The 57,671-nt window shown below is 37.3% G+C and carries 50 protein-coding genes (1 of these 50 running past the window's edge); 23 read left to right on the top strand and 27 right to left on the bottom strand.

Translation table 11 applies throughout. The annotated features are described in order from the left end of the window. The 6 genes in view from ACQWU4_RS09370 to ACQWU4_RS09345 are tightly spaced (at most 59 nt apart) and all read left to right on the top strand, a layout consistent with a single transcriptional unit that may run on beyond the window. A protein-coding gene (locus tag ACQWU4_RS09370; RefSeq protein WP_034700899.1) for a rod shape-determining protein crosses the window boundary here: on the top strand, nucleotides 1–402 show its final stretch. 624 nt of this gene lie to the left of the window's left edge; the window shows 402 of its 1,026 coding nt (coding positions 625–1,026); its start codon lies beyond the left edge, outside the window; its stop codon occupies nucleotides 400–402. 28 nt (nucleotides 403–430) lie between these two features. Beyond that, entirely contained in the window at nucleotides 431–1,285 is an 855-nt protein-coding gene (gene mreC, locus ACQWU4_RS09365; RefSeq protein ID WP_429935503.1) for a rod shape-determining protein MreC, read from the top strand. After that, entirely contained in the window at nucleotides 1,278–1,784 is a 507-nt protein-coding gene (locus ACQWU4_RS09360) for a hypothetical protein (RefSeq protein WP_040993300.1), read from the top strand. Before mreC ends, ACQWU4_RS09360 begins: the two co-directional genes overlap by 8 nt. Further along, complete coding sequence (locus tag ACQWU4_RS09355) at nucleotides 1,781–3,787, top strand: penicillin-binding transpeptidase domain-containing protein (protein WP_429935502.1); 2,007 nt, start codon at nucleotides 1,781–1,783, stop codon at nucleotides 3,785–3,787. Before ACQWU4_RS09360 ends, ACQWU4_RS09355 begins: the two co-directional genes overlap by 4 nt. Next, nucleotides 3,784–5,013: a rod shape-determining protein RodA gene (gene rodA, locus ACQWU4_RS09350; RefSeq protein WP_429935501.1), complete on the top strand. Its 1,230-nt coding sequence runs from the start codon at nucleotides 3,784–3,786 to the stop codon at nucleotides 5,011–5,013. The genes ACQWU4_RS09355 and rodA overlap by 4 nt, the downstream gene beginning before the upstream one ends. A 59-nt stretch (nucleotides 5,014–5,072) precedes the next feature. After that, nucleotides 5,073–5,645 (top strand): pentapeptide repeat-containing protein, encoded by a 573-nt coding sequence (locus tag ACQWU4_RS09345; protein ID WP_429935500.1) that lies wholly within the window; start codon nucleotides 5,073–5,075, stop codon nucleotides 5,643–5,645. Nucleotides 5,646–5,868: 223 nt separating this feature from the next. On the opposite strand, the gene ACQWU4_RS09340 is transcribed toward ACQWU4_RS09345, so the two are convergent. Together ACQWU4_RS09340 and ACQWU4_RS09335 are read right to left on the bottom strand one after the other, a co-directional pair. Further along, entirely contained in the window at nucleotides 5,869–6,579 is a 711-nt protein-coding gene (locus ACQWU4_RS09340) for a C40 family peptidase (protein ID WP_429935499.1), read from the bottom strand. Between the two features lie 337 nt (nucleotides 6,580–6,916). After that, nucleotides 6,917–9,112 carry a glutamine synthetase III gene (locus tag ACQWU4_RS09335; protein WP_429935498.1) on the bottom strand — a complete coding sequence of 732 codons (2,196 nt, stop codon included), beginning with the start codon at nucleotides 9,110–9,112 and terminating at the stop codon, nucleotides 6,917–6,919. A 272-nt stretch (nucleotides 9,113–9,384) separates the two neighbouring features. Here ACQWU4_RS09335 and ACQWU4_RS09330 point away from each other — a divergent pair, with 272 nt between their 5' ends. From ACQWU4_RS09330 to ACQWU4_RS09315, 4 genes are all read left to right on the top strand, one after another. After that, nucleotides 9,385–11,076: a DUF6909 family protein gene (locus ACQWU4_RS09330; protein WP_429935497.1), complete on the top strand. Its 1,692-nt coding sequence runs from the start codon at nucleotides 9,385–9,387 to the stop codon at nucleotides 11,074–11,076. 204 nt (nucleotides 11,077–11,280) lie between these two features. Then, nucleotides 11,281–11,751 carry a DUF1572 domain-containing protein gene (locus ACQWU4_RS09325; RefSeq protein WP_429935496.1) on the top strand — a complete coding sequence of 157 codons (471 nt, stop codon included), beginning with the start codon at nucleotides 11,281–11,283 and terminating at the stop codon, nucleotides 11,749–11,751. A gap of 9 nt (nucleotides 11,752–11,760) precedes the next feature. Continuing rightward, the gene (locus ACQWU4_RS09320) at nucleotides 11,761–12,393 is read left to right on the top strand and encodes a hypothetical protein (RefSeq protein ID WP_429935495.1); all 633 of its coding nucleotides are present in this window, start codon (nucleotides 11,761–11,763) and stop codon (nucleotides 12,391–12,393) included. A gap of 157 nt (nucleotides 12,394–12,550) precedes the next feature. Then, nucleotides 12,551–14,392 carry a M1 family metallopeptidase gene (locus ACQWU4_RS09315; RefSeq protein ID WP_429935494.1) on the top strand — a complete coding sequence of 614 codons (1,842 nt, stop codon included), beginning with the start codon at nucleotides 12,551–12,553 and terminating at the stop codon, nucleotides 14,390–14,392. A gap of 75 nt (nucleotides 14,393–14,467) precedes the next feature. On the opposite strand, the gene ACQWU4_RS09310 is transcribed toward ACQWU4_RS09315, so the two are convergent. Beyond that, entirely contained in the window at nucleotides 14,468–15,070 is a 603-nt protein-coding gene (locus ACQWU4_RS09310) for a hypothetical protein (RefSeq protein WP_429935493.1), read from the bottom strand. Between the two features lie 258 nt (nucleotides 15,071–15,328). Between ACQWU4_RS09310 and ACQWU4_RS09305 the strand changes: the two genes are divergently transcribed. Together ACQWU4_RS09305 and ACQWU4_RS09300 are read left to right on the top strand one after the other, a co-directional pair. After that, the gene (locus tag ACQWU4_RS09305) at nucleotides 15,329–16,087 is read left to right on the top strand and encodes a type III pantothenate kinase (RefSeq protein WP_429935492.1); all 759 of its coding nucleotides are present in this window, start codon (nucleotides 15,329–15,331) and stop codon (nucleotides 16,085–16,087) included. A gap of 22 nt (nucleotides 16,088–16,109) precedes the next feature. Then, nucleotides 16,110–16,652, top strand: coding sequence for a GNAT family N-acetyltransferase (locus tag ACQWU4_RS09300; RefSeq protein ID WP_429935491.1), 543 nt, complete (start codon nucleotides 16,110–16,112; stop codon nucleotides 16,650–16,652). Nucleotides 16,653–16,784: 132 nt separating this feature from the next. Here the strand turns inward: ACQWU4_RS09300 and ACQWU4_RS09295 are convergent, their stop codons facing one another. From ACQWU4_RS09295 to ACQWU4_RS09250, 10 genes are all read right to left on the bottom strand, one after another. After that, on the bottom strand, nucleotides 16,785–17,216 hold the full coding sequence (locus ACQWU4_RS09295) for a nucleoside deaminase (RefSeq protein WP_429935490.1): 432 nt from the start codon (nucleotides 17,214–17,216) through the stop codon (nucleotides 16,785–16,787). Then, nucleotides 17,216–17,764: an energy transducer TonB gene (locus ACQWU4_RS09290; RefSeq protein ID WP_429935489.1), complete on the bottom strand. Its 549-nt coding sequence runs from the start codon at nucleotides 17,762–17,764 to the stop codon at nucleotides 17,216–17,218. Before ACQWU4_RS09290 ends, ACQWU4_RS09295 begins: the two co-directional genes overlap by 1 nt. A 133-nt stretch (nucleotides 17,765–17,897) precedes the next feature. Beyond that, the gene (locus tag ACQWU4_RS09285; RefSeq protein ID WP_429935488.1) at nucleotides 17,898–18,818 is read right to left on the bottom strand and encodes a helix-turn-helix transcriptional regulator; all 921 of its coding nucleotides are present in this window, start codon (nucleotides 18,816–18,818) and stop codon (nucleotides 17,898–17,900) included. Nucleotides 18,819–18,965: 147 nt separating this feature from the next. Beyond that, the gene (locus ACQWU4_RS09280; RefSeq protein WP_429935487.1) at nucleotides 18,966–20,876 is read right to left on the bottom strand and encodes a hypothetical protein; all 1,911 of its coding nucleotides are present in this window, start codon (nucleotides 20,874–20,876) and stop codon (nucleotides 18,966–18,968) included. A 61-nt stretch (nucleotides 20,877–20,937) separates the two neighbouring features. Next, nucleotides 20,938–24,666 carry a hypothetical protein gene (locus ACQWU4_RS09275; RefSeq protein WP_429935486.1) on the bottom strand — a complete coding sequence of 1,243 codons (3,729 nt, stop codon included), beginning with the start codon at nucleotides 24,664–24,666 and terminating at the stop codon, nucleotides 20,938–20,940. Nucleotides 24,667–24,688: 22 nt separating this feature from the next. Then, nucleotides 24,689–26,602, bottom strand: coding sequence for a hypothetical protein (locus ACQWU4_RS09270; protein WP_429935485.1), 1,914 nt, complete (start codon nucleotides 26,600–26,602; stop codon nucleotides 24,689–24,691). Between the two features lie 17 nt (nucleotides 26,603–26,619). After that, entirely contained in the window at nucleotides 26,620–27,978 is a 1,359-nt protein-coding gene (locus tag ACQWU4_RS09265; RefSeq protein ID WP_429935484.1) for a leucine-rich repeat protein, read from the bottom strand. Nucleotides 27,979–28,270: 292 nt separating this feature from the next. Next, a complete protein-coding gene (locus ACQWU4_RS09260) occupies nucleotides 28,271–28,441 on the bottom strand; it encodes a hypothetical protein (protein ID WP_429935483.1) in 171 nt (56 codons plus the stop codon). Nucleotides 28,442–28,674: 233 nt separating this feature from the next. After that, nucleotides 28,675–29,712, bottom strand: coding sequence for a patatin-like phospholipase family protein (locus ACQWU4_RS09255; RefSeq protein ID WP_429935482.1), 1,038 nt, complete (start codon nucleotides 29,710–29,712; stop codon nucleotides 28,675–28,677). 189 nt (nucleotides 29,713–29,901) lie between these two features. Next, complete coding sequence (locus tag ACQWU4_RS09250; RefSeq protein WP_429935481.1) at nucleotides 29,902–30,402, bottom strand: M15 family metallopeptidase; 501 nt, start codon at nucleotides 30,400–30,402, stop codon at nucleotides 29,902–29,904. Nucleotides 30,403–30,707: 305 nt separating this feature from the next. On the opposite strand from ACQWU4_RS09250, the gene ACQWU4_RS09245 reads away from it, so the two are divergent. From ACQWU4_RS09245 to ACQWU4_RS09225, 5 genes are all read left to right on the top strand, one after another. Further along, nucleotides 30,708–32,291: a Na+/H+ antiporter gene (locus tag ACQWU4_RS09245; protein ID WP_429935480.1), complete on the top strand. Its 1,584-nt coding sequence runs from the start codon at nucleotides 30,708–30,710 to the stop codon at nucleotides 32,289–32,291. Nucleotides 32,292–32,463: 172 nt separating this feature from the next. After that, complete coding sequence (locus tag ACQWU4_RS09240) at nucleotides 32,464–33,735, top strand: DUF4113 domain-containing protein (protein WP_429935479.1); 1,272 nt, start codon at nucleotides 32,464–32,466, stop codon at nucleotides 33,733–33,735. 228 nt (nucleotides 33,736–33,963) lie between these two features. Beyond that, nucleotides 33,964–34,824, top strand: coding sequence for a hypothetical protein (locus ACQWU4_RS09235; protein ID WP_429935478.1), 861 nt, complete (start codon nucleotides 33,964–33,966; stop codon nucleotides 34,822–34,824). 10 nt (nucleotides 34,825–34,834) lie between these two features. Continuing rightward, nucleotides 34,835–35,647: a hypothetical protein gene (locus ACQWU4_RS09230; protein ID WP_429935477.1), complete on the top strand. Its 813-nt coding sequence runs from the start codon at nucleotides 34,835–34,837 to the stop codon at nucleotides 35,645–35,647. An 8-nt stretch (nucleotides 35,648–35,655) separates the two neighbouring features. Next, nucleotides 35,656–36,567, top strand: a complete 912-nt coding sequence (locus ACQWU4_RS09225) for a hypothetical protein (RefSeq protein WP_429935476.1) — start codon at nucleotides 35,656–35,658, stop codon at nucleotides 36,565–36,567. Here ACQWU4_RS09225 and ACQWU4_RS09220 read toward each other — a convergent pair whose 3' ends face one another. The 3 genes from ACQWU4_RS09220 to ACQWU4_RS09210 are packed head-to-tail and all read right to left on the bottom strand — an operon-like array spanning nucleotide 36,568 to nucleotide 39,875. Further along, nucleotides 36,568–38,118, bottom strand: coding sequence for a tetratricopeptide repeat protein (locus ACQWU4_RS09220; RefSeq protein ID WP_429935475.1), 1,551 nt, complete (start codon nucleotides 38,116–38,118; stop codon nucleotides 36,568–36,570). A gap of 6 nt (nucleotides 38,119–38,124) precedes the next feature. Further along, the gene (locus tag ACQWU4_RS09215; protein WP_429935474.1) at nucleotides 38,125–38,736 is read right to left on the bottom strand and encodes a YdeI/OmpD-associated family protein; all 612 of its coding nucleotides are present in this window, start codon (nucleotides 38,734–38,736) and stop codon (nucleotides 38,125–38,127) included. 5 nt (nucleotides 38,737–38,741) lie between these two features. Next, the gene (locus tag ACQWU4_RS09210; RefSeq protein WP_429935473.1) at nucleotides 38,742–39,875 is read right to left on the bottom strand and encodes a serine hydrolase domain-containing protein; all 1,134 of its coding nucleotides are present in this window, start codon (nucleotides 39,873–39,875) and stop codon (nucleotides 38,742–38,744) included. 101 nt (nucleotides 39,876–39,976) lie between these two features. Between ACQWU4_RS09210 and ACQWU4_RS09205 the strand changes: the two genes are divergently transcribed. Continuing rightward, nucleotides 39,977–41,302, top strand: a complete 1,326-nt coding sequence (locus ACQWU4_RS09205; protein ID WP_429935472.1) for a M48 family metalloprotease — start codon at nucleotides 39,977–39,979, stop codon at nucleotides 41,300–41,302. 24 nt (nucleotides 41,303–41,326) lie between these two features. Here ACQWU4_RS09205 and ACQWU4_RS09200 read toward each other — a convergent pair whose 3' ends face one another. The 3 genes from ACQWU4_RS09200 to ACQWU4_RS09190 form a co-directional block, all read right to left on the bottom strand. After that, on the bottom strand, nucleotides 41,327–42,859 hold the full coding sequence (locus ACQWU4_RS09200; protein WP_429935471.1) for a hypothetical protein: 1,533 nt from the start codon (nucleotides 42,857–42,859) through the stop codon (nucleotides 41,327–41,329). Nucleotides 42,860–42,903: 44 nt separating this feature from the next. Beyond that, nucleotides 42,904–44,400: a hypothetical protein gene (locus ACQWU4_RS09195; RefSeq protein WP_429935470.1), complete on the bottom strand. Its 1,497-nt coding sequence runs from the start codon at nucleotides 44,398–44,400 to the stop codon at nucleotides 42,904–42,906. Between the two features lie 195 nt (nucleotides 44,401–44,595). Beyond that, the gene (locus ACQWU4_RS09190; protein WP_184164131.1) at nucleotides 44,596–46,137 is read right to left on the bottom strand and encodes a glycine--tRNA ligase; all 1,542 of its coding nucleotides are present in this window, start codon (nucleotides 46,135–46,137) and stop codon (nucleotides 44,596–44,598) included. A gap of 247 nt (nucleotides 46,138–46,384) precedes the next feature. Between ACQWU4_RS09190 and ACQWU4_RS09185 the strand changes: the two genes are divergently transcribed. Beyond that, the gene (locus tag ACQWU4_RS09185) at nucleotides 46,385–47,080 is read left to right on the top strand and encodes a pseudouridine synthase (RefSeq protein ID WP_429935469.1); all 696 of its coding nucleotides are present in this window, start codon (nucleotides 46,385–46,387) and stop codon (nucleotides 47,078–47,080) included. 95 nt (nucleotides 47,081–47,175) lie between these two features. Next, nucleotides 47,176–48,198 carry a quinone-dependent dihydroorotate dehydrogenase gene (locus tag ACQWU4_RS09180; RefSeq protein ID WP_429935468.1) on the top strand — a complete coding sequence of 341 codons (1,023 nt, stop codon included), beginning with the start codon at nucleotides 47,176–47,178 and terminating at the stop codon, nucleotides 48,196–48,198. Between the two features lie 29 nt (nucleotides 48,199–48,227). On the opposite strand, the gene ACQWU4_RS09175 is transcribed toward ACQWU4_RS09180, so the two are convergent. Further along, nucleotides 48,228–49,112 (bottom strand): hypothetical protein, encoded by an 885-nt coding sequence (locus tag ACQWU4_RS09175; protein WP_429935467.1) that lies wholly within the window; start codon nucleotides 49,110–49,112, stop codon nucleotides 48,228–48,230. 21 nt (nucleotides 49,113–49,133) lie between these two features. Further along, entirely contained in the window at nucleotides 49,134–50,378 is a 1,245-nt protein-coding gene (locus ACQWU4_RS09170) for a DUF445 domain-containing protein (protein WP_429935466.1), read from the bottom strand. Between the two features lie 75 nt (nucleotides 50,379–50,453). Between ACQWU4_RS09170 and msrB the strand changes: the two genes are divergently transcribed. The 3 genes from msrB to ACQWU4_RS09155 all read left to right on the top strand — a co-directional run bounded on the left by msrB (nucleotide 50,454) and on the right by ACQWU4_RS09155 (nucleotide 52,255). Next, nucleotides 50,454–50,990 (top strand): peptide-methionine (R)-S-oxide reductase MsrB, encoded by a 537-nt coding sequence (msrB, locus tag ACQWU4_RS09165; RefSeq protein ID WP_429935465.1) that lies wholly within the window; start codon nucleotides 50,454–50,456, stop codon nucleotides 50,988–50,990. A gap of 118 nt (nucleotides 50,991–51,108) precedes the next feature. Further along, the gene (locus ACQWU4_RS09160) at nucleotides 51,109–51,864 is read left to right on the top strand and encodes a murein L,D-transpeptidase catalytic domain family protein (protein ID WP_429935464.1); all 756 of its coding nucleotides are present in this window, start codon (nucleotides 51,109–51,111) and stop codon (nucleotides 51,862–51,864) included. Nucleotides 51,865–51,874: 10 nt separating this feature from the next. Further along, nucleotides 51,875–52,255 (top strand): hypothetical protein, encoded by a 381-nt coding sequence (locus ACQWU4_RS09155; RefSeq protein WP_429935463.1) that lies wholly within the window; start codon nucleotides 51,875–51,877, stop codon nucleotides 52,253–52,255. Between the two features lie 75 nt (nucleotides 52,256–52,330). Here ACQWU4_RS09155 and fabF read toward each other — a convergent pair whose 3' ends face one another. The 6 genes from fabF to ACQWU4_RS09125 form a co-directional block, all read right to left on the bottom strand. Further along, entirely contained in the window at nucleotides 52,331–53,572 is a 1,242-nt protein-coding gene (gene fabF / locus ACQWU4_RS09150; protein WP_429935462.1) for a beta-ketoacyl-ACP synthase II, read from the bottom strand. A gap of 2 nt (nucleotides 53,573–53,574) precedes the next feature. Continuing rightward, nucleotides 53,575–54,000, bottom strand: a complete 426-nt coding sequence (locus ACQWU4_RS09145) for a PaaI family thioesterase (RefSeq protein WP_429935461.1) — start codon at nucleotides 53,998–54,000, stop codon at nucleotides 53,575–53,577. Nucleotides 54,001–54,015: 15 nt separating this feature from the next. Beyond that, nucleotides 54,016–55,284, bottom strand: coding sequence for an acetyl-CoA C-acetyltransferase (locus ACQWU4_RS09140; RefSeq protein ID WP_429935460.1), 1,269 nt, complete (start codon nucleotides 55,282–55,284; stop codon nucleotides 54,016–54,018). 12 nt (nucleotides 55,285–55,296) lie between these two features. Further along, nucleotides 55,297–55,902 carry a TetR/AcrR family transcriptional regulator gene (locus ACQWU4_RS09135; RefSeq protein WP_429935459.1) on the bottom strand — a complete coding sequence of 202 codons (606 nt, stop codon included), beginning with the start codon at nucleotides 55,900–55,902 and terminating at the stop codon, nucleotides 55,297–55,299. Between the two features lie 230 nt (nucleotides 55,903–56,132). Next, complete coding sequence (locus ACQWU4_RS09130) at nucleotides 56,133–56,549, bottom strand: OsmC family protein (RefSeq protein WP_040993352.1); 417 nt, start codon at nucleotides 56,547–56,549, stop codon at nucleotides 56,133–56,135. A gap of 87 nt (nucleotides 56,550–56,636) precedes the next feature. Beyond that, on the bottom strand, nucleotides 56,637–57,503 hold the full coding sequence (locus ACQWU4_RS09125; protein WP_429935458.1) for a helix-turn-helix domain-containing protein: 867 nt from the start codon (nucleotides 57,501–57,503) through the stop codon (nucleotides 56,637–56,639). Between the last annotated feature and the right edge of the window lie 168 nt (nucleotides 57,504–57,671).

Here is a 57,671-nt window from a genome sequence, read left to right as displayed (position 1 = left end):
ACCGCTGAAAGAATCAAAATTGAAGTAGGTTCTGCAGTAGAAGATCTTGATGTTGATATTGAGGATATTCCGGTACAGGGTAGAGACCTTATCACAGGAAAGCCGAAAGAAATCATGGTGGGATACAAAGAAATTGCACGCGCATTAGACAAATCTATCATCAGAATTGAAGATGCCGTAATGGAAACACTTTCTCTTACTCCGCCGGAATTGGCTGCTGACATTTATAAGACAGGTATCTATCTTGCGGGAGGAGGCGCTTTGTTGAGAGGTCTTGCGGACAGACTGCATAAGAAAACAGGTCTTCCTGTATTCGTTGCAGAGGATCCGTTAAGAGCTGTAGTTCGCGGAACAGGTATTGCGCTTAAGAATATGGATAAATTCAATTTCTTAATTAAATAATTTTAACCTTTTACGACTATATATCTGAATGGGATTTTTGCTGAGATTATTTTCGAAGAATGCTCTTTTTGTCTTCTTTATATTCCTGCAGATTGTTGCTCTGGTTCTGATATTCTCTAAAAACGCCATGCAGAAATCATGGATAGCGGGTCAGTCGGCTGCGCTGAATTCCTGGGTTTCAGGTTATATTGATGAAGGAGTTTCCTATCTGAAGCTGAAACAGATCAATGAAGATCTTGTAGCTCAGAATAAAGCCCTGATGACACAGCTGTATGGTAAAGAAGGAGCAAAGAACCCCGTATTCAGAAAAGTTCATGATACATTGGGCGGTGGCCAGATCTATACTTTTGTAGATGGGGAAATCGTATTCAACAGTATCAACAGACGAAATAATTACTTTACAATCAACCGTGGCCGCAGAGACGGTGTTTTTCCCCAGATGGGGGTAATGGCGCCAAAAGGAATTGCCGGGATTGTAATCAACTCTACAGACAGCTACGCTTTGGTTCAGTCTGTTCTGAGTGTTAATAAAATCAGAATCAACGCATCATTGAAAAATTCCGGATATTTCGGAACTTTAACATGGAATGGCGACAATTCCAGAGTGATGCATCTTGCAGATATCCCTAAATATGTTGCCCTGAAAGTAGGTGACACTGTCGTTACAGACGGTAAGTCAGCTATTTTCCCTAAAGGAGTAATGATCGGTACCATCGCAGGATATTCTGTAGACAATAAAACAGGCTTCTGGGATATTTCGGTTGAATTAAGCGAAAAAATGGGTGCTTTAAGCAAAGTATTCGTTGTGAAAAATCTTAAAAAAGCCGAAGTACAGAGAATTCAGGATACATTGCAGACCGTAATAAAAAAAGAAAATGATTAGCAGGACTCTATTTACCGATATATTGATCATGATCTTCCTGGTTGCATTACAGATTTTTGTACTCAACAGGATCACTATTTTCGGAAAATACACGCCGGTTCTTTATCCGGTGTTTGTCATGTTTTATCCTTTCTTCAGAAATAAATTTCAGTTTTTAGCTTTAAGCTTTTTAATAGGACTTTCTGTAGACGCATTCCTTTACTCATGGGGGATCAATGCTTTTGCGACAACACTGATCGCTTATTTCAGAACGTTGATTTTCAGAACCTCCACGGATACTTCCACAGATTTTTTCTCTTTTCAGTCCCTCCAGTGGGCGCAGTTTTTGCTGTTTCTGTTTTCAAGTATCTTCCTGCACCAGCTTTTAGTGCAGTACATAGAATTTTTTAAATTTAGCCGTTTTTTTGAAATATTACTTAATGTAGTGATCACAAGTATAATTTCCTTTATATTTATAGTGATTTACGCATTAATATTTAAAATCAAACAAAAAGTTTGAACACACGTTATTTAAAAATCTTTTCTGTTCTCGCAGCTATCGCCGTTATTTTTGTGGCGAGGCTTGCCTATTTACAGCTGTTTACAGACCGTTATGCCTTAAATGCGGCAAATACATCTATTAAAATCGAATACGTTATTCCGCAGAGAGGTGTCGTTTTCGACAGAAACGGAAAAATACTTGTAGGAAACCAGCCGGCTTACGAAATATCCTTTACGCAGGCCTTGATGAAGCCGGATTTTGATACCATCGGATTCTGTAACCTGATGCAGATCAGTAAGACTGATTTTATCAAAAGGATAGACCTTATTAAAAAAGAAAAATACTATTCAAAGCTGACTCCCATGACTTTCCTGAAGGATCTCAGCAGGGAAGATATTGCCAGAGTTCAGGAAATTATTTTCAAATATCCGGCATTCAGTATTGTTTCAAGACCTCAGCGTCAGTATGAAGTGGGAACTTCCGGGAACCTTTTGGGATACACCAGTGAAGTTAATGAAAGAGAGATTAAAAAAGATTCCACATATTACCTTCCGGGAGACTTTATCGGGAAAACGGGTGTTGAAAAATCTTACGAAAAAGATCTTCGCGGGATAAAAGGAATGAAGTATATTCAGAAAGATATTAAACTTCGAAATATTGGTTCCTATAAAAACGGTTCATTAGACAAAGATGTGGTTACAGGTAAAGATATTACCTTAACGATCGACTATGACCTGCAAAGAATTGCTGAAGAAATGCTTGTTGATAAACATGGAGCGATCGTAGCGATAGATCCGAATAATGGTGAAATTCTAACCATGGCAACAGGTCCGGATATTGATCCGAATTTGTTTACAGGACCGCATAAATCTAAAAATCTTTACGCATTATCAAAAGATACCTTATACGAAAACAAGCCTACGTTTGACAGGTCCGTTCAGGCTGCATACCCGCCAGGTTCTACTTTTAAGTTACTGACCGCTCTTGCTGGAATGCAGATGGGAGTAATGGATGAGAACACTGTTTTCCCTTGTGGAGGAGGTTTTTACTATAAGGGCTTAAGGATTAAAGGCCACGGTGGAGCAGATCCTCTTATTCCTGCCATTCAGGTATCAAGTAACTGCTATTTTTCGCATGCTTTTATTGCCATCATGAACAAATATCCAGGTGATCCCTCCAGAGGAGTTGATGAATGGAAAAAAATCATGAGCAGCTTCGGCGTAGGAGAATATCTGAATAATGATATTGCTGTTGGTTCGCCGGGAAGAATTCCTACAGGGAAATTCTACGAAAAAAGAAGCGGGAAGAAAAACTGGAGTGCAGATTATACTATGAACGGTTCCATTTTTAATGGGATGGGGCAGGGTGATGTTTTGGTGACGCCTCTTCAGCTGGCAAACTATGTTGCGGCTATTGCAAATAAAGGATGGTTTTATACTCCGCATATTGTTAAATCCATTGATGGAAAACCTAATCCTGATCCAAGATTTAGAACAAAACATAAAACGCTTGTAGATCCTAAACATTTCGAGCCTGTACTGAAAGGTATGGAAGCCGTAGTATTAAGAGGAACTGCAAGAAGCTTAAAATCCAACGACTTTACCCAGCTTGCCAAAACAGGTACAGCACAGGTTCCTCAAGGGAAAGATAACTCTATCTTCGTATTGATTGCTCCTGCTGACAAACCGAGGATTGTAGTGGCAGCCGTAATGGAACATGCCGGATTTGGTGCAACATGGGCCGGTCCTGCCTGTACCGTGATTGCTGAAAAATATATAACCGGAGACCTTAAGAGAGAAAATCTGTATAAGAAAATGACCGGCGCAAGCTTTATGCCGGAATACAAAAGACAGTGGATTGCAGATTTGAAACGTAAAGGACTGTACAAAGACCCTAAAGCTGATTCTGCTAAGCTGAAAAGACAGCAGGACAGTCTGAACTTTATCAAAGAACAGAAAGCAAAGCTGCAGAAAAAAATAGAAGAAGAAACAAAGAACAACCCTAAAAAAGTAAAGCCATGAAGTGGGCAGAAGGAATAGATAAACTAGGTCTCGGGCTGTATTTCCTGCTTTGCATTTTTGCTATTGCAAATATTTACAGTGTTGATCAGAAACTAGGGGAAAAACAGTTGATTTTCTTCTGCATATCATTATTTGTGGGACTTGTTATATTCGTGGGAAGAAGTAAATTCTTCGAGAATATGTCAGGTATTATTTATATCGGGGGTGTTTTGCTTTTGATTGGGCTTTTCCCTTTTGGAAAGGAGATTCTGGGACAGAAAAACTGGTATAAGTTTGGAAGTTTTACCATGCAGCCTGTGGAATTTGCAAAAATAGGAACAGCTCTTATGCTTGCAAACTTTGTTTCAGGCCCTGATTTCAACCTTAAGGTTAAAAAATCGCTCTGGACGGCTTTAGCTATCATAGGTATTCCGGCAGTAGTTGTTCTGGCTATTCCCGATGTAGGATCCATGCTTGTATTTATAGCATTCTTTATTGCTTTATACAGAGAAGGGCTGAGTGGCCTTTTGTTTGGTGTGGGGTTTATTTTTGCCGCTGTTTTTCTGGTATCTCTGGCGGTGCCACCATTGTATGTAGCGTTGACGGTTGTTGTAATTGCCGGGGTCTTGATTGCCATGAATTATCACAGAATGTCCTGGGACGTTATTTCTATTTCAGGGATTGCAGGATCAATCCTTCTGCTTTGCGGACTGGCATTTGGTTCACCTTATGTTTTAGAAAAACTTCCAAAGCACCAGAGAGAAAGAATTGAAGTTCTTTATAAAGGAGAGAAGGCATTCAGGGATACTTCAGGATATAACTTACTATATTCAAAAACAGCAATAGGATCCGGTGGGCTTTTAGGAAAAGGTTACCGTGAAGGATCAGTGACGCAGGGGAAATTTGTTCCTGAGCAGGAAACCGATTACATATTCTGTACAGTGGGCGAGGAATGGGGGTTTGTTGGAAGTGCCATTCTGATACTTTGCTATATGATATTTATCGGACGGATCTACTACCTTGCAGAACAGCAGAAATCCACTTTTAACCGGGTATTCGGGTATTGCTTTGCTTCCATCCTGATGATGCACTTTGCGATCAATTTAGGAATGGTTATGGGGCTTTTTCCGACAGTAGGTATTCCGCTTCCTTATTTCAGTTATGGGGGAAGTTCGCTTCTTGCCTTTTCCATGATGACTTTTATTTTCTTTAAGCTGAATTATTCAGATAAGAACAGCTTGGTTTAATAAAGATTAAGTATCTCATTTTTAGCTGAAGAAAAGTTCCGTTTAAATCATAAAACAATATGAAAGAAGCATATATCCTGGATAAAACTTTTGAAAATATAAGCTTCTCTGAACTTTCCAGGGGAGAATACGAAAACTGTATCTTCAGAAACTGCAGTTTTGAATATGCAGACCTCTCGGGTTTCAGCTTTACGGTCTGTGAATTTCTGGGATGTAATCTGAGCATGGTAAAACTGGTTAAAACAGCTTTTCGCAATGTCATTTTTAAGGAGTGTAAAATGCTCGGTCTGCAGTTCAGTGAATGTAATCCGTTCGGACTTTCCTTTGTTTTTAATGAATGTCTGCTGAATAATTCAGTATTTTATAAAACCTCAGCTAAGAAAAGTGTATTTAAAAATTCTAAATTAATTGAAACAGATTTTTCTGAAGCCGATTTATCCGGTTCTGTATTTTCAGGCTGTGATTTTTCCGGAGCTATTTTCGACCAGACAAACTTCGAAAAAGCAGATTTCAGGACTTCTTTCAATTATTCCATAGATCCTTCTGTAAATCGCCTTAAAAAGGCTAAATTCTCACTCTCTGAAGTACATGGGCTTCTTTATAAACTGGATATTGAAATTGATAGAGGATAGAGCAGAAGAATAGAATTATAAAACTGTAATTAATAATTATCGCCCTCCATCATTCCCCTTCTCTGAAGGGGTGGATTTTTGCAGAGCAAAAAGACGGGGTAGTTAAATATAACGTATTGGTTTCGGAAGCATCAGCCAACAGGTCGGTTAAGTGCAATACTAAAACAAATAAAAAAACCATCAGGTTTCTGATGGTTTCATTATTTAAATCAATTATTTAAAATTAAAAATTTGTCGCTGCGGATGGAGTAGAAGCTGCTAAATTGTTATAAGCGTCTCCGTTCTCGTTGATCACTCTTTTGGCAAACCTGAATTTCGGTCCCCAATAAGAATCATTCAGCGATGAGATCATTACCCCTTTAGAAGTGGCTGCGTGGATGAATTTGATTTCACCGTCTTCAGTAACACTTTCTACGATACCTACGTGAGAAATTCTTCTTCCGTGTGAAAAGAAGATCAAATCTCCTTTCTGAAGCTCACTTTTATCAATACTTTCACCCTCCTGAGCCTGAGAAGCTGCTACTCTTGGTAAGCTAAGCCCTGCTGCTGCCCCGAATACGGAAAGAACGAAAGCTGAACAATCAATACCTCTTCTTGTCATTCCTCCGTATCTGTATGGAGTTCCAAGGTATGTTTCAGCTTCTGTTAGGATATTGTCGATCGTTTTATTGTATTTGACTGCTTTTGCAATCTCAGAATTCTTAATAGCTTTTTTCGCGTTTGCGATAGATGCTGCCTTTTCCGCCAGGAAAGAGTCGATAAGTCTTTGCTTATCCTGCTCCATTTTCTTGTTATCAATAGAAGCTAGTTTGGCATCTGTTTTGTATTCTTTAGCGTAAGTTGCCGGTTGTGAAACTACATAATTTGTAGCGCATGATTGAACTGAAACTGTAGACACTAAAGCAACTAAATAAAACAAAACTCTTTTCTTCATATATATTTGATTATCCGTGTTAAAAGGAATATTTATTTTTCAAAAGCATTACAAAAGTAGAGATTCCGACCAAAAGACCCCAGATATGATTATTGTCAGGTTCTTTATTTAACACATTTTAACATATTATTTAAGTATGTTAAAGAAAAACAAACCGCAACCGCCTATTTTTGGTGAGCCTGCGGTTTTTTTTATTAAGATTCTTTAACATAATAAATGACTTTTCCTTTATTGATCGGATTTTGTGATTTAAAACTCCACTTTTCATGGTTGTTAATAAAACAAAAAAACTCCCCGGAAAACCGGAGAGTTTAACTAATATGGAACTTTACAGATGTTATTTTGTAAATAACATTTCTCTATATTTAGTCATCGGCCAAAGTTCATCATCAACCATCATTTCAAGATCATCAGATGCTTCTCTGATTCCCTCAAATAAAGGAATTACTTTGGTGCAGTAGGCTTCTGCCTGCTTTTGACTATCTGATACAGCTTTTGCTGCTTCTCTTGCTTTAATAAGATCCTCAACGCCAAGTTTAATCTTAGAAACATTTTCAGAGATATTAGTGATCAGGCTCATTTGCTCTTTCGCTAATGCTTTGAATTCTTTATCCCCGAATATTTCTTTAAGACCTTTTACGTTCTCGATCAGTCTGTTCTGATAATTTAAAGCAGAAGGAATGATATGATTTCTTGCGATATCACTTAAAACTCTTGCTTCGATATCAATAACAGTAGAGTATTTCTCTAATTTGATTTCGTTTCTTGCCTCAACTTCTCTGTGAGTGAATACTCCTATTTCCTCATAAAGATCAAGGAATTTCTTATCCATTTCCTGCTTAAGGGCTTCCGGAGTAGTTTTTAGGTTGTTTAGGCCTCTCTTTTTAGCTTCTTTTGCCCAGTCATCAGAATATCCGTCACCTTCGAACATAATGTTCTTACACTGCTTGATGTATTCTCTTAATACATTGAAGATGGCTTCGTCTTTTTTCAGTCCTTTTTCAATAAGAACGTCAACTTCTTTTTTGAAATCATTCAGCTGTTTTGCAGCAATGGTATTCATTACGGTCATAGACTCTGCACAGTTGGCAGAAGATCCTACTGCTCTGATCTCAAATTTATTTCCGGTAAATGCAAATGGAGAAGTTCTGTTTCTGTCAGTATTATCTAAAAGAATTTCAGGGATCTTTCCAACAACATTTAGTTTAAGATCTGTTTTCTCGTCCGGAGAAAGTTTTCCTTCCGTTACTTTTTCAAGCTCTTCCAATACTTTGAATAGCTGGCTTCCGATGAATACGGAAATGATTGCCGGTGGAGCTTCATTGGCACCTAATCTGTGGTCATTGCTTGCAGAAGCAATACTTGCTCTTAAAAGGTCAGCATATTCATATACAGCTTTAATGGTATTCACGAAGAATGTTAAGAACTGTAGGTTTTTCTTAGGATTTTTTCCCGGACTCAATAGGTTTTCCCCAGTATCTGTTGCTAAAGACCAGTTGTTGTGCTTTCCGCTTCCGTTTACTCCTGCAAAAGGTTTTTCGTGGAATAAAATATGGAAATGGTGTTTGTGAGCAATTCTTGCCATGATGTCCATCAACAAAGAGTTATGGTCTACAGCAACGTTTACTTCTTCAAACATCGGAGCAAGTTCAAACTGGTTTGGAGCAACCTCGTTATGTCTTGTTGTTACAGGAATTCCCAGTTTCATACATTCAATTTCCAGCTCCTTCATGAAGTTCATTACCCTTGTAGGAATAGAACCGAAATAGTGGTCATCCAATTGTTGTCCTTTGGCAGGAGAATGTCCTAATAAAGTCTTTCCGGTAAGAACAAGGTCCGGACGGGATTGGTATAGTGCTGAGTCAACTAAGAAATATTCCTGCTCCCAACCTAAGGTAGGAGTTACTTTCGTTACATTTTTGTCAAAATACTGCATTACATTCGTTGCAGCTTCATCTACAGCATTCAAAGCTCTTAAAAGAGGTGCCTTATAATCTAAAGTTTCTCCAGTATAGGAAATAAAGATAGAAGGAATACATAAAGTAGTTCCCATGATGAATGCCGGGGAAGTAGGATCCCATGCTGTATAACCTCTTGCCTCGAAAGTGTTTCGGATTCCTCCGTTCGGGAAAGAAGAAGCATCAGGTTCCTGCTGGATCAATAAGTTTCCGCTGAATCTTTCAATTGCTCTTCCTCCTTCAATTGGAGTAAAGAAAGAGTCGTGCTTTTCTGCAGTAGTTCCTGTCAAAGGCTGAAACCAGTGCGTATAGTGTGTTACACCTTTGCTCATTGCCCAGTCTTTCATAGCTACAGCTACCTGATCTGCAATGTGCCTCTGGATCTTTGTTCCTTTTCTTACAGCATCCATAATAGACTGGAATGCTTCTTTGGTCAAATATTCTCTCATAGTCTCTTCTGAGAAAACATTCTGGCAGAATAATTCTGACAATTTTCCAGGTACCTCAACAGAATTATCTCTTCTGAAGTCCTTAAATGGTAAAGTTTCTAACGCTTTGAATCTTAAAGTTGACATAATAAGGTTGATTTTTACAGGGCAAATTTACAAAAAAAATGAATTGAAAATAAAATACCCCTGATTTTTTTAGGGGTGAATGAAATATTTTCTAAAATCAAACAAAAGTTTAACTTTTTGGATGGAAATTACAGATCCGGCATTTAGCCTGTTAATAGGATTATGATATATTTTAAATTATACATTTTAAAGATACAAATTTAAACAGCTTGTTAAAAGATACTTAAAGTAAGTTGAGTGAAGATTTTGTATATTTGTGTGAAATTTATTTTATGACAAATTCTAGAGCTAGAGAAACAACGGAAGCAATTGAAAGATTGTATATTTCTATGAGACACCTCTTTTACAGAGGTTTTTTTAAACCTGCCGGTGTTTCTGGAGAAAGTATCAGAAGTTTGTTAAAGACTATCAATCCAGAGATTTATGGTACCATGAATATTCCTAATAAAATGGAATTAGATGGTTTGATGTACGTTTTAGACAGACTTCCGGAAGGAATCGAAGAATGTGCTTTTATTCATCTTACATCAGATGAGGGTTTTGATAAAGGAAGTTTCGAACCAATTGTACCTAAGAAAAGAAGAAGGAACTGTTACAGGATAGATGAACATCAGATGAATATCGAAGTTCTTTTGGGGCGTTCAGAAATCTATGACATTCTTACCCACCTTACATTCCTATTTATAGAGGCAGACAAAGTGAGAAATCTGGCTTTCATTCAGGATGAAAACTGGAAACCTACACGTGCTTTCAAAATTATTGAAGAAGTAGTAAAAGGCGAAAAGAAATTCAGCAGAAAAGAAAAAGAGGTTGCTCTTATCCATTTATCCTCATTAATAGGAAGAACTTTCGAAGAAACATTGAATGCCTATAATTCTTTCGGGGATGATAATAACCCTGACCGTTTATTTAAAATCATCTACAACTTAGGGAAAGTAAGTCTGGAAGATGCCAAACAGACCAGAGAAAGGGAAATTCATTTCAGTGCTATTTTAAAAGAAAGAGTAGGTCACCACTATTTTGGTGAAAAATGGGCCAACAAAGTAAAAGACGTTTTATTTGAGAACGATCTTCATATGCGTCCGCTGCACATCATTTCTGCCAACATGCATTCTGTGAAAAATATGCTGTATGGAAATGATGCCCTGAAGAAAAAAGACAACAAAACAGTAGATTATAAACTTTACGGAGACATTTCCGACAAAAAAGAACTTCGTGACAAAGTTTCAAAATATGCTTTGGAAGAAGGAATGATCTATATTAATGATAAGAGCGGAAGTAATATTGATGTTCAGATCATTGATTTAAGCAAAACAGACCTTAAAAATACTCCGTTCAGCGGTATAAAATACAGCGGCGATGATGTGATTATGGTTTTTGACTATGCTTTCGGAGAACAGGCTTATGAAGTAATGGATGAGCTTCTTAGACCTTACGAACATAAGGGGGAAGTTTACATGATGAAGGTGAAATCTGTTTCTATCATGGGTAAAGCAGGAATTCTTGCCGGAGGAAAAGGAGATATTATGATTCCTACCTCCCATATCTTTGAAGGGACAGCAGATAACTATCCTTTTGAAAATGCCTTAAAACTTGATGATTTTAAAGATGATGAGCTTAAAGCATTTGAAGGCCCGATGATTACCGTATTAGGAACCTCGCTTCAGAACAGGGATATCTTATCCTATTTCATGAATACTTCATGGAAAGCGATCGGTCTTGAAATGGAAGGAGCCCATTACCAGAAAGCAATTCAGGTAGCTTCCAAGATCAGACACCACATTTCACCGGATCTGTTTGTTTGTTATGCGTATTATGCTTCGGATAATCCTCTGGAAACAGGAAGTACACTTTCTTCGGGAGGTTTAGGTCTTACAGGGGTGAAGCCTACATATTTCATTACTTTACGTATCCTTGAAAAGATCTTACAAAGCGGAAAAAAAGAAATTCCTGCTAAAAAATAATTTGATTTTAAAATCATATTGAAGCCTCAGATGTTTTTACATGTGAGGCTTTTTGTTTTAATACAAATCATTTTCACGAAGGACACCAATAATATCTGTACTTAGAATTGTACATTCATTAGTGTCATCAGTGATTTTAAAGATCTGTGCAATCTGCCAAATCAGCGAGAGAAAAAATAATTATCTTTAAGAAAATTAAAAACAATGAGTTCGCCTTCACAATTAGCCAAAAGATTCAGAGAAGTAATACTGGATGGTTTATGGATTGCCAATACGAATTTTAAAGACCAGCTTTCCAGTGTAACCTGGGAACAGGCAACGATGAAGGTCGGTTCCTTGAATACCATTGCCATGCTTACTTTTCATATCGATTACTACATTGCAGGATTGGTAAATGTTTTTGAAGGCGGTGATCTGGAAATCAGGGATCAATTCAGCTTTGATCTTCCGGCTATTGAATCTGCGGAACAATGGGAAAAATTGTTAAATAAACTTTGGAACGATTCAGAAAAGTTTGCAGAACTATTGGAAAAAATGCCGGATTCCAAAATGAATGAGGTTTTTGTAGATGAAAAATACGGAACCTATCTCAGGAATATTGATGGAATGATTGAGCATAGCTATTATCATTTAGGACAGATTACTTTGATTAAAAAACTATTGGCAGATCAATAATATAAGGCAATGAAAAACTATTTCCTTATCATATTGCTGTCTCCTTTTTTCTGTTTCTCTCAGTTCAAAATTCCGGAGGGTTTCTCAGAGTTTACGGAAAGTCCGTCTAATGGCAAGGAAATGAAAAGAATTGTTGTGGATTTTGATAAAGATAAAAAGGACGATGTTTTAACTGTAATTTACCAATCAGAATATGAACTGCACTCGGCTAAAAAGTATTTGATCATTTATCTCTCTTCAAAAAAGAAAAGCTTCTATATTGATTTTGATGTATTCAATGGTGTATTTGTTATCCCGTTAAAATATAAAAATGATGTTCTTGAATTTCTTGTTTACCAGGAAGGAACCGGAGTTTACGGGCACGGTTTAAAACTGAGATTCAATCAGAAAGTAAAAAACGTTCAGCTGATTGGATATGACTATAGCTACAGAACTCCAAGTGGTCATTGCAATAAGACCTATAATTTATTAACAGGATATTATATCGTAACAAATGATTTTTACAGTATGAAAACTGGTAAAACAGAAGTTGAAAGCTTCAAAGGAAATAAAAAACGGTCAAAAAATATTTTCATTAAAAATTTTTCCAATAAATTATTTGAAAACCTAAGCTCAGTTGGGAAAGAATTTGAAAGAGAATAAAAGCCTGAGCTATCTGCAAAATCTGCGAGCAAAAAACCTTTTTAACAATAAGAGTTAAAACCCATCTAAATTTATAATCCGCTATAAAATCCTTCGAATAACTCCACATTTGAAGGTTTTATATAAATTACCTACCTTTAAAAAAAATAAATTTTAAATGAGAAAATCGGCTGCAATCCTTTTTGCGTTTATCATTTCACAATTTCAGGCTCAGCAGGGAGCTTATTATCAGCAGGCTGCGAAATACAAGATGGATATTGATGTTAATGCTGAAAAATTTACTTATCAGGGAAACCAGACTTTAGAATACACCAACAACTCACCCGATGAGTTGAATGTAGTATATTTTCACCTGTACTGGAATGCTTTCAAGCCTAATTCAATGATGGATCAGAGAGTTGCAGGGCAGGGGAAAAACGGAGATTCCAGACTGCAGAAAGACGGGGTGTCAAGACTTGCATCTATTCCGAAAGACCAGGAAGGGGCACAAAATATCCATTGGATCAAACAGAATGGAAAAGACCTGAAGTTTGAAATCCAGGAGACCATTATGAAGGTTTATTTAGCAGAACCTATCCGTCCTAATTCCACCACAACTTTTACAATGGATTGGGATGCCGTAATACCCCAGCAGATCAGAAGAAGCGGAAGAAATAATAGAGAAGGAGTCGATATGACCATGACGCAATGGTATCCGAAAATTGCAGAATATGACTACGACGGCTGGGCAACTTTTGATTATATCGGAAGAGAATTTCATGCACCGTTCTCAGACTTTGACGTTACGATCAAGATCAATAAGGATTATGTAGTGGGTGCCGGTGGTATCCTTGAAAACCCAACAGAAGTAAAAGGCTACGATACAAATGCCAAGATTATAGCGGACAAAAGTAAAAAAGCTGTCTGGAAATGGAAAGCCAATAATATCCTAGACTTTGCCTGGAGTGCAGACAGGGATTATGTTATAAAAAGCTTTGACGTTCCTGAGGGACCGAAAGTATTTTTGGTATACCAGCAGAATGACAAAACAAAAGTTTGGGAAGAAGCCCAACCTTATGTCACTAAATATTTCCAGTTGATGAACAGTCATTTCGGGAAATACGTATATCCTACATATGCTTTTATCCAGGGCGGTGACGGAGGTATGGAGTATGGTATGTGTACCATGATCCTGGGAGAAGCCAAGGATATTAAAGGGTTGATGGGCTTAATGGCTCATGAAGGAGCACACTCATGGTATCAGCAGATGCTGGCAACCAATGAATCGGTACGCCCATGGATGGATGAAGGATTTACAAGCTACGCAGAAGGATATGTAATGTATCAGCTGTTTCCGGAAGAGCTTCCGAACCCTTTTGCCAATACGGTAAATGCTTACAGAAGTTTTGTGAAAAAAGGAATTGAAGAACCTGCTGTTTGGCTGGGCGATCATCACGATAACGGAACTTCTTATACCTATGCTTCTTACGTAAAAGGAGAATTATACCTTGTACAGCTGGGCTACATCATGGGTGAGCAGAATCTTGCTGAAACCCTAAAGCAATATTATGACCAATGGCATATGAAACATCCGTCTGACAGGGATTTCCTGCATATTGCACAGAAAGTTTCAGGAATGGATCTGAAATGGTTCCATAACTACTGGATCAATACAACCAAAACCATTGACTACGGAATTAAAGATGTAAAATACGATGCAAAATCTACAACCATCACATTGGTAAACAACGGTCAGCTACCAATGCCGGTTGATTTCAATGTAATGACTGCAGATAAAAAGATTGTTACCTATCAGATTCCTTTAAATATGACCCATACATGGAAGGAGAAGGATGTTTATGGTGATTTTAAAACTATGCCTTACTGGCCTTGGACCCAGAAAGAATATACACTGACAATTCCTTATACGAAAGCTCAGCTATCTGTTCTGGGAATAGATTTCAGTCAGAGAATTGCTGATGTGAATATGGACAATAATATTGTAGAAGTAAAGCAATAAATGATATCAAAATAAAAATCCCACAGAAAGTTCTGTGGGATTTTTATTTATGTGTAAGATTGGAATATTTACAATTTATTTTATCCCAAACTGTTGTACCATCCAGTGATTAGGATGATTTTTTACCAGATCATTTTTCAAAACCTCATCTTTTGTATTGAGGTAGCTGTATACTTTTAAAGGAACCGAATCGGGATATTCTTTTAATCCTTGGGCTACAGCTGCTTTAGCTTCTTCCTTCTTTCCGCTTCCGTCCAGAGCTTCATATTTATAGATATAAATAATGGCAGGTACTTTCCCGTAAATATCGCGGGTTTCATTCTCCAGTATTTTCATAGCCTCGATTTGAAATCCTGAATCAGGAGTTTTACCTGCTACAGAAGTGCGGCTGATATGCTGCTGGTACATCAGGAAAAGTAACAGAATATGAAGGTTTTTTGTATCGGGATTGGAGGCCAGTTTCTCAATTCTCTGAACAGTTTCCGGGGTTATTTCATCATTTTCCGCCTGAAGATTTTTATTATAGAACTCATCCAGAACATCATAAACAGCCCTGTCGCTCCGGTCAATTTTTGATTCCTGTTTTATTTTCAGAAATAGGTCCTGTACCTGATTTGCAGTTTGGGCAAAAATGTTCAGACCAATACAAAAGAATATGACTAAGATGAGTTTTTTCATGAAAGCAGGATAATATTTTCAGTTTTAAAGGTAAATAAATGTTTCCAATTTTCTAAATTTTAGGGTTGATTTTTCTGCTGCGGAAATGAAATAGTTTAATCATAGATCCTTATAATCATAGGCTTTAATATCTGTTATTTGAAAGTCAATCAATATAGCATCAGGAATTACTCAAAATAATGTAGATATTATTTATTTTTTGGTCATAAAGCCTTACTTTTACATCTGTTTTTTAACCCAGACTAGCTTAAAAAATAAATGAATTCAATCGTAATCAACGTAGGGAACAGTAATATCAGATTCGGACTTTTTAATGGTGATAACTGTGATATTTCATGGGTAATCAATACAAAACCGTACAGAACGGTAGATGAATTGTATGTGCAGATTCTTATGCTTTATCAAACTTACAAAGTAGAGCCGCAAGATATCAGTAAGGTTATTATAGGATCAGTGGTGCCGCAGCTTACCAAAGTTATCAGCTCGGCAATTAAAAAGATTCACGGGATCCAGCCTGTAATTGTTGACAGATCCACACCTTCAGGAGTTCAGGCGAAATCCAAGCAGATGGGAACTGATATTTATGCCAATCTTGTAGCTGCCCACAATCTCTATCCGAACAGGAAGAAGATCATTATTGATTTTGGAACGGCGCTTACAGCAAGTTGCGTGACTGAAACCGGAGAAACACTGGGAGTAATCATTGCTCCTGGAATTGTCACTTCTTTAAATTCATTGATCAGCCAGACTGCACAGCTTCCCGATATTGAGCTGAAGAAACCTAAGTCTGTCTTAGGGCTTGACACAGTTACATGTATGCAAAGCGGGATGGTTTACGGGTTTCTGGGAATGGTAGAAGGTTTTATAGACCGTATCAACGATGAGGTAAATGACGAATGTTTTGTAGTGGCAACAGGTGGAGTTTCCCATGTTTACAAGCCTTTGACAGAAAAAATCCATATGATGGACAGACTGCATACATTGAAAGGACTTTATTTCTTAGGAAAAGACTTGTAGAAATACAAACTGAAACTTTAGTATGAGAAAGCTTAATGACTTCCCCAAAATAGAAACAGAAAGATTGATTCTCTCTCAGTTAAAAGAGGGAGATATTCCTTTTGTGACCGGATATCTTCAGGATAAAGTTTTCTCAGATCTTACTTCCAATATTCCTTTTCCCTATACCAAAGAGCATGCAGAATTCTGGGTGAAAATGTCCCGGGAATCCTTTGAAAGTAATACAGGATATACTTTTGCAGTCCGAAACAGGGAAGAGCAGATTATAGGTGCTATAGGACTTCATGACAGGGATGATGACAAGGCTGAACTAGGCTATTGGATGGGAAAACCTTTCTGGAATAAAGGATATATCACTGAAGCTGCTGCGGCATTAATTGATTTTGGATTTAAGGAGCTGGAACTCAATAAAATTTATGCGACTTACTTTCTGCATAACCCGGCATCCGGAAGAATTATGGAAAAAATCGGGATGGAAAAAGAAGCCCTCCTGAAACAGCATCTCAAAAAAGGTAATGAATATTTTGACATCATGATGTATTCTGTTTTTAAAAATAAGGGATGATCTGACTTTTTGTGGAAGGAAATATCAAATTCTCAGTTTTGAAAAATTTACTATAAAAAGTAAACATCTGAATTGGAAAAGAGAATTCATTACGACCTCTTTTTCAAATTATAAAAGAAAATTCAAAATAAATTATCTTTTACTTTTAAAAAATTCTTTGACAATAGTTGAACATTCATTTTCCATTACTCCTGTTACGATTTCTGTTTTTGGGTGTAAGGAAAGATGTTTGTTGATAAATCCTCTTTGCTCATCTCTGGCACCAATTACGACTTTGGAAATCTGAGCCCATGATAAAGCTCCGGAACACATCACACAAGGTTCCACGGTTACATACAGCACGCAATTGATTAAATATTTACCTCCAAGGAAATTGGCAGCAGCAGTGATGGCCTGCATTTCTGCATGGGCTGTTACATCATTCAATGTTTCCGTAAGATTGTGGGCTCTTGCGATAATACGGTTATTCGAAACCACTACACATCCAATAGGGACCTCATCTTTTTCCAGAGCGGCTTCTGCTTCCTGCAGGGCCATTTTCATATAATATTCGTCGGTAAACATTAATCTTCAATAGTTAGGGTTAAAGGAAGCCTGAGGTGGTACCTTACCGGATCTCCTTTGAAAATAGCCGGAGAAAATTTCTCCGAAACAGAATATAATGCAATTTCAGCCTGTCTGTTGAAAGTAAAATTATCCCCCTGGGCATGTACATTACTAATGCTTCCATCTTTTTCAACAATAAAAGTAACATTTGTTTTTACGGTCTTTGTTTCGGTGTAGACTCCTCCTGTATAAAAAAGATGGGCAACTTCTTCTCTTAAAGTATTAAATCCACCAGGGTAATCAGCAGATTTTTCAAACACAACTGCTTTTTCCGGATTATTTTTCGATATGCCTTTTGGGGTCTTTAAGAATTGAAGATCTTCCAGATTTCTTACTTTCAACAAAGCTCCTATCATAGCCACATTTTCAATACTGTCCATCTTTTTCATGAAAAGAATAAAATCCAGTTTTATATTCGCTTTTTTGAAAGAATCCGGTTCTGCATCAAATTTCTTCTTGAATTCTGTATTCAGCATGTTCCTGTGCTGGTTGTAGTAATTTTTCACCTGCCTGAACTCTTCCTTTTGCTGTGAAAAACAAAAAGAGAAAGTAAGTGAAAATAGGCAAAAGAATAAGGCTTTCAAAACAGTATATTTATGTAAATATAAATAAAAAATATGAGCTTTTTATCCTTTGATATCAGCTTTCAAAATAGCGGTTCAGAGACTCCTGAAGATGGGTTCTGATATCGTCAACTAAACATTTAGGTTCTAAAACCGTGACTTCCTTTCCATAAGAAAGAATTTCCTGCATGAAGTCATAGGTAGGGTGGAGGAAAAACTCAAAATAAATTTCCTCAGGTGTTTCTTTAGTTTCTTTCTGAGACTGGTGAAGCGGGAAGCTTCTGATGTACTCACCCTGGTGTCTGCTGCATTTCATCGTGATCTTTTGAGGGTTTTGCTCAGCCAGATTCATAACACCGAAGGCATTTTTAAAATGTTCCCTGAAATTGTAGTTATATTTTTCACGGAACTTGTTTTTGCTTACATCCAGATAATTGACCCTGTCCAAACCGAACGATTTCAAGAGTTTGTCTTTGGTATCTATGGCGATCAGGTACCATCTGTCTTTGGATTCTTTTAAAGCCAGAGGATGCACCTTCCGGGAGGTCATGATTTTGTTTTTATAGTTGTAATGTTCAAAACTAACGACTCTCTTATTACGGATGGCAAAGAAAAGATCATAAAAATGTTCTATTCCGGTAGGTTTTCTGCTTTCAAAAAAGATGAAATCTGAAAAATCAGGATGAAGGTTCAAAGCATTGCTGACCTGAAAAGATTCCAGAAGTTTCTGGTTGTACTCATCCACTTCCATAATGGGACGACTCTCAATATAATACCTGTTATCTCCCTTTTTCTTGTTGTGAATAGAAAGATTAAAAAGATCGGAAATCTCACGAATATCCCTTTGTAATGTACGGATAGAATAACTCTTGATCCCCGCATCCTGGAATTCGAAAGAGTTTAAAAGATAGTCCTCCAGCTGGGAATAGGTAGCCGGAGAACTTTCTAATCTTTTGATAATTAAAGCATACCTTGTCAGATAAAAATCTTTTTTCATTTGCCTGTATTTTATGCAGCTCTTTGCTGCGTTTCATGGTAAAATTTTATAAGACAAATATATATGCTTAATGCGACAAAACGTGTCGTGTTTTATTTTTTTGAAAGGATATTTTTTACTCGTGTCAAGGGCTGTATAGGAATTTTTCTATTTTTTCTTTTTGGGGGGAGCTTTTGGAGCGGTATTAAGCTTTTCGACATCCTGATAATTTTTCAGGTCATCTCTCATAATTTTTATTTGATTATACAGAAAACGGATTCTGGTTGTTGAATAATCCATAAGGTTTTGAGTTTTGTACTGCTCAAACATCAGGTAATTATCATGTACCTGTTTAATAACGATTTTCAGATATTCATAATTTTGTTTTAACAGTATGATATAGTCTTTTTTAAGAAAGTATCCTTTTGCATTTAAAGTATAATATCCGGGAATGCTTTTTAAATTTGTTTCTTCCTTAGCCTTTTTATTTTCGTTAATAGTAATCGGAATATCTTTCATAATTTTATTACAAAGCGCAATATATTCAGCTTTTGTATACTGAGGGGTCACTTTATATGAGTCGGGAAAGTTTTTATATCTTAAAATAACATCATCACGTAATTTTTTAGTATCATCATACCGTTTTTGCTCAGACTTGATGAAGTTGTCAATAGCTGTTACTATTGTTTTTTTCTCAGCGGTTAAACCTTCTTGAATAAAGAAATCACTTTTTGAATTTTCAGTGTCTTTTATTGATTTCAGGATACCGGGAATATATTTGCTATCACTTTCCGGCAAGCCATTTCCTATTATCCGTGCTCTGTCGGTTTCATAGCTTTCTTTTTCATCAGTCAGATAGAATAAATGGGGCAAGCCAAGCATATGGCCTATTTCATGAGCATAAGTACTTTGATGTTCAAGATTGGTTGAATATACAAAAAGCTTGTAATGATTAAGTGGAGATGTCCTGCTGTATGCCCCTGCCTTTCCAGAAGATGGATATTCACTTAATATGATAATACCTCCGTTATAATCCAGTTTCTTTACCTTAAGTTTTTCCAGATATTCTTTATAGACTATATTGTCTAAGGCATTACTCTTATCAGGTCCTCCCAGATCCTTTTGATTTTCTGCAAGAATATCATCAGTTCCTTTTTTCCCAAAATATTTTTTATTTGTCCAGTCTGTTTTATCGAATGCGTAATAATAATCATCAATGCTAGCTGTTGCAAGACTGTCAAACATAGCTTGGTTGTCAATTTCCACTTCATACCCGGCCTGGTTTAAAGAATTATTATTGAGATATTTCACAATATCTGCTTTTACAAACTTCTGGAAAACATCTTTTGCTTTTGTAGCTGGTGAATTATCTGATGATACCAATGCAATAACTCTGAATTTTATTTTTTGGATTTTATTTTCCAGCATCTTAAATCCTCCAACAGTAAATGGAACTGATCCCGGGCTTTCCTGGAGAATATTGTATTCTTTTTCGGGTCCTTCTTTAAGACATTTTATTTTTAGGGTAAGAACTTCTTTGTCAGCAGTTAAATTTTTTTCAGTTTTATTTCCATTTTTGGTTCCGTTAAGAATTTCGAAATCATAAAATTCATCTCCAATAATACTTATAGCCTCTGATGTAATAGGGGCAGTAGTTGTCAGATTTATTTCCAAAGAAAGCTCAATGCTTTGATTAGGTTTAACCAGAATCCAGGGGATATCAACTTTTTTACCGGATTCTATAATTTTATAATTCTCTTTTATGGCATCTTTTACTCCTGAAGGATCTGTGCCAGCTTCAACAATGTTTCCAAGATCCCTAGGGTTATTTATATTTGCAGGTTTTTTGTAGAAATATTTTAATTCCGAGAAACTTATATCCTGTATTTTTTGTATATCCCCGGTTGATGGATCTACATCAATCCAATCAAAACCAAATTCACTATTATAAGGACTTTTAACTCTTACTTTAACGTAATAATTAGCACTGGTAATAAATGCTTTTTTCTTATTGGTTTTGTAAACATCGATATCAGCAATACCAATATCAGCAGGATATCTTATATCTATATTTTTCATGTTAAAATTTTGTATTTGGTTAGAAAAACGGCGGCAGAAATTCCGCCGCCGTTAATGAAAATTATTTGTTGATAATATTGGTTGGTAAGGTTGTTGGTTCTGTACCAGCCTCAAGCGTTGCTTTATCCATTAATTTGAAAGCGCTTTCTGTTTCCAGCTCCCTTGGGTTCTCACAGTTTTTAGGATCATCTTCCTTGAAGATCGGAAGTGCATTTTCTACTTCCAGACCTACAGATTGGGCCTGCAGGATTGTTAAAGTAGTAGGAATTCTTGTGATCCAGTATTTTCCCTGAGGCTCACCGGAAGGTTGTCTCAGTTCATCTACGATAGACATGTATAAAGGGTCTCCGATAACAGGAACTTCACCTCCGTTCCAGATTTTTCCGGTACTCATAAAGAATTGTACAGCATCTTCAAAACCAGGCTTCACAGTCACAATTACTCTGGCCATACCAGCCTGAAGGAAGTTTCTGAACAACGGATCTACACTTTGTGTAAGATACATTTCCTGCCATCTTTTTCTGTCTGCCCAATAGTACGGGTAGAAGGTATAATCCATGATACTCCATTCAAATGCCTGTTCCATGAATTTTGCCAAAGCTGTGTATTGTTCAAGGTTTTCGCTTAGAATTACTTTAAAATCACTCATCTGGCTTCCGGAAGTAAAGGATTGTCCAAGCGTAGTCAGATAATCCTGAAGCAGATACGCAATACAATTGTGTTTTAAAATCACTGCTTCCATTTCACGATAGAAGTTGCCCAGTTTCTCTTTATTTGCTTCTTCTTCTGTTTTTGCTTTTTCTTCCAGTTCTTTCTGTTTTTCCATAAAGATGGCATAAGCGTCTTCATAAGCTTTAATAATTGCTGTAAAGTTTTCCTGGATCCAGGATTTTATATATGCCTGGGAAAGTGTACAGGTAATTTCAAACGCAATATTTACAGAATCAATATTGGAACATTTGTAAACAAAATCATAAGATCCTGTTACGTTCTGAGGAGTGAAATAGGCAGTAGCATCAATTGAAGGGCCACCGTTTGAGAAAGGAACCATTCCTCCGGCAAAGTTGCTGGTGTATAAAGTACTCGTTCCTTTTCTGTCTCTTTCGAAGCCATAGAACATTTTTACGCTGCTTGCTTCGTAATTGACAGGGATATCAATAGTTCTGTGCCTGTATTCTTCGTTACCGTCTACTTTTTCCCATTGTTTTCCAAGAATAAGGTTGATAGGGGATTTTGCAAGTTCGGTAAGTTTTACATTATAGATATTCGCCCAATATTCAATCTGATCTTTGGTAGCTACCTGGGCGCTGGCCATATTCCACGGTTTTTCTGCCTTTCTTGGGTCAATAGGAGCCGTCAGTGTATCTGTTCTGGATACTGCTGTAGCAAGGGTGTGGAGTCTTGCAGGTTCCGGAATCATAAATTCAAACATGGTACGTTTACCATAGTTGTAAATCTGATTTTTCATTTTCTTATCTACCCATCTGTATACTCCGGTGATGTGCTGCGGAGTTTCCTGACTGGCCTGACCTCTGTTGTCAAACTCGTGAACGTTGGTTTCCGTAAATTCTTTAATAATCTTCTGGACACGCTCTTTATTGATCTTGGTAAGAACACGTTCCATAGCACGTTCGGTGATCTCCTGAGATTTAGTTACCGCCTGTTTTGTGCTGTCGTGCTGGGAAGTATTGTTGGCATAGCTGCCTCCGATCTCAAATTTGTATACTTTGGTGTCGTAAGTGAATTTAGTGCTGGCAGTGATATTCTGTTCTCTTTCCAGTTCCTTCGCAACCTCACTCTGCATTTCGTTTCTTTCAGTTTTGGTAGTATCTGAGATTTTTTCTGTTTCAACAGATTCTGATGTAGTGTCTATAACTTCAGAATAATCCCTGGCTACAGAAGATTTATGACGAAGTTCACTGGCCATTACGTTTTCAATATTGGAGACTTCTCCCGGAACGTAAGCATGAACACTCTGCTCCACTTTAAGATAATCTGCAATACCTAATCTTTTAACACCGAAATGTTTTGGTATAAATGTTCCCGGCTGAGGATTTTCTCCTCCGGAACCTGGATTTTCTGTTTCATCCTTGGTATCTTCTACATACAGAACATCAGTATATGCACTGTTTGGTTCTATGCCGGAAAGATCTAATGAAGCCTCTTTACCGTTGTTGAAATAGATCTTAATCTTAACATTACGGATGTACTTGCTGAATTTGCCTACCATTACGGAAGCCAGCGTTACTTTGTTGTCTGCCGGTTCAATATTGGTAAAGCTTTCTTCAAAGTTTCCTACATCTGAAATAATGGAGAGTTTAGCGGAGGCCATACCCCAGGCCGAACTTTCTGCCTGATAGTAGAATGTAAGATAGGCCGCACTTCCTGAGTAAATGCTTCCCTGTGGGGTCGCTTTTAAATAGTATGATCTTGGTGTTACTTTGGAGGCATACTGAGTGAAAGAATCTGCTACCGGAACTAGAATTCCTCCCAGGCTTGCAAATTTCTGTTCCTGAACCGGAGTCTTTTGGAATAATGCCTGGGTTCTTGCGGAATGCTCTTCTTCAATTTTTTCAAATACTTCAGGATAAGTGTCATATTCATCGGTGATGGATACAACAGCTTCTCCCAGCTGAAGCTGTCTGTCGGAAACGACATCGATTTTAGTGAAATCGAACCCGTCTTCAGGTTTTACGCCACTGCTTAATGTAGTAAAGTTGTCAACGAAGATTTTCAGTGAGTCCAATGAAAGCAGGGCTTTAAAATCTCCAAAATTGATTTCATCCTTATAGACGAAGACAAAAGGTGGAATGTTGGGTTCTTCAAGACCGGCATATAAAGCATTGATTTCCGCCTCTGTCATTCCTTCAGTAATTTGTGATTCAATTTCTTTCAGACGCTCTCTGTATCTGTCAAGTTCAGGTCCATTAGCGGCAAGATATTCTTTATAAGCAGCATCATAAGCTTTACTTCTTGCTTTCTGATAGATTTTCTGAACTTTTTCAAGCTCAGTTTTAAGCGTATTTAAACTATCTTTTTCAAAGTTAAGATTTGTCAGTTCAAGAATCTTTTCTCCTTCAGCCTTAAGCTGTTCTTTTGCAGGAACAGAAAGAGATGAAGTTTTGGTATTGATAGCATCTTCTCCTCCTATGGTAGATTTTGCTACAGTGAACGGTTGTCCGGTAAAGGTTCCTGAACTTTGACCTTCATACCCGTCTCCGAAAAATTTCATAGGAAGAACTACTCTGGCTTCAAGGGCTTTGGCTTTTAAATCATCACCGTTGATTTTTGTTAGTTCAGGAGTTACGGGAAGATCGCAGACATATCCGAAATGCAGTGCTTTGAGAATATGAACCAATGCTTCTTTTACATAGAAGTTTTTCTGTGTAACGGTCTGATATATCAGATTGTCCCATACCTGCCCCATTTTATCCTGAATGGCAATAGTGTTATAAAGATTTTTGGCTGTATTTTCATCAGCGGCAGAGATTGTTTCGTTTTTGGCGATTTTTCTTCCGATCTTAAGGGCTTCAGAAAGAGAACCTTCTTCGATCTGAAGTTCAGTATCATATCCGGCTGTGTTGAAAGACTTTGCAGCCCGTTCCAATGCCTGGAATTTCATTAATGCCGTATCACCGGGATTTACTGCTGTATCAAATGCGCTTGCCATATCGGCAGGCCTCTGAATGAAACCAAGGTTCTGTTTTTTAGTTTCAGTCAATTGTGGGTTTCTTAAACTTACGAATCTGAAAAGAGTTTGTGATGCGTTGTTTTTGTTGTTTGTTGCCATTTTAATATTTTGTTTTGATGATTTATTTTTTTGTGTATTCAAGAGTCAGGGTAAATGAATTAATGAGTGAATAGTCATAATCAGATGTACCTGAAAGTTCAATGATAGCCTTGTCTTTTTCTACGGTGATAAATGCCTTTGTTCGCCATTGGTTACCTGCAAATGCAACATCCAGAGCATACCATTCTGTAAACATCTGATTGGAGACAATGGTTTCAACATCAGGGAAATCGGGTATGAGATCTATCTCACCGGTTCTCGGAATCTGGTCTAAAAACAGCGTTTTTTTATAAACAGGCTTACCGTTGATCCAGGTGCCGCCGGTCTCCTCTTCTTTAGTTGTATAAGAATGTTGTCGGTCCGCATATACTTTCTGAATATAATCCAGGCCTTCCAGATTCTTTGAATAATCATACATTCCTGTAAGTCCTCTTGGTTTTGTGGAGGAAGTGGAGGAAAAATGTTTGATGGTGACAGGAGAATCAGGATCAGAATCTATGATGATTCCTTTTTCACGATCATAGGTCATAAACGAGCCTCTTTCCCGCTCAAGAGTCAGTTTTGAACTTCCGCTTGCCATATTGATTCCATCATTGGTAACTTCAATTCTTGCCATTTCCATATGCATATCGGAGTTTGTGGAAGTAAGGGTCATTGATTCAGGATGGAACCCTATTTCACTTTTTACTCCTGTATCCGGATTGTTTCTGTACAACAGGGTGCTTTCTTCGGGCAGAGCGGTCATGAATTCTAAGCTTCCTGAGACAGGGGCATTGGGCTTGGTTCCGGATAAAGGAATACCTTCAGAAGGCAGCTGGTCCGTCCAACCGAAAGTACCGTCAGGTTTTGCTACGATATTTCTGGTGAAAGTAGTGTCGGCCTGCGGTAATCTTAAAACCTGAAGGCTTGTGTCAAATCTGAGCCACCTGTCCGCAAAGTTTCCTTCAATAAAATGGGTATTATACCATCTGTTGGCTTTAGCCAGATAATTGTTGATAATGAATCTGTTACTGTTGTTCCCGATTAATTCTAAATTAGAACCGATGATAACATTATTCTCACCCCATATCCCGTTAGAATGTCCTGAAGTACCACCTCCAATAACGATATTGGAAGACCAAAGACCACTTCCTCCGCGTCCCCAGAATTGTCCTGCCTGATATCCAAGGAAAGTATTGTTGTTTCCTGCAATGAAAGATCCTGTCCATTTTCCCAGAAAAGCATTGCCGGATCCTGTTTTAATACCATATCCTGAAGCAACCCCTACTAGGGTATTTTCGTTTCCTGTTGTCAGCCCGTAACCGGATTCAGTTCCCATAAGGGTATTTGTACCTCCCGTTGTTAAATCCTGTCCGCTGAAATGGCCCGTTGCAGTATTATACTGGCCTGTTGTGATATTGGGTAAGGAATTATAACCGAAAGAAGTATTGTAAATTCCTGTATGGGCAGGGTTCATATTTCCGAAGAAAAATGAGTAGGTTGCTGAATTGGCCCCCAATGCTGAATGTCTGCTTCCTTCCGTAGTATTTTGTACATTTTCAGGAATAAAAGAGATAAACCTCGGGGCATAATTACCATTTGAAACAATGCTGTTCAGGTCCTGGCTTTCTGAAGACAGCATCTGGGCATATGAACTTCCGCTCCATCTGTACTGCTTGTTGTTATCCGTAGTGATATATATTTTTCCGGGCTCACCTGTTGAAGGAAGCTCTGTCTGAGATGCGAATTCCAGAACATCATCTACATAACTCGGCAGTTGGGATGCAGGAACCTGTCCGTTGACAAGGTCTGCCTTTTTGGAAAAATCGTAGTCTAATTTATCTGACGGGATTTTTTCGTCTTTGTGCCAGTAAGAATCCTGCCACTCCCAGAACTGTTCCTGGTTGGGAATGTCTCCGTTCTCAAAAAATTGTTTTAGTTCTTGTTTTGTTTTCATTTCATTTAAATTTTGTTTTAACCTAACAGATATCCTCCGCTTACTTCCACATTTGGATCAAAGGAAGACTGATAATATCCTGTCATTTCGCTTAAAGAGACAGTCGATAAATTATTGTTCATAAAGGCATGTTGATTAATATAATAAACACTTCCGGGAATGGTTACAGAGGTTAACTTGTTGTTTTTGAATGCACTATCGCCAATTTCTGTAACATGTTCGGGGATTTCTACAGAAGTGATAAGATTATCTGCAAAAACAGATTCCCTGATCACTTTAATATTTTCCGGAATTCTTAAGGAATCCAGCTGGTTATTTTGAAATGCATAAGGCTGGATGCTTGTCACACTATTGGGGATCTCTACTGATCTTAACCGGTTATTCTGAAAAGCAGAATAGTCGATATTGTATACACTTTCCGGAATTTTTATATAATCCAGAAGATTATCTGCAAAAGCAAAACGGGCGATGTTTGTAATTTTTTCAGGAATATCTACAGATGTCAATTGATTATTCCGGAAGGCGCTGTCTTCGATATTCGTTACTTTTTCAGGGATGTTTACCCAGGTCAGAAGGTTATCTGCAAAAACAGCTTCGTTAATTATTGTAATACCGCCGGGGATACTTACAGATTCCAGTTTATTGCTTTGAAATGCATAGGCTCCGATAGCTGTTACATTTTCAGGGATTTCTATTGAAACCAACTGATTATTTTGAAATGCATAACTGCCAATATCAGTAGTGTTTTGGGGAATATTTATTGAACCCAATTGATTATTTTGAAAAATTGATGATTCAATCCGGGTAATATCATCAGGAATATTTGCAGAGGTAAGTTGATTGTTTCTGAATGCTCCTGCTCCGATGCTTGTAATATTCTTTGGAATTTCTATTGAGGTCAGCTTATTATCGTTGAAGGTCCATGGTTTAATCTCTTTCATGCTTTCGGAGATATTTAACGAACTGATTCTATTGCCTTGAAACGCACTATCTCCAATATCAGTAATATTGTTTGAGATAGTTAAAGATTTCAGCATGTTGTGTAAAAAAGCCCCTGTTCCGATACTTTCTACACTCTCAGGAATGAATACTTCCGCTATGGACATGTTGGAAGCAAAATTATCGGGAATACGTAAAGTACCGGGTTTGATAAATATCTTTTTTTCTAAATAAGATTCTAAAGAGGCCGTACCTTCATCATTTACATCTGCATAAATATAATTGGGATTCGGTAAGCCATCTTCTAAACCGGCAATCTTATTTATATCGATTTTTTCATTTTTGTGCCAGTAAGAGTCCTGCCAGCTCCAAAAATGTTCTTGTGTAGGCTGATCTCCATTCTCGAAGTAGAGCCTTAGTTCTTCTTTTGTTTTCATAATAAAACTGTGTGATTTTGTTTTTTTGGTTAATTAATGGGTATGTTTGAAGAGGCTGTTTGGAATAGCTCTTCAGGCTAGCCTTTTTTAGTGGTTACAGGCTATATTTCCACTTTACAGATTATTTTTCCATGGTTTTTAAAGATTTTTAGACATAGTTCTGGCTGTCCAGCATTTTGTGAATGATGAATTCAAAGGGTTTTGAATGATTAATTGGGAGTGTCGGGTGTCTTGATTTGGTGTTTCAAAGGTAATTCAAGACAGCGCCAGAACTTGTCGTGTTAAAATTTATTTAGTATATATTTTCTTCAGGAATACAGTCTTCGAAATCTTCCCTGAAAAAATTTTCAATGTCATCGAGATAATTCTCGTAGTCCATTTCTAGATGTTCGATATCGCTCCATTCAATAGTATAGAGATCCTCATCGAAAAGTATATCTGGATTGTGATTAGGTGTTTCCATGTTTCGTGTTTTAAAGTTGAGGTTATGATTTGAACATATTTCTGGCTGTCCAGCATTAATAAATGTTGAATTCAAAGGCTTTTTTAAATTTTAAGGATTATAATTTTTGTGTCTTTGTTTATACTCCAAAAGTAGGAGTGGAGGACGACAAAACTTGACGTATTTTAAAAACTTTTTATCAATTTCAAATATTAGTTTTTAAGCTTATATTAAGTTTTTATAAGGTAAAAAGCTTATATTTTATTTTTGATCAGTTTCTGCACTATCTGATTCAGAGTTTCCCTGTTATCATCAATGTAGCTCAGTCCTGCCTGGATAAGGTTTTCAATGTTTGATCTTTTTACATTGTCCATAGAAGGAGATGCATTTTTTAATGAAGGATTCAGTCGGTAATAATTTTTCTGATTTCTCAGTCCTAAAGTCTGAAACATCTGACAGAGCTGATAATCCACAGTTTCCGCATTCGCAGACATTAATATATCAATGATAGGATTTACCCAGCCTATTTTTCCTGACTTTTGAAGCTTTCTGAAAGAATAGGGCTTGGATTCAATACCTGTTCCTATAGAAACGATAATCATATCATTTACCCCCGGATGATTCGCTTTCTGATGGTTCTTCAATACTTCTGCAAAAGGAATTTTTCTGGCTTCCGCATAAGCACATAAAGCAGGATTATTAGCGAACATACCGCCGTCAATCAGGCTGAAGATCTGTCCGTACATCGATTTGATCTGCACCGGACTAAAATAAGTGGGAGCAGCTGATGTAGCTCTGCAGATATCTTTTACATAAAAATTATCCGTGCTCAGATTGGCTTCCCAGGAATTAAAAAGCTTTGCTCTCCTGTTTTCAATGTCATAACTGGTTATTAAACATGGTTTTATAAATTCTTTAAGTTCTAAAGTTCCAAAAAAGTCATTCAAATTTTTTTCAAGAGCTTCCTGAGAGATTTTTTCATTAAGCAGGCCAAACGGATTGACCAGCTTTTCCCAAAAAGAAACCTGAAAGATGTCGCCTCCCTTTTCAGCGTATAATTCCAATCCTTTCTGGATAGAATATTTCGCTTTCCGGTGTTCATCGGGACATAGAATAATAGAAGCGATCAGTCCTCCTGTACTGCTTCCAGCAACCAGATCAAAATAATCTCCGAGTTTTGCCCCCGGATTGTCATGATACTGAAGCTGCTCTTCTATGTAGCGGAGAATAATGCAGGTGATAATACCCCTTATTCCGCCCCCGTCCAAAGAAAGAATGGTTGTCTTTTTCATGTGATGTTTGTTGGTTTTAAAAGAAAAAACTAAGGTCCTGAGACAACTGAAACCAACTTTCTGCCTTTAAAAACAGATGCTGGTTTCAGTGTTGAGATCTCAGTTAACTAACATTTTCTTATAAAACAAAGGTAGGCCGGGGAAGCGACAGAACTTGTCGTATTATAATTATTTTCAAATAAAAGAGAATTAAAATAGAATATAATTTTGCTTGTCTCTTGGCAGCTTTGAAAGTGTTCTCCAGCTCGTTTTTACCAGTCCTTTTTTGGTCATGATATTCTTTTTTTCAAAGTGGGGAAGGTCCTTAAATGTTTTCCAGTTTCCGCCCCAGTCCCAGCCATGTTTTGCGAAAATTTTTACACATTCGTACCAGTCGGCTACCTTGTCATTGTCCCAGTCTTTTACTGTATCCCAGCTTGCGACTTTTCCGTCGATCATCAGACAGATATCAACAGCAAGTCCGTAATTGTGGATGCTCTGACCGGCTTTGGCATTCGTTACTTTTTTTCCGGAAGTAATCCTTCCGATGGCATACAGCTTTTCCTGCTCTTCAAAAGACCTGAGTCCTTGTGTGACTCTTACTTTAGCTCTTCCGGTAAGGGCTTCATCACACTCTTTTATGATTTGTTTTACTTCATCTCTTACAGAAGGGTGAAGTTTTTCTATTCTTTCTGACGTTACTTTATCCATGATTCATTATTATTTATTTTATGAAACAAAAGTATAGGCTGAGGACGACGGAACTTGACGTATTTAATTAAAAATAGGTTTCTGATATAAAATTTTCATTTAACCTGATGATTAATAATAGGATATCATTTCAAATATACGACTAGTTAACATAATAATTGAAAATTGTATGAATCATTAAAATTAAGTTCAAATACGATCAGAAAAATTCATACAAGAAAAGCAGATTGAATGTATATTTGTAAAAAACAGCTCATAAAACATTAAAAATTTAATGAAGCTGCAATAAAAAACACAATATTTCAATGCACAGTAACTTACCTTTTTTCCTGGCAATGATAGCTGCTATCGTTTTGCTGAATATGTGGGCGACCAAACTGAAGATCGCCTATCCCATTTTATTGGTTGTTTTCGGTCTGCTGGTGAGTTTTATACCCGGGCTTCCCGTTGTAAAAGTAGATCCGGACCTTATTTTCTTTATATTTTTACCGCCTTTACTCTTTGAAGCATCCTGGGCAATTTCCTTTAAAGAAATGAGAAGGTGGTGGCGGATTATTGGCAGTTTTGCATTTTTGGTCGTGTTTTTCACAGCTCTTTCTGTTGCTGTGGCAGCCAATTATTTTATTCCCGGGTTTACAATTGCCCTTGGTTTTCTGTTAGGAGGAATTGTTTCCCCGCCTGATGCCGTAAGTACCGGAGCCATTATGAAATTTGTAAAAATTCCCAAAACCACTTCCGCGATTCTGGAAGGAGAAAGTTTACTGAATGATGCTTCCTCGCTTATTATTTTCCGTTTTGCACTTATTGCAGTGGGTACCGGACAGTTCGTGTGGCAGGAAGCTTCCCTGAGCTTTTTATGGATGGTCATCGGAGGGGCCGGGATTGGATTGCTTCTCGGCTGGATCTTCGTTCAGGTACACAAACGGCTGCCTACAGATGCGGCTTCAGATATTGCATTAACGTTTATAGAACCTTATCTTATGTACTGGATCGCGGAACAGCTTCACAGTTCCGGTGTACTGGCTGTAGTATCAGGAGGCTTGTATATGTCTACAAGACGTTTGATATTTTTAAACAGCGCCAGCAGAATAAAAGGATACAGCGTCTGGGAGAGTGTTGTATTTGTATTGAACGGTATTGTTTTCTTACTCATAGGTCTTGAACTTCCCGAAATTGTAGGAGGACTTCGTTCCGAGGGAATTCCTTTAGGTACTGCCGTTAAATATGGAATTATCGTAACAGTAGTTCTCATTCTGGCCAGAATCATAAGTTCTTATGCTGCAATGCTGGCTACACTTATTTTCAGACCAAGTGTGGCTCCGAGAGCATCTACCAGAAAAAGGACTCTTCTGATGCCGCTTTTCCTTGGATGGACAGGAATGCGGGGTGTAGTATCACTGGCTGCAGCTTTGGCTATTCCTATTACTCTTGAAAACGGAATACCTTTTCCTAACAGAAACCTAATATTATTTATCACTTTTGTTGTTATCCTGCTTACTTTATTGGTTCAGGGGCTTACATTACCTTATTTTATAAACAAAGTACATGCATTTCAGGATTTTATGAATGAAGAAGAGGAAGAGCAGACCAGACAGAAAATAAAGCGTGAGCTGAGACAGCATATCTATCATTTTCTGAAATCAAAACATGAAAATGAATTACAGGGACATACGGGAATAGAAAGGATGCTGAAACACTGGGAAGAAAAAAACAAAGCTAATGATGAAGGCTGGATGAATGAAAAAAACAAAGTTATTTTCGTTGAAATGCTCGAAAGTCAGAGGCAATACCTTTCAGAGCTGAATAAAGATGTATCCATTAATGAAGAGGTGATCCGCCAGCATTTATATCAGATTGATTTGGAGGAAGAGCGTTTAAAGATGATATAAGATCAGTAATTCGGGCGTATAAGTTACAGCGCTAATGCGACAAAACATGACGTGTTTGAAATAAATTAACTGTATCATATTCAGTGTGTTAAATATGGTGTTAATTTTAAAGTAAAAGAGAATAATTATTTTTTTAAATGTAATTTTGCATTAAAATTATCATCATTCTGTCATGTATGCTTTAGTAGACTGCAACAACTTTTTTGTTTCCTGCGAGAGAACTCTGGATCCGTCTCTTGAAGGGAAACCTGTTGTGGTACTCTCTAATAATGATGGCTGTGTTGTGTCCAGAAGCAAAGAAGCAAAAGATCTGGGTATTCCTATGGCTGCTCCTGCATTCAAGTATAAAGATCTTTTCAAACAGCATGATGTAAAAAGTTTTTCTGCGAAATTTGAGCTCTATAATTATAAAAGCCAGCAGGTTATCAATATCTCAAAGTCATATGTTGTGGATTATGAAGTTTACAGTATTGACGAGTTGTTCTTGGATCTTTCGGGTTTTAAATATGTAGATATTCATGATTACTGCCTCAAGATTAAAGACGACATCAAAAATCAGGAAAATATTCCCGTAAGCATAGGAATTGCTCCTACCAAAACACTGTGTAAAGTCGCCAACAGGATCGTGAAAGAATTCCCGGATCAATTTGATGGGATCTACATACTTAACACTCCTGAAAAAATTGAAAAAGCCCTGAAATGGCTCAACATAGGTGATGTCTGGGGGATAGGACGCAGACTTGCCGTTAAAATGTACGAAAGTGGGGTTTATAAAGCCTGGGACCTTCTTCAGAAACCGGAAATGTGGGTTCGGAAAATAATGGGAATTCATGGAGTGAGAATGATTAACGAGCTGAAAGGGATCCGCCAGCTGGAACTGGATGCCCCATCTCCCAAAAAATCCATTGCTGTCACCAGAAGCTTCATGGAAATGCTGACAAAAAAAGAAGAAGTCCGGGAACGGGTGGAAACCTTTGGAATGTATTGTTCCGAAAGACTGCGTAAGCAAAATACCTGCTGCAGGATGGTTACTGTTTTTGTTCAGACCAACCGTTTCAGAAAAGACCTTCCTGAATATAGAAATGCAATAACCCAGATTCTTCCTAATCCCACCAATTCCTCCATTTTAATAGGAAGGGTAGTGAACGAACTCTTTGAGACTATTTACCGGGACGGATTTCATTATAAAAAAGCAGGAGTGATCGTCAATGATTTCGTTCCCGAAAATGAAAGGCTTATCAGTCTTTTTGAAGAAGATACCCAAAACCAGCATCTCCCGGTAATGAAAGCTATGGATGCCATGAATAAAAAATTTGGTAAAGACAAAGTACGCCTTGGAAGTATGAGTGGAGAAAATACATTCGGGCGGGCTCAGCTCTCTCCGGAATACGAAGCCTTCTTAAAAAATAATACACTCCCTGAAGCCAATTTCAGATTTCATTAATGTTTAAAACTTTCTGATAAATGTGTTTTTTGATTTAAAAAATGCAGGATCTATCAAGATTTCTTTTCAGATTTTATTAAAATTCCGAATTTTAATACTGTTTTAGTGTTTTTAATATCCGCATTATCAGTTGATTATGCTATTTGTGTCTTTTTGCATATTGTACGGATAATTCTCTTCAATCTATCTTTGCCGAAGAATTTTCTCATTCTAAAAACCACAAATTAAATGAAAAAAATAAACACATTGATGAAAAGTGTAGTGGCTGGAGGATGCTTTTTGATGAATATTGTTAATGCACAAGTTGGTATTAACACGTCAAGTCCTCAGGCCGTACTGCACACCGATGGCGCCAAAGATAATCCGGCTTCAGGAGTTCCAACCGCTGCTCAGGCTGCCAATGATGTAGTATTCACTGCCAACGGAGAAATAGGAGTGGGAACTCTTACTCCTGCAGTAAAAATAGACGCCCGGTCTGCTAATAATGCGGATAACTCTATTGCAATAGGAGAAACCACCCAAACGGCATCTGCGGCAGGATCAGGAGCGATGAGGTATAATCCGCTGAATGGCGGGAAAATGCAGTACTCGGACGGAGTTGTATGGCAGGACCTTATTTCTTCGCCTACAAAAGCTGTGGTAGTAGCTAATCTTCAGGCCGCGAACTTTGCTGTTAAAGTACCTTATCAGACCTCTACCGGAATCTCAGGATGGACAGAAATTTCTGACCCTACTGCTAATTTTATTCCATCAACAGGAATCTTCACAGCACCCAGAACCGGAGTTTACTTAATCTCTTTTACCTATGACTTTGTAAGAATTCCTATTGTTTCAGGATATTTTTCAGAAGCCAGATATGTTGTTAACGGAAGCAGTGTTGTTAAAAAATGTGTTAAATCTTTTTCAAATACCTCAAAACAGGCACAGGTTGCAGGTTCATGCGTTGCGGGGGTTCAGCTTAACAAAGGAGATACTTTTCAGCCACACATTTACCAGTCGGTATATAACGGAAGTCTGAGCTTGAGAACAGATACCACTCCGGCAAGTAATGAATATGGTTTTGTAAATCTCTCTATTGTAGAACAATAACACACTTGATATGAAAAAAAGATTAGCAATTGCTTTAATGATCGGAGGAAGTCTGTTTATTAAGGCTCAGATAGGAATCAATATGTCTGCACCCGAAGCAATACTGCATGTAGATGGGCAGAAAAATACAAATCCGGCAACTCCAGCCAGTTATTACGATGATGTGGTTGTTACTTCTTCAGGAAATATGGGAGCCGGAACAAAATCTCCTAAAACAAGATTAGATCTACGATCCAACGAGCGCTTGAATGCCTTAGGTATTGGCGGAACATCACAGACGGCTTCTGCAGCTAAGGCAGGTGCGATGAGGTACAATTCCGGAACAGCGGATCTAAGTTATTCCAACGGGACTTCCTGGGTTGCACTGGCACACAAAGCTCCCAACGATTTTGTGGATGCAGAAAACTCTTCCACACAAAGTTTTACCAGCGGAACACAGGCTGCTGTTATTAACTGGACGAAAAAAACAGATGTTAACGGAAGTTTTAATTCGGGATCAGGAATTTTTATTGCCTCCAAAACCGGGGTATATATTGTCTCTTTTACATTTTCACTGGCTTCCGGTTCTATTGCCAATGATTCACGTTATGAAACCCTGATTCAGACCAATTCTGTTTCTTCATCGACTAATAAGGTCTTCAAATGTGTAGGCAGCTATCCGGGAACGAATTCACTTTCCAACCGCGTAGCAGGAGGCTGTTCGGGGATTTTCAACCTTAATCAGGGAGATAATATTACCGTAAGCCTTAATCAGGCCTTAGGAACTGCTAAAACATTAGATGCAGACGGTTCACTGACTTCTTTAAGTATTTTCGGATTATAAAAACAGAAATGATGAAAAAAAGATATTTATTAATAATTTCAGTCTTAAGTTTCAACTTTGTCTTTTCGCAGGTTGGAATTAATACACCAAATCCGGCAGGGATTTTTCATACAGATGGACAGAAGGACAATCCCGTATCAGGAACTTCATTTACACCTGCCCAGCAAAGTAATGATGTTTTGATTACAAATACAGGGAAAATAGGAGTGGGAATGCATAGCCCGGCTGTAAAGATAGATGCCAGAAATTCAGGAAACGGAGCAATCGGCTTCGGAACTTCTTCACTTACGGCAGCAGCGGCAGACGAAGGAGCAGTTCGTTACAATACAGGAATGGAATATTCCAATGGAAATGAATGGCTTCCCTTACTCACTGCCCAGCCGGCAGTAAACAAAGTCATTGTTATTGCAGCAAAAACAGATAATACGGTAAAACTGGTAACCCCTTCCGCAGCTACCACTACAGGGCTGCAGAACCGTGCGAGCAATTATCTGGTAGGATGGACGAAAGCTTTTGAAAGTAATTCAGGAAACAATTTCAATGCTTCCACAGGAATTTTTACAGCTCCCCGAAATGGTGTTTATGTGGCTACTTTTACTACAGACCTGGCTCCTCTTGCAATCAATTATACGACAGATCCTTTGAATCCCATTCAGATAGAGGCTATCTGGCAACTCTATGATAATACAACCGGGGTACTTGCCACAAATATTGTAAACACAGTGAAATGTGTCAATACGATGTCCTCAAACAGTAACGGGAATATTGATGCAGGAAGTAATTGTACAGCCTCTTTTTATATGACTGCCGGACAGCGTCTGATGCCTTATATCTGGTTTAATCTGAACGGATTAGCCACAGCAGGGTTTTCTCTTAATAATACAGGAGGATACAATAACCTTACCATAGCAGAGCAATAATCAGGCAATCCCTTCAAGTGCTTTGATAAAAGCGGAAGGATGCATTCCTGTAATTTTTTTAAATTCCAGCGAGAAAGCACTGTGAGAAGAGTATCCGGTGATTTCTGCAAGGTGATTGATTTTATATTTACGGTATTGAGACTCATTTTTCAATTTATCAACAATGTAATTGATCCTCAGATAATTGATGTATTGATTGAAATTGAAATTTTTATGTTTCTTAATAACCGCAGACAGATATTTTGTGTTCACGTTCAGTGCATTAGATAAATTATAACGTGAAATATTTTTTTTGTTGAAGTCAAAGTTCTCTTCAAAGGCTTTTAAGCCTGTTAGAATAAGTTCTTCCGTTTCAGGGGATATTTTTATATCGGCCGGAATGCTGTTTCCCGATTGATCTTCAGCCTCCTGGGGATCATCTTCATAAGCAACAGGAGTAATTCCTTCCTGATAAATTTGGGCAACAGCTTTTTTGTGTTTTTTTCTGAGGTTGAGCATGTTAAAAATAGCTGCTCCCAAAACGACAAGAAGAATGATACAGGCGGCAATCAAACCTTTGGAGAGGCTATGGCTTTTAATTAACTGTTTGTCAAAATTCTCCTCTTTCTGGCTGAGGGTTTTATTAACAGCCATTTTTTGGTTGTACACCACACTATCTTTTAATTCAAGATTTTCCAGTTTGTATTTTTGAGCATTGGGGAGATCGCCAATTTGTTTGTAAGCGGTTTCCAGATTTTTCGTGATTTCTATCTTCTTTTCAGTAAAACCGTATTGACTGACAATTTTTAAAGCTTTCTGATAATATGAAACAGCACTGTCCTGTTTATTCTGCTGAGAAAACGAGTACCCGATATCATGAAGAATGCTGGCTTTCAGGTAATGATTATCATTCCCAACTAATGCAAGTGCTTTCACAAAAAAAGACTGGGCTTCATCAAACTTTTTGACTTCAGATAGATTATACCCAAGATTGGTATAGGCCGAAACCAGAAGCTCATTCCTTCTGGGAGTGTTTTTGATCTGCTGAAATTCCCGGACTGCATTTTTAGAGTAAGATGCTTTCTTTTGGTATTCATCCTGATTAAGAAGGATCAAAAAAGAATTATAGATCATCCCTTTCAACTCATGTCCTTCATCAGTATTTTCATTTTTTATTTCGGACAACCCTTTGTTAAGGCTTTGTGAAGCTTCTTTTAGCAACCCAAGTTTTGCATATTGTGTCCCCTGCATTCTGTAGGCAAGAGCTTTTCCAGGTGCATAATTGTTCTCTGTAGAAATTTTCAGTGCTTTTTCCGCAAAGTCCAGTGCTCCTTTTGCATCTGATTTTAAATAACTATTGAATGATTTCAGATAATAGGCTTTTGCAAGATAATCAGGCTGATTTTTTCTCTGTGCAGAATCTATAATGGTATTCAGAACAATTTCCGAACTGTCCGGATTTTTTGAAGACAGCAACCGGGCATATTTATACCGTCCCTCAAAATCAAATTGTTGAGAGAATATAAAATTTGAAAATAAAAGGAAGAGAAAGAATGTAATTTTTTTCTCCATCTGGGTTTATTTTTTTTCGTATTTCCAGTTTCTGGATTTTCCTTCGGCTATCCATTCCAAAGATTGTTCCATTCTTTTATTTCTGGTTGCTTCAGTTTTAGCTTCCGTGATCCAGTTGATGTATTCTTTCCTGAAAGACAATGATCCTTTTTCAAACACAGCTAAGGCATTTTTATTTTTGTTCAAGGCCGACTGGAAATAATCAGGAATTTCAGTTTCCGTCTTGGATGGCGCTGCTTTTTTCACGGTAACTCCCATATCCGTAAGCTCCATTGCTTCTTCGATTGCTTTTTTTAGCAGTACTTTGGGAGGGAGATCCCCAACTTTTGTGATCTTTCCTAAGCTGAACATCGAATTTTTTTCAATGTCTTTGGTAATTTCCTTCATTGTCTGCATTTCTTTTTCCAGCCAGAATCCGAAAGTACAGTGTTGTTTGAAGGAAGCCATTGCGCAGAGAATTTTTCCTTTATACATGAAATTGGGAAAGCTCCATTTCATGGCTTCTTCTGCATCAGGACAGAATTCGTGAACGGTTTCCCGGATATAATTCAAAACGGGTTTTGCAAAATCCTGAGATTTTTCAATATAAGTGTCTATTTTTGGGCTGTGCTTTTCCATGGTGTTTATTGGAATAGTTGTACGGTTTCATTGACAAGGAACTTTACCTGATCAGGTCTTCCTCTGTCATTTTTAGGATTATTGCTGTAGCTTCCGGTTCTTACAATCACCATATTGTGTTCAGGAACCATAATAATATATTGTCCCTGTAATCCCAGGAAATAATAATGCTTAACGGGGTTATCATGATTGATCCAAAGCCCCATTCCGTAGATTTTCTCAGATTTTGGTGTAGGCGTTCGCATCTGCTCAATAAAATCTGTGTTGAGGATCTGGTTTTCACCCACTTTTCCGTCATTTAAAAATAGCTGTCCCAGTTTCGCATAATCTCTTGCATTGGAGTGAATACAGCAATAGGTTTTCTCCATTCCATAATGGTCGGTACTCCATGAAGCATTCTGCTCCATTCCCATCGGAATCCAGAATTTTTCGGATAAATAACTGGCTAATGTTTGGTTCAAAGCCTTTTTCAGAGCAAACCCCAAAAGTTGTGTAGATCCGCTCTGATACTCATATCTGGTTCCTGGTTCTTCTTTAAATCTTCTTGAAAATACTGCTTTCATAAGATTTTTGCCATAATAGGCTTTAGCATTGGGAAGAAAAGGATTATTGTAATTTTCATCCCAGTCCAATCCTGCTTCCATCTGGGCTAAATTTTTGAGTGTCACTTCACTTCCGAATTCTTTTTCTTTAAATTCAGGATAATAGCCGGAAAGCTTTTCATCTATATTCCTGATAATACCTTCTTCCAGAGCTTTTCCCAGCAGCATTACCGTAACAGCCTTCGCCATAGAGAAAGAGTTGGTATGAGAAAGCTGGTTATAGCCGTCCCAATACTGTTCATGAAGTATTTTTCCATTTTTTATGACTACAAAAGCTGCTGTTTTGGAATGCTTCAAATTTTCAACCACATGTTCCGGCAGTTCTTTATGGTTATATTCAGGAGCTTCTGCCCATAATATGGGCTCTTCAGTAGCGATGAGGTTACCGGGGAACAGGATTCCGTCATCAATGTATGCACTGGATTTTCCTTTGAGATAGGTTTTGGAAATCCCGCTGAATAAATAATCGTATCCCAAAAGATAAACTGCGGCTACACCTACGGCTGCTCCGCCTATTACATATTTTAATACCTTCATATGATCATGAGTATCAGTCTTAAACAAATTTAAAATAATTTTGACAAGAAAATGAGAAAGGAACGGTAAATAAACTATTTTTGCGATAAATGATGAAAAATATGACCAGAAAACTCATTGTATTTGTGTTTTTCATTTTTTCGGTGACGGGGATTGCCCAGACCTATAAAATGATTGACACCGCAGATTATTTGCAGAGAAAAGAATTTTTAAAAAGTTTTGCCGGGAATAACGAGGTTTTTATTAAAAAATTAAAATCACAGTATTCCGGAAAGACAGGTTCGGAGCTGTCTAAAATTTATAAGGAATTCGGAACCGATTTCGAAAAACAGGTTAAAAACAAAGATTTTATTTTCAAATCTGAATTTGAAGCTGAAATCAAAACCCTGATCCAGCGTCTCAGAAAAAATAACCCAAACATCCCCCAGGATCTGAAAATTCTGGTGGCAAGAGATAATACTCCCAATGCCTATTGTCTTGCAGACGGTACTTTTGTAATTAATATGGGGCTGTATAACTGGCTTAATAGTGAAGACCAGATCGCAGCAGTGATCACCCATGAATTAGGACATAAAATAGATGAACATTCGCTTAAAACATTTTTAAGCATCATTGAACAGGATCAGCTGGATAAAATAACCGTACAAAATCTGAAAGAAACGACCATAAAGCGAAGCCAGAGCCAAAATCAGAAAGCCTTTGATATTCTTAAAAACCGTGCCTATAAAAAAGGAGTGGAGAGAAGAAAACAGGAAATGCAGGCAGATTCGCTGGGTTATATGATCTTTAAGAACAGTGACTTCAAAAAAGTTGAGTTTGTTAATGCATTGCAGCGCCTGCAGGATTTTGATACGATTTCTCCCCGTGAATTGAAGATAGAAACCTATAAAAAACTTTTTGATCTTCCAAAGCAGGCTTTCAATGAAAAGTGGATGAAAAAAGAAGATTTTTCGCTCTACAACTATAATTTCTATAAAGAAAAGCTGGATAAAGATTCTCTGGCATCACATCCCGAAATGTCCAGAAGGATTGAAAAGCTGAAAAAGATTTTTGCAGAACTGAAAACGCCTGCAGAACAGGAAAAAGTTTCTGAAACGTTTACAACATTAAAGAAAATGGCGAGGATGGAAATTCTTCCCAATTTTTTTCACTCTGAGGATTATGGATTGGGAATTTACGTATCCATGCAGTTTTTGCAGGACGGGGAAGAGGAAAAATATTATAAAGGCTGGCTGGGTAAATGTTTCTCGAAAATATATGAAGCCCGGAAAAACTACAACCTGAACCGCTATCTGGACAGGATAGAACCTAAAAATCAAAGTGAAAGTTATCAGCAGTTCCTGAACTTTATGTGGAATTTAAGCCTGGATGATATAAAAAATATAGCAGATTTTTATCAGAGCAGTTACCAAATAAAAGAATCCTGATAATTACATCAGGATTCTTATTTTTTAATAGTTCAGCTTTTCTAAACGGATCTTGTTGAATTTCTCTTTTTCATTATATTCACGGAGAAGAATGTAACCTTCTTTCCCTACATATGGTGTAACGGCATAGTTGTCTTTTTCAGAGATAGGAATGATTTCCTGCTTGAATTTTCCATCAATAACAGTGTTGATAAAAAGATTCCATTTTTTCTGTTTGGTCACTTCATCTTTCTGATAATCGCGGTAGAAGAATACAACATCTTTTCCGCCGTTGAGGTACTGGGAGAAAAGATAATCGCTGTTTACCCATTTTGTTTTTTCCTTTTCAAAAACCTGTACATTTTTGATCTTAAAATCTTTATCGGTATAAATATAAACAAGGTCTGTAGTTTTAGGGGCATTGTACTGGCCGGCCGGTTTGTATTTTTCGGTAAGGATACCCACGCTTCCGTCATTCATAAAATACATATCCTTGGTCTGAAGCATATAGCCGCTTTCCACCATTCCGTTGGCATTGATTTTCGGAAGAAATGATGCAAAATCCGGTTTGAAATTGATTTGTTTCGTATCTACGGTAAAATTGGATTTATTGACCATCATTCTTGCGTAACCTATAAAATCATATTTGGTGAAATTTCTTCCCATTAAAACAATCTTGTCATCAAATGTCTTATCATTGTCCAGACTGCTGCCGTATCCGAGGGAGAAACTGTCGATCAGATCAATGGTAGTATCGGAAAGCCCTGTGATAGGTTTGTTGGCAGCTTCTTTACCTGTTTTCATATCAATCACAACAAGGCTGAATGATTTTTTGTCATCATCCGCTTTTTTCATGATGCAGTACATATAGTTTTCATCCCTTTCCAGAACAGATAAAGTGGAGAATACTTTTTTGTTGCCGTCAGTATTATACTTATACCTCCAAAGCTCCTTTTTATTATCATCGAATTTAATGATGCTGTTGTTATTCACATATTTTCCGTAATCTTTGTATTCTATGGCAAAATAACCACCTTCCTTCACTTCTCCCACTGCGGAAACATAATTGTAGCCTTTTTCTTTTTTCTCCTCGCGGTTTTCCTTGCGCTGTGCTTTCCAGTTTTTAGGCTCATTAATCTCCTTGAAAGTGCCGTCCTCAAGATAATCATAGTACACTTTTCTCTTAATGGTATTGGTTTTCGGATCTATTACCATGGAAACCGGTGTGAAGATCTCCCTGCTTTTTACCAGGGAATAATCCATCATCGACGGTTTTAAAATGATCTGTCCTTTAAAATCTACATACCCAAGGTAAGAAGCGGCTGTAATATCTCCTTCAAACTCTTTGTTGGCAACAGGATTAAGATTTTTATCAAGGATTACATATTCGAATTTCTTCGTTTTATCCCCTGTTTTTCCGTAAGAATAGAGGGATACATAACCGTAAAGATTGTCTTTGTCGTCAAATAAGGCATTCATTCCCACATGATCACCGGCGGCAAGCGTCGTGAGATCCTGTGTCTGGGAATAGGATAGGGTTTGGAATAATCCAAAGATTACAAAATATATTTTTTTCATGGATAAAATTTTTGTTTAAAATAGTAATTAAATTCAGAGAAATATTAATAATTCAGTCTCTCCAGACGTATTTTATTAAATTTTTCCTTTTCATTGAATTCCTGAAGGAGTATATAGCCTTCTTTTGCCATAAAAGGAATCATAATATTATTGTCTGAAGACATTGGCAATACTTCCTGTTTCCACTGTCCGTTTATGAATGTATTGATAAAGAGGTTCCATTTCTTTTCCCTGTTTTTTCTTTCAGTGTCGGCATAGAAAAATACCATATCTTTTTTATCATTCAGGTATTGTGAGAAAAGATAGGTGCTGTTTTTCTGAGTAGGGTAGACTTTGAGGTTTTTCAGCTTCATTTCTGGATCAAAATTCATCATGATGATATCCGAAACGGCATTGTTTTTCCTGCTTATTTTCTGAAAAATGACAACAATATCATTGTTTTTCAGGAAACTTACTGATTTTATGTCAATGTCTTTAGAATCAAAAGGTTCTTTAAGCTCTTCTATATCTTTATGACTGCTGTATACATCATCAAAAAGGTGAATTTCATTAAATGACAGCTGACTGGTACTTTTATCATAAATAAGCTTTACAAACCCCTCATTGTAAAAATTAAGCGGTCCTCCGGAGTATCTTAGTAAAGATGTCAGTTTATCGTTTGTATTATATTTGCTGTTTATTGCTCCGTCTACGGAATTCAGGGTAACATAAAGATTGCTTTCATAAGGAAACGGAAGTATGGACATTACCTTTCCAGTTTTCAGATCAAATACCATAAAATTGTATTCCGAAGCATCTTTCTGATGCTTATTGACTTTTGCGATCAGAATATCATTGTCGTAATTTACAATCTTAAAGTTGACGAAATTGTATTTATTATCCTGATCAAAAAACTTATAATCCCAGAGTTTTTCATTTTTATTATTGAAAAGTTTCAGAGAGATATCTTTAAACAAAGGTCTGTCGTATTTGTATTCAAAAATAAGTGTCTGATTGTTATTAAGCCCTATGACTTCAGAAGTTAGCTCATACCCTGAAGTTTTCTTTAAATTTTTGTTGTCTTCCTTCTGCTCTTTATTGGTTTTGGAAACAGATACCGGGGTAAGATCTGTTCCGTCATACTGAAGGTTATCTTTCTTTTTGATCTGATAATCATTGAGATTGATAATAAAATCTGAAGGTGTGTAAAATGAAGTATCAAAAGCATAGTCATATGCACTGAAAGAAGGGGTAATCACTAACTGTTTTTCTGAATTGATATAGGAATAATATTCAACAGCTGTCTCATCACTTTCGAAATTTCCTGTGGAAAGGGAATTGAGATTCTTATCAAAAATGATATACTCTAATTTGTTTTTCTTTTTATTGTTTTCCGTTTTCCCTAAATCATAAAGCGCAAAATAACCGAAAAGGTTTTTATCATGATCTGAGATAGATTTAAGACCCAGATATTTTCCGGTAGCTAAAGAAGCGAGATCCTGGGTTTGAGAAAAGGCAAGAGTCTGGAATAATCCAAACACCAACAGGTATAGTTTTTTCATTATGTGTGTTTTGACAAAAATAATAAATTATGGAATATGTTGGAAAGGTTTCATTTTATTCATAAAAGCTGTTCTAATGGTCAAAAATAATTTATACTGTCTGTGTAATCTGCGAGAAATTTTTAACTCCCGCAGATTACGCAGATGTTTATGATATAAATGATGAATAAAAAAAGCCCCGACCGGGGCTTTAATCTATATTTTAGAAAGTAAATTTCTGAAATTCGTTTTCTCGTCAATGATTCTTCTTAATTCAGAAACAGGAACTCTTTCCTGCTGCATCGTGTCTCTGTCTCTTATCGTTACCGTGTGATCTGTTAAAGAATCGTGGTCGATAGTGATACAGTAAGGAGTACCGATCGCATCCTGTCTTCTGTAACGTTTTCCGATTGCATCTTTTTCTTCGTAGAATAAGTTGAAATCATATTTCAGGTCATTGAAGATTTTTTCTGCATATTCTGCCAAACCGTCTTTTTTCATTAACGGAAGGATAGCTGCCTTAATCGGAGCCAGTGCAGGAGGTAAAGATAAAACCGTTCTTTCTGAACCATCTTCAAGCACTTCATCTTTCAAACAGTGAGAGAATATGGAAAGGAATAGCCTGTCTAAACCTACAGAAGTTTCCACAACATACGGAACATAGTTTTCATTTCTTTCAGGATCGAAGAACTGAAGCTTTCTTCCTGAATACTCTTCGTGAGCTTTTAAGTCGAAATCCGTTCTGGAGTGAATACCTTCCAATTCCTTAAATCCAAATGGGAAGTTGAATTCAATATCAGCCGCTGCATTTGCATAGTGAGCCAGTTTCTCATGATCATGGAATCTGTAGTTTTCATTACCCAAACCAAGAGCTAAGTGCCAGTTCAGACGTTTTTGCTTCCAGTTTTCATAGAATTCAAGTTCTGTTCCCGGAGCTACAAAAAACTGCATTTCCATCTGTTCAAATTCACGCATTCTGAAGATAAACTGCCTTGCAACAATCTCATTTCTGAATGCTTTACCGATCTGTGCAATACCGAAAGGAAGCTTATGACGTGAAGTTTTCTGTACATTTAGAAAGTTAACGAAGATACCCTGAGCTGTTTCAGGTCTTAAATAAAGGTCCATTGCAGAATCTGCAGAAGCTCCTAATTTAGTACCAAACATCAGGTTGAATTGTCTTACCTCCGTCCAGTTTTTAGAACCGGTATCAGGATCAGCAATTTCCAGCTCTTCAATTAAAGCTTTTACATCTGCAAGGTCTTCATTTTCAAGAGATTTTGCCAATCTTGAAAGAATAGCTTCTCTTTTTGCTCTGTATTCAAGAATCTTAGGGTTGGTAGCTTCAAACTGAGCTTTATCAAAAGAATCACCGAATCTTTTGGCTGCTTTTTCAATTTCCTTGTTTTCTTTATCTTCAATTTTAGCGCAGTAGTCTTCTACCAGAACATCTGCTCTGAAACGTTTTTTAGAATCTTTATTGTCAATCAATGGATCGTTGAAAGCGTCTACGTGGCCTGATGCCTTCCATGTGGTAGGGTGCATAAGGATCGCGGAATCAATACCCACAATATTTTCGTTAAGCTGTACCATAGCTTTCCACCAATACTGTTTGATATTGTTTTTTAATTCGGCACCGTTCTGTCCATAATCATAAACAGCGGATAAACCGTCATAGATCTCACTGGAAGGGAAAATAAAACCATATTCTTTAGCGTGAGAAATCACTTTCTTGAAAACATCTTCTTGCTTTGCCATAATTTTTTTACGTCTGATGTGCAAAAATATGAATTTGGATTCCAATTTCATGAAATTCAGTAAAAAAAGCGATTAATAATAGTTCAAATAGTTATATTTTAATTTTTAGGAGCCGGGAACCTGCTTTCGTTACTCGCTTTTTATTGGATTGGTTGCGGCGGCGAAGCCGCCGCAACCAATCCAATAAAAGAGCTCAAACATGTCGCTCAATCAGGGCTAATCAGTTGAAAATTTCTACTTTTGTCCCATGTTAGAAATTCTTTATCGCGACGAGCATATTATTGCCATCAATAAACCCAGCGGATTACTGGTTCACAAGTCTTTTTATGCTGGAGAAGCCGATACTTACGCCATTCAGGAATTGAGAAAGCAAATCGGACAGAAAGTTTATCCGGTGCATCGTTTGGATCGAAAAACTTCGGGTGTTTTATTGTTTACTTTAGATAAAGATACGTTGAGAATGATGAGCACTCAATTTGAGGAAAAAATGGTAGAAAAGAAATACATAGCTATTCTCCGGGGTTGGGCAAAAGAAGAAGAAACGATCGATTATGATTTAATTAATGAAAATGAAGTCAAACAAAATGCAATTACTTATTATCGTCGTTTGCAGACTTCGGAAATAGATTTACCTTTTTTGAAACATCAGACTTCTAGATATTGTCTGGTGGAAGCTGTTCCTCAAACAGGAAGATTTCATCAGTTGAGAAAACATTTTAAGCATATTTTACATCCAATTTTAGGCTGTCGTAAACACGGTTGCAATAAACAGAATAAATTGTGGCTTCAAACATTTGGCATCAACAAAATGACGCTTCATGCACATCAATTGATGTTTAATCATCCTATTTCTGATGAAAGAATTATGATAAATGCAACGATAGATGAGGAGTTCAAAAGAGTAGGGGATATTTTGAATTTCGATTTGAGTTTGTATTCTTAGTGTTTCCGGCATTCTTGCTATTGTTGGCTTCAGTCTCGACTTTAATCAGGTCAACTCTCAACTAAAATCAGTACCTTTGTATTCCAAAAAAAGGCATGTACAAAAACCTGATCCGTCCCATTCTTTTTAAATTCGATCCCGAAGAAGTTCACTACTTTACCTTTTCAATGCTGAAAAATCTTCCTTTTCTGACGAAGCTTTTTCTTCCCAAACCCGTTGAAGATAAAAGACTGGAAAGAGAAGTTTTCGGGCTGAAATTTAAAAACCCGGTAGGATTGGCAGCTGGTTTTGATAAAAATGCAGTGCTTTTTAACGAACTTTCAGACCTTGGATTCGGATTTATTGAAATCGGAACTCTGACGCCGAAAGGGCAACCTGGCAATGATAAGAAAAGACTTTTCCGTTTGCCGGAAGATTCTGCGATCATCAACAGGATGGGTTTCAACAATGATGGAGTAGATGCTGCTGTAGAACGTCTTAAAAAAAATAAAAACGTCCTGATTGGCGGAAATATCGGAAAAAACAAAGTAACTCCAAACGAAGAAGCGGTTAACGATTACAAGATCTGCTTCGAAAAGCTTTTCCCTTACGTAGATTATTTCGTAGTGAATGTAAGTTCCCCGAATACCCCCAATCTCCGTGCGCTTCAGGATAAGGAACCTTTAACAGAACTTTTGGGAACACTGCAAAAGATGAATGCAGAAAAAGTAAATCCAAAACCGATTCTCCTGAAAATAGCTCCGGACCTATCGGATGATCAGCTTCTTGATATCATTGATATTGTTAAAGAAACCAAAATTGCAGGAGTTATTGCTTCAAATACAACACTTTCACGCGAAAATTTAACCTCAGAAAATAAATCTGAAACCGGTGGACTTTCCGGAAAACCGCTTACCAAAAGATCCACAGAAGTGATCCGTTTCCTTTCGGAAAAAAGCAACAGAGCTTTCCCGATTATTGGAGTAGGAGGAATTCACACGGCGAAAGATGCTATTGAGAAACTGGATGCCGGAGCGAGTCTGGTACAGCTTTACACAGGCTTTATCTATGAAGGCCCCGAACTGATCAATGAGATCAATAGAGAACTTTTAAAGAGAGCCAGCAGGCTGCCAAGATAAAATATAAGAGAGTTTAACAGCTCTCTTTTTTATTTTGATTTTATCACAGAAGCATTTTTTGCATCAACAGTAAGAGTATAAGCTGGAGAAGTTGTGGTTTTATTGATTTTATATTTTAAAATCTTCCGGTCTTTGGATTTTGTTTCAGTAGTGTCGTAGATATTCTGCAGGCAGCTTTCAGTCAGAAATTCTTCATAGTTTTTATAATTCCAGTCCTTTGTAAAGTACAGGATTCTATAACCTTTTTCGCCTTCACTTGCACCGCACATTCCACATGCGTTGAAATTGGACATACGTTCAAAATATAAAAGAACCCTGTTTCCTGTATTGTCGGATTTGTAGGAGATCATTTCGTTTCCGCCATACCTGTCTATGAAATCATAGGTGTTTATTTTCTTATTATCAGGCAGGATGAGGTAATTATTAAACCTGTAAATCATATTGTCAACGGTAAATAATTTTACAGCATAGGTTTTATCTTTCAAATGGAAGTTTCCGGTAATATCTGTATGCGGGTCTTCATTTGTAAAATTAAAGACTTCTTTAGGCTGCAAAGTTTGAGCTATACTATCCGTTTTTTCGATCAGTCGGGGAGAAGTAATCTTGTCCTGAAGTATTTTAAAACTTTGCTTTTGTTTACTTCCAAAATGATAAAGGTATAGCTTGCCATAATCATAAATTCCGGACAAAGGAATCTTCTTCTGATGTTTGTCGTAATAATACCATCCGTCTACAAAATGCTGGTATTGACTGCAATCTACAATTCCGGTGTAATTTAATTGCATGGTAATGGGTATTCCTGCAATTTCTCCTTTGAAAATCTGTGAGGAATCTGTTATTGCTTTTAATTCAACTTTCTGACAGAAACAGAGGACAGAAAGGAAAAGAAATAAAGTGATACATAGTTTTTTCATGGTTGGTTTTGAATAGTTTTTTTAGAGGAAGAAATTGGCAATCGTGTAGATGATCAGTCCCACCAGTCCGCCAACGAGAGTTCCGTTGACCCGGATAAACTGAAGATCTTTTCCTACTTCCAGCTCCAGTTTTTCGCTCAGCTCTTTACCCTGCCAGTTTCCTACTGTAGAACTGATAAGGTTTCCAAACTGGTGCGTATTTTTAAGAATATACTTATAAGCAGTTACTCTTACCCAATGGTCAATTTTATTCTGAAGATTTTCATCTGTTTTTAAGTTTTCAGAAAATTCATTCAGGTTTTTAGTAAGATAGTTTTTCAAAGAAGATTGTTCATCCTGCAATTCCTTCATCAAAGTTTTCTTAATCGAAACCCAGATATCACTGGAATATTCTTCTAATTTGTCACTCTTCAGAAGGCCATTTTTTATGCTTTTAAATTCATCATCCCATTTCGGATCTTCCTTCAGATCTATAGAAAATTCCTGAATTTTTCTGGTAACCAGATTTCGGATTTCATGTTCCGGATCTTCTTCAATTTCTTTAAAAAAATCAGAAAGTCCGCTGGCAATTTTATCGGCGATTTTATTGTCAACAAAAGCAGGAATAAATGAATAACTCCCTTTCTGTACGCGGTCTTTAATCATTTCATCATTCTCGATAATATAATCTTTGATCTGCCTGGAAAGATTGGTGACGATTCTCTGATGATCATTTTTTTCCAGAATATAGCCTATCCCGTTTCCCACTACTTTATTAAGTTTGATATCATCCGTCATTTCTGAAACTTTCTTGCTGATGAACTGACTCACAGAAGTATCATCAAGCTTATTGAGAATATCCAGAACAATATCAGAAAGATTTCTGATCAGAATATCCTGGTTTTTCTCCTTACCAAGCCATTCTCCTACAAAATTTGAAATTTTTAGTTTTTGGATGTATGGACGTATATTCTGTGGCGAAAGGAAATTGCTCACCACAAAACTGCCAAGATTATCACCCAGTCTCTGTTTGCTGTTTTCAATAAGATTGGTATGCGGAATCGGAAGTCCCAGTGGGTGACGGAATAAAGCGGTTACAGCAAACCAGTCCGCCAGAGCTCCCACCATTGCAGCTTCGGAAAAAGCTTTTACATAGCCAATCCAGTGCGAATTGTTTGATTTTTGTAAAATAGTGGTAACAATGAAAATAACAGCCATCAGGATAAATAATCCGGTGGCAAACATTTTATATTTTCTCAGTTGTTTTCTTTTTGCTTCATCATTCATATTCTCAAATTTACTAAATTTGGTAATGAAACCACCATTCCTGAACCGGAATGAAATTTATGACTAAAATTTACAATGAAATTTTTAGTTTTCATCATATTATTAATCATTTTGCAGGCATGTCCGCAGAAATCTCAGTCCACTAAAATACCTCCTATGGAAAATAAAGAAGCAAAAAACAATCCATACTATTCAAGAACAGATACTACAAAATTGGATATTTCCGATGAAGAATGGAAAAAAATCCTTACTCCCGACTTATACGCCATTTCCAGAGAAGCTGCTACGGAAAGAGCATTTACCGGAAAGTATAATGAATTTGATGAAATCGGAGATTATTATTGTGCAGTCTGTGGCAATCATCTGTTCCGCTCTACCTCAAAATTTTCCAGCAGCTGTGGGTGGCCAAGCTTTTTTGAAGCAGATAAAGAAGGAGTGTATTACAAAAGAGACAGCACTTATGGAATGGAAAGAGTAGAAGTACTTTGTAAACGATGTGACTCTCATCTTGGGCATGTTTTTGATGATGGCCCGAAGCCTACGGGACTGCGTTACTGTATGAATTCTATAAGCCTGGAATTTGTTTCGGATCCGAAAAATAACATCCTTTAATTCACGAAATCAGGAAGTTAAAGTTTCTTAAATTCAGTTAAACTTTGTGGACTTATATGGATCTGGTAATTATGTTTTTATAATTTTGCCTCACTAATTTGGAATTTAACAGTATTGAATGAGAGGAATTTATAGTGTATTAGGCCTGTTATATCTGGTCACGACTTCATTCTATATTTCGCCGGGAAAGGGTGTAAAGAATGAGAATACAAACACAGCAAAAATTGAAAAAGTAGCAGACACGAAATCTGAGAAGACAGCCGGAACAGCATCTTCATCAGAGGAATTGTACAAATCAATTCAATTCGAACCTGAACATGAACTGAATTACGAAGTTTTCGCAAAAGCATTAACAGGTTTTGAAAATTTAAAAAAAGCAGGATTGCTTAACCAGGACTCGCATTTATTGACTATCTGCGATTTTTCTATGTCTTCAAATACAAAAAGACTTTGGGTGATTGATACCAACGAGAAAAAGGTACTGTTCAATTCACTGGTGGCACACGGAAAAAATACAGGTGAAGAATTTGCGACGAATTTTTCTAATACGGAAAGTTCGCTGCAGAGCAGCTTAGGATTTTATATCACGGATGCCACTTACCAGGGAGACAACGGATATTCTTTGAAATTGCTGGGAATGGATAAGGGGTTTAATGATGCGGCGTACAGAAGAGCTATCGTTATGCATGGAGCAGATTATGTAAGTGATGATTTTGCGGCAATGCATAAAAGAATCGGAAGAAGCTGGGGATGTCCTGCGGTGCCGAAAGCATTAACGCAACCGATTATCAATACGATCAAAGGAAGAAATTGTCTTTTCATCTATTATCCGGATCAGAATTACCTTTCTTCATCAGAATGGTTGAAATCATAATTATTTAAGAATGGAAGTTACCTCGGAATTTATTTCTGCTGTCAGGCTGATGAATAATCCTGATGAAACAAGTACTTTCGAAAAAGGTAAAATTCCGACTTTACAACCTATGAATACAACTACTTTTTGGGTAAGCAGTACGGTTGAAGATTGGCAGAAAGCTACTCACCCGGCTCCAAGAAGGCAGTATGTAGTAACCTTGAAAGGTAAAATAAGATTTAAAGTAAGCAATGGTTCTACATTTCTTATTGAGCCCGGAATTATTCTCTTGGCAGAAGATACCAAAGGAGAAGGACACAGCTGGGAATTGGTGGAAGGTGAAAAATGGGAAAGGCTTTATATCCCGATTGCTGATCATGCTGAGGACTATTTTATTTCTGATGCGAAATAGAAAAGTACTTTAAAACTTCTTAAAATTAATGATACAATAAAAAAGCAGTCTATTTTGACTGCTTTTTTGTGTGATTTATTTGAATTTCTTGAAAACCAAAGTTGCATTATGCCCTCCAAACCCAAAGGCATTGCTTAATGCAAAATTAATATCCTTCTCTTTAGCTTCTCCAAAAACAATATTTACATCTTTAGGAATGTTCTCATCAATATTGTGAAGATTGATGGTAGGAGGAATAATCCCATTTTCTACTGCTTTGATAGAAAGAATTGCCTCGGCAGCACCTGCGGCACCCAATAAATGTCCGGTCATAGATTTTGTTGCACTGATATCAAGGTTTTTGCTTCCCCCGAATAATTTGCTGATTGCATTCAGTTCTATCACATCTCCAATCGGAGTAGAGGTTGCATGGGGATTAAGATAATCAATATCTTCTATATTGGCACCCGCTTCTTTCATGGCAAGCTGCATGGCTTTAATAGCACTTATTCCATCCGGATGAGGTGCAGTCATGTGATAGGCATCAGCTGTCATTGCCGCTCCTGCAAGTTCTGCATAAATTTTGGCACCTCTTGCCTTTGCGTGTTCATATTCTTCCAGAATTAATGCTCCGGCGCCTTCTCCCATAACAAAACCATCTCTGTCTGCATCATAGGGACGGCTTGCACTGGCAAAATCATCATTTCTGGTAGACATAGCTTTCATCACTGAGAAACCGCCTATGGAAGCTGGTGTGATAGCAGCTTCGGAACCACCGCTTATAATTACTTTTGCTTTTCCGAGACGGATATAATTGAAAGCATCCATCAAAGCTGTATTTCCCGTTGCACACGCTGAAATAGTTGTATAATTGATCCCCTGCAGGCCGAATTTCATGGAGATCATTCCTGAAGCCATATTGGCAATAAATTTAGGAACAAAGAAAGGATTGAATTTTGGTGTTCCGTCTCCGTTTGCAAAATTCATCACTTCACCTTCAAATGTTACCATACCGCCCTGTCCGGTTCCCCAGATTACGCCTGTATCAAACGGATCCATTTTTTCCAGTTCAAGTCCTGAATCCTTAATCGCTTCAGTAGAAGCATACATGGCATATTGTGAAAATAAATCGCTTCTTTTTATTTCGTTGTGGGTCAAATGAACCTTTGGATCAAACCCTTTCACCTCACATGCGAAGTGTACTTTAAATTTTTCTGAATCAAAATGAGTAATTAAGCCTGCTCCGCTTACCCCATTAATACTGTTTTGCCAAAAATCTTCGACATTGTTTCCCAAAGGCGTCACTGCGCCCAGTCCTGTAATGACAACTCTTTTCATATCTAGTTATTAATTTTGAATAGATTAGAGGTTCCCCTGGCAATTAATCTTGTTTTATCTGCGTTCCATATTTCGCATTGTGCATTGACAAATTGCCTGCCTCTTTTTATAATTTTCGTTTCGGCTACAATATTATCATTTTCTTTTGCAGTTGAAAAATAATCGATCACATTATTGATAGTTGTTATGAAAGAATTTTCATTCAGGGAGAACATCGTGGCTCCAATAATATCGTCAACGATGGCTGCCGTTACACCGCCATGAAGATTTCCAATAGGGTTGAGCCACTCAGGTCTTACAGTATACTGAAACTCCAGATGCCCTTCTTCTGCAGAAAGTATAATGGGATTAAGCCATTTCATAAATGGTGAAGGGGATTCATCAAACTCCTTTCCGATGAATTGCTGCAGTTGTGCTAATCTGTCCATATTTGTTTTCTGTTTTTATTTTTCTAAAATCATAGTTACACCCTGTCCCCGCGCGGCACAGATAGAAATAAAGCCCTTTCCGCTTCCTTTTTCATAGAGGAGTTTGGCTAAGGTTCCGATAATTCTTCCGCCTGTCGCGGCAAAAGGGTGAGCTGCGGCAAGACTTCCTCCTTTCACATTCAGCTTATTCCTGTCGATGGTTCCCAATGCTTTTTCCAGACCGAATTTTTTAGCAAGATCATCATTTTCCCAGATTTTGATGGTGGCAAGAACCTGTGCTGCAAATGCTTCATGAATTTCATAATAATCAAAATCTTCCAGGTTCATTCCTGCTTTTTTGAGCATTCTGTCTGCAGCAAAAACTGGGGCAAGCAATAAATTCTGCTTGTTTTCAACATATTCAATTCCTGCAACTTCTGAAAAAGTAATATATGCCAGAACAGGAAGGCCGTTGGCATTAGCCCATTCTTCACTGGCGAGAAGAACTGCAGAAGCTCCGTCTGTAAATGGTGTTGAATTTCCGGCTGTTAAAGTCCCGTTTTCTTTATCAAAGGCAGGTTTCAGCTGAGAAAGTTTTTCAATGCTGGTATCTCTTCGGAGATTATTGTCTTTGTCTAAGCCGAAAGCAGGAATAATCATATCATCAAAAAATCCTTCATCATAAGCTCTAGCCATATTTTGGTGGCTTTTGAGAGCCAATTCATCCTGTTCTTCGCGCGATATTTTATAATATTTTGCTGTGATTTCTGTATGTCCACCCATTACCAAGCCGGTTTTGGGCTCCTGCCCTTTGTAAGGAACCGGCATCCAGTCTTTCAGTTTTGGGCTTAGCAGCTGTTTTAGTTTTCCAAACGCTGATTTTTCCTTATTGGCTTTCAACAAAGCTTTTCTTAATCTGGGAGCGGATTCAAACGGAATATTGCTCATTGCTTCAACACCGCAGGCAATACCACTTTCAATCTGTCCCAGTGCGATTTTATTTCCAATGTAAACTGCTGCTTCAATTCCTGTATCACAGGCTTGCTGCAGGTCACATGCTGGAGTTGCAGGATCAAGAGATGTGTTCATTACGGATTCCCTGATGAGGTTGCTTTCTGAAATGTGTTTGATAACAGCACCGCCAGCCACTTCACCAAGAAGTTTCCCCTGCAGACGATATTTGTTGATCAATCCGGTAAGAGCTGCTTCCAGAAGCTCTTGATTATCCAAATCAGCATATGCAGTATTGATTCTGGCAAAAGGAATCCTGCTGTATCCTACAATAGCTACTTTTTTTGTTTCCATATTGAAAAATTTTTATGATGGAAGTAATTTTAATTCTTTATCGATGGTGAATAATATTCTGTCTAAGGCCAGATGCAAATAGTTTTCATCCTCTGTTGTTTTGGCCAGAAGTATTCCGCCTTCAATAAGCATGATGAAAAGCGATCCGTATTTATGGGCATCTATATCCGGATGGATCTCTCCGATTTTTTGCCCGTCTGAAATAACATTCGCTATTTTTTTAATCCAGCCTTCAAATGATTGAATAACCTGCTTTTTCAGACATGGAAAAGTGTCATCAGCTTCAGTGGCTGCATTCATCAGGGGGCAGCCTCCGTTTTCAAAAACGACTTTCCAGTTTTTCCGGTAAAAACTTACAAAAGCATTTAACTTATCAATGGTAGTCGGAAATTCATCCCCTAAAGATCTTGCCATATTTTTTGAAAGGAGGCCGGAATTGTATTTGTATACCTCAAGGGCGACTTCATCTTTATTGCCGAAATTTCCATAGATACTTCCTTTGGTAAGGCCGGTAGCTTCTGTAATGTCAGATAAAGACGTAGACATATAGCCTTTCGTGTTAAACAAAGAAGCTGTTTTCTCAATGATAAACTGTTTGGTCTTTTCTGCTTTTGACATATAAGAATCTTATTTCTATACAAATATATAAAAAATATACCAATCGGTATATTTTAAATTATTTTACCACTAAAGCCACAAAAGATTTGGCTGCTTAAGCTTGGTGAACCTGTAAAAAAGATCTGTGAAATCTATGGAATCTGTGTGAGAAAAATATACGATAAAAATAAACCATTAAGTTTTTTAGCAATGAAAAACTTAATGGTTCAAATAAAGAAATTCTAATATAATTAAGCTAAAGTAGCATTCAAAGTAATTTCAAAATTGAAAGCTGCGCTCACCGGACATCCTTCTTCGGCTATTTTAGCGTACTTCTGAAATTCTTCTTCTGATAATCCCGGAACTTTTGCAGTAAGCGTCAGTTCAGATTTTGTAATTTTTCCAATACTTGGATCAAGAGTTATAACAGAAGTTGTTTTTAATTCTTCCGGAGTAAAACCTGCCTGGGAAAGCTCTGCACTCAATTTCATAGTGAAGCATCCTGCGTGTGCTGCTGCAAGCAGTTCTTCAGGATTTGTTCCCACTCCGTCCGCGAAACGGCTGTTGAAAGAATACTGGGTTTCATTTAAAGTTGTGCTTTGAGTAGTTAAATGTCCTTTACCTTCTTTGATGTTACCGTTCCAAACGGCTGTTGCGTTACGTCTCATAATGTTTGCTTTTTGTTGTTTTTAATATGTTGTTTTGATGATACAAAGGTAGAATGGCTATTAGCGAAATTCAATAGATAAAAAGGCTTAAAAATTGTACTTTTTTCCCGAGGAATAATTTTTTTTGAAATTTGAGGGTGTGTTTCCCGTTTTGTTGGTAAAAAGCCGGTTAAAATAGGCCGGATCTTCATAACCAAGATTATAGGCAACCTCTTTAACAGGTTTGTCAGTATAGATCAAGAGCCTTTTCGCTTCCAATAAAATCCTGTTGATGATCAATTGGTTGGGAGATTCCAAATTCAGGCTTTTAAACTTGTGTGTTAATGTTTTTGGGGCCATATGAAGAAGTTCGGCATAATCTGCCACATTATGTTTTTCTCTGAAATGAATTTCCAGATGCCTGCTGAAGTCTCTGAAAATATCAAATTCGCTGCTGGGAATTCTCACAGTATCATTATTAAGATGCTGCTTTTTCCAGTTTCTGGTGGCGCGGATGATTATTTGTTTTACATACGTTCTGATCATTTCCTCAGCAGAGGAATCTTTCCATTCCAGTTCATTCTTTATATGCTGAAACAGGTTTTTAATATCGGAGGCTTCCGTATCTGTAAGTTCTACAAAGGGTATTTCAAATATATTATGAAAAAGAAGTCCGTCGCAGGCCACTTCTTTATCATGGATCTGGATGCAGTAAAAATCACGGTTATAATATAATAATATGGCTTCTTCTTTTCCTTTTTCTATTGTCAGATGCTGATTGGTAAGAAAGAATAAGGACGTTTTTGAAACTTTGTAATGATTGAAATCTATCGTCAGTTCATAACCTTCGGGGATGAAAAGGATTTTAATATCATATCCGAATTGAGTTCCATTGATTGTTCCCAGATTTTCTTCAGAGAACATTTCAAGTCCGAGTTTTTTATAATGATCTTCAAAAATAAGCTGTTCCTGCATACAATTACTTTAGTTTAAAGATACAAAAAAGAAGGTTTTAAGATTACCGGGAAATAAAGTTCATTATGTAAAAACATTATCTTTATCTGGGATAAGGAATATTTTCAATATTAATTCCACTTTTTTAATTAAAAACTGATAAAAAATAAAAATTATATATTAGTTGAT

It is taken from the genome of Chryseobacterium sp. MIQD13 (assembly GCF_050496705.1).
Lineage (GTDB): Bacteria > Bacteroidota > Bacteroidia > Flavobacteriales > Weeksellaceae > Chryseobacterium.
The sequence above is the reverse complement of the archived record's forward strand: the minus strand, read 5'-3'. Positions and strand labels throughout refer to the sequence as shown.

What these genes read in the sequence shown, in the direction of transcription:
- mreC (WP_429935503.1), top strand. Translation starts at nt 431, where the DNA reads ATGGGATTTTTGCTGAGATTATTTTCGAAGAATGCTCTTTTTGTCTTC.
- ACQWU4_RS09360 (WP_040993300.1), top strand. Translation starts at nt 1,278, where the DNA reads ATGATTAGCAGGACTCTATTTACCGATATATTGATCATGATCTTCCTG.
- rodA (WP_429935501.1), top strand. Translation starts at nt 3,784, where the DNA reads ATGAAGTGGGCAGAAGGAATAGATAAACTAGGTCTCGGGCTGTATTTC.
- ACQWU4_RS09345 (WP_429935500.1), top strand. Translation starts at nt 5,073, where the DNA reads ATGAAAGAAGCATATATCCTGGATAAAACTTTTGAAAATATAAGCTTC.
- ACQWU4_RS09340 (WP_429935499.1), bottom strand. Translation starts at nt 6,579, where the DNA reads ATGAAGAAAAGAGTTTTGTTTTATTTAGTTGCTTTAGTGTCTACAGTT.
- ACQWU4_RS09335 (WP_429935498.1), bottom strand. Translation starts at nt 9,112, where the DNA reads ATGTCAACTTTAAGATTCAAAGCGTTAGAAACTTTACCATTTAAGGAC.
- ACQWU4_RS09330 (WP_429935497.1), top strand. Translation starts at nt 9,385, where the DNA reads ATGACAAATTCTAGAGCTAGAGAAACAACGGAAGCAATTGAAAGATTG.
- ACQWU4_RS09325 (WP_429935496.1), top strand. Translation starts at nt 11,281, where the DNA reads ATGAGTTCGCCTTCACAATTAGCCAAAAGATTCAGAGAAGTAATACTG.
- ACQWU4_RS09320 (WP_429935495.1), top strand. Translation starts at nt 11,761, where the DNA reads ATGAAAAACTATTTCCTTATCATATTGCTGTCTCCTTTTTTCTGTTTC.
- ACQWU4_RS09315 (WP_429935494.1), top strand. Translation starts at nt 12,551, where the DNA reads ATGAGAAAATCGGCTGCAATCCTTTTTGCGTTTATCATTTCACAATTT.
- ACQWU4_RS09310 (WP_429935493.1), bottom strand. Translation starts at nt 15,070, where the DNA reads ATGAAAAAACTCATCTTAGTCATATTCTTTTGTATTGGTCTGAACATT.
- ACQWU4_RS09305 (WP_429935492.1), top strand. Translation starts at nt 15,329, where the DNA reads ATGAATTCAATCGTAATCAACGTAGGGAACAGTAATATCAGATTCGGA.
- ACQWU4_RS09300 (WP_429935491.1), top strand. Translation starts at nt 16,110, where the DNA reads ATGAGAAAGCTTAATGACTTCCCCAAAATAGAAACAGAAAGATTGATT.
- ACQWU4_RS09295 (WP_429935490.1), bottom strand. Translation starts at nt 17,216, where the DNA reads ATGTTTACCGACGAATATTATATGAAAATGGCCCTGCAGGAAGCAGAA.
- ACQWU4_RS09285 (WP_429935488.1), bottom strand. Translation starts at nt 18,818, where the DNA reads ATGAAAAAAGATTTTTATCTGACAAGGTATGCTTTAATTATCAAAAGA.
- ACQWU4_RS09280 (WP_429935487.1), bottom strand. Translation starts at nt 20,876, where the DNA reads ATGAAAAATATAGATATAAGATATCCTGCTGATATTGGTATTGCTGAT.
- ACQWU4_RS09275 (WP_429935486.1), bottom strand. Translation starts at nt 24,666, where the DNA reads ATGGCAACAAACAACAAAAACAACGCATCACAAACTCTTTTCAGATTC.
- ACQWU4_RS09270 (WP_429935485.1), bottom strand. Translation starts at nt 26,602, where the DNA reads ATGAAAACAAAACAAGAACTAAAACAATTTTTTGAGAACGGAGACATT.
- ACQWU4_RS09265 (WP_429935484.1), bottom strand. Translation starts at nt 27,978, where the DNA reads ATGAAAACAAAAGAAGAACTAAGGCTCTACTTCGAGAATGGAGATCAG.
- ACQWU4_RS09260 (WP_429935483.1), bottom strand. Translation starts at nt 28,441, where the DNA reads ATGGAAACACCTAATCACAATCCAGATATACTTTTCGATGAGGATCTC.
- ACQWU4_RS09255 (WP_429935482.1), bottom strand. Translation starts at nt 29,712, where the DNA reads ATGAAAAAGACAACCATTCTTTCTTTGGACGGGGGCGGAATAAGGGGT.
- ACQWU4_RS09250 (WP_429935481.1), bottom strand. Translation starts at nt 30,402, where the DNA reads ATGGATAAAGTAACGTCAGAAAGAATAGAAAAACTTCACCCTTCTGTA.
- ACQWU4_RS09245 (WP_429935480.1), top strand. Translation starts at nt 30,708, where the DNA reads ATGCACAGTAACTTACCTTTTTTCCTGGCAATGATAGCTGCTATCGTT.
- ACQWU4_RS09240 (WP_429935479.1), top strand. Translation starts at nt 32,464, where the DNA reads ATGTATGCTTTAGTAGACTGCAACAACTTTTTTGTTTCCTGCGAGAGA.
- ACQWU4_RS09235 (WP_429935478.1), top strand. Translation starts at nt 33,964, where the DNA reads ATGAAAAAAATAAACACATTGATGAAAAGTGTAGTGGCTGGAGGATGC.
- ACQWU4_RS09230 (WP_429935477.1), top strand. Translation starts at nt 34,835, where the DNA reads ATGAAAAAAAGATTAGCAATTGCTTTAATGATCGGAGGAAGTCTGTTT.
- ACQWU4_RS09225 (WP_429935476.1), top strand. Translation starts at nt 35,656, where the DNA reads ATGATGAAAAAAAGATATTTATTAATAATTTCAGTCTTAAGTTTCAAC.
- ACQWU4_RS09220 (WP_429935475.1), bottom strand. Translation starts at nt 38,118, where the DNA reads ATGGAGAAAAAAATTACATTCTTTCTCTTCCTTTTATTTTCAAATTTT.
- ACQWU4_RS09215 (WP_429935474.1), bottom strand. Translation starts at nt 38,736, where the DNA reads ATGGAAAAGCACAGCCCAAAAATAGACACTTATATTGAAAAATCTCAG.
- ACQWU4_RS09210 (WP_429935473.1), bottom strand. Translation starts at nt 39,875, where the DNA reads ATGAAGGTATTAAAATATGTAATAGGCGGAGCAGCCGTAGGTGTAGCC.
- ACQWU4_RS09205 (WP_429935472.1), top strand. Translation starts at nt 39,977, where the DNA reads ATGACCAGAAAACTCATTGTATTTGTGTTTTTCATTTTTTCGGTGACG.
- ACQWU4_RS09200 (WP_429935471.1), bottom strand. Translation starts at nt 42,859, where the DNA reads ATGAAAAAAATATATTTTGTAATCTTTGGATTATTCCAAACCCTATCC.
- ACQWU4_RS09195 (WP_429935470.1), bottom strand. Translation starts at nt 44,400, where the DNA reads ATGAAAAAACTATACCTGTTGGTGTTTGGATTATTCCAGACTCTTGCC.
- ACQWU4_RS09190 (WP_184164131.1), bottom strand. Translation starts at nt 46,137, where the DNA reads ATGGCAAAGCAAGAAGATGTTTTCAAGAAAGTGATTTCTCACGCTAAA.
- ACQWU4_RS09185 (WP_429935469.1), top strand. Translation starts at nt 46,385, where the DNA reads ATGTTAGAAATTCTTTATCGCGACGAGCATATTATTGCCATCAATAAA.
- ACQWU4_RS09180 (WP_429935468.1), top strand. Translation starts at nt 47,176, where the DNA reads ATGTACAAAAACCTGATCCGTCCCATTCTTTTTAAATTCGATCCCGAA.
- ACQWU4_RS09175 (WP_429935467.1), bottom strand. Translation starts at nt 49,112, where the DNA reads ATGAAAAAACTATGTATCACTTTATTTCTTTTCCTTTCTGTCCTCTGT.
- ACQWU4_RS09170 (WP_429935466.1), bottom strand. Translation starts at nt 50,378, where the DNA reads ATGAATGATGAAGCAAAAAGAAAACAACTGAGAAAATATAAAATGTTT.
- msrB (WP_429935465.1), top strand. Translation starts at nt 50,454, where the DNA reads ATGAAATTTTTAGTTTTCATCATATTATTAATCATTTTGCAGGCATGT.
- ACQWU4_RS09160 (WP_429935464.1), top strand. Translation starts at nt 51,109, where the DNA reads ATGAGAGGAATTTATAGTGTATTAGGCCTGTTATATCTGGTCACGACT.
- ACQWU4_RS09155 (WP_429935463.1), top strand. Translation starts at nt 51,875, where the DNA reads ATGGAAGTTACCTCGGAATTTATTTCTGCTGTCAGGCTGATGAATAAT.
- fabF (WP_429935462.1), bottom strand. Translation starts at nt 53,572, where the DNA reads ATGAAAAGAGTTGTCATTACAGGACTGGGCGCAGTGACGCCTTTGGGA.
- ACQWU4_RS09145 (WP_429935461.1), bottom strand. Translation starts at nt 54,000, where the DNA reads ATGGACAGATTAGCACAACTGCAGCAATTCATCGGAAAGGAGTTTGAT.
- ACQWU4_RS09140 (WP_429935460.1), bottom strand. Translation starts at nt 55,284, where the DNA reads ATGGAAACAAAAAAAGTAGCTATTGTAGGATACAGCAGGATTCCTTTT.
- ACQWU4_RS09135 (WP_429935459.1), bottom strand. Translation starts at nt 55,902, where the DNA reads ATGTCAAAAGCAGAAAAGACCAAACAGTTTATCATTGAGAAAACAGCT.
- ACQWU4_RS09130 (WP_040993352.1), bottom strand. Translation starts at nt 56,549, where the DNA reads ATGAGACGTAACGCAACAGCCGTTTGGAACGGTAACATCAAAGAAGGT.
- ACQWU4_RS09125 (WP_429935458.1), bottom strand. Translation starts at nt 57,503, where the DNA reads ATGCAGGAACAGCTTATTTTTGAAGATCATTATAAAAAACTCGGACTT.